The following is a 55,237-nucleotide window of genomic DNA, read 5'->3' as shown; positions in this document are numbered from 1 at the left end:
GTCTGAAAGCCCGAAAATGGTCAAAAAAAGAGCTAAAATTTACATTTGTTAACGGTTTGAAATATATTTATATTAAATGTGCTTAAATTTAGGCGCTTTTACCAATCTCAAATTTATAATGCTCGCAAGTTTATTTAATTATTTATGCTGACTGAAGCATGGCCGTTTATTGCATATAAGAATCATCGCAAAAAGATGATTATAATATTTTTATCCCAGTCTAAAGTATTAATTTTCTCTGCCGATTAGCATGGGTGTGGTCGTGGTGGAAACCCATTTCCATTAACCACAAAAAATAAGCCGTTATTAAAATTCATCTCCAGAAGATGAACCTATGCTAATTATTAAGGAAGAGTCATGTTTAAAAATCTCAACATCGGCACCCGGCTTACCATAGCATTTGGCGCAATTGTGGTTTTAATGTCAGTCGTCTGCGGGCTGCTCTATTTGAGCTTTGACAGAGTGACTGCCGTCAGCAAGCTCAACGTTCATAGCTATAAAGTGGTCGATAACCTTCGCTCCGTAACCGAAAACCTGATCAACATGGAAACCGGCATTCGCGGTTTTGCGCTCACCGGCAATCAGGACGTTCTTCAACCCTTCACGCAGGGGGATGAGAGGTTTAAAAGCAAAGTTGACGAAATTGCAGGGCTTACGCGTGATAACCCGTCGCAGCAGCAAAAATTAACCACCCTCTCCAGGCTTGAAGAAGAATGGAAAAGATCATTTGCGCTGCCGTTAATCCAGCGAAGAGAGAGTGTATCCCGCGGGGGCGAAGAGATGGATGCGTTCATCAGTAGCCTGGAGCGTAATACCGGAAAAGAGCAAATGGACGCCATGCGGGGTGTTATTCAGCAAGCGCTGAGCGACGAATACCGCATTATGGCTGAACGTCAAACCCGACTGGCTGAAGAACGCTTCCGTACGCGCATGATGATAATCCTGGGAATGATTGCGGCGGTTGTCACCGCGCTGCTGACGGGTATTTTGCTGTCGCGCAGTATTCTCCGACCGCTAAAGCAGGCCGTGAATACGGCGAACACCATTGCCGCTGGCGATCTCACCTCAACCATACGTATTACCCGGATGGATGAAACCGGCACGCTGCTTGCGGCTCTGGACAACATGCAGACCCAGTTGAAAACCCTTGTCACTGAAATCAAAGAGGCCGCGACGTCGGTGGATCTGGCTGCCGGTGAGATCGAGCAGGGCAATATGGAGTTATCGTCTCGTACCGAGGAGCAGGCGGCGGCGTTGCAGCAGACTGCCGCCAGCATGGAACAGCTGACGATGACCGTTCGGAACAATACCGAGGTCGCGGAGCATACGGCAACGTCAGCAAGAAAGACGGAAGCACTGGCACGTGAAGGTGAGTCTGCCGTGGGCGAAATGAGCGAAACGATGCAGAATATCTCGGCTAACGCCCTGAAGATAAAGGAAATCACCAGCGTTATAGAAGGGATTGCTTTCCAGACTAATATTCTGGCGCTGAATGCGGCGGTCGAGGCTGCACGTGCCGGTGAGCATGGTCGTGGCTTCGCCGTGGTGGCGACGGAAGTCAGAAATCTCGCTCAGCGCAGCGCAACGGCGTCCAAAGAAATTGGGGCGCTGATTGAGCATGCCGTTGAGGATGTCGATAACGGTGTGTCGGTGGCATCCAGAACGGCAGAGACGATTTTGCGGGCTGCGAGCAACGTGGCTACGCTTGCTGAAACTATGGACAGTCTTTCAATGGCCTCGGTTGAGCAAATGCAGGGCATCATGCAAATCAGCGCTGCTGTCACCCAGATGGATGGCGTGACGCAGGGTAATGCGGCGCTCGTTGAGCAGTCCGCAGCGGCATCGCAGGCGCTGACCGAGCAGTCCAGGGCACTGAAGCAGATGACGGAAAACTTTGCTATTTGAGCAGCAAAAGCATAATCAAAAGGTAAAGCTCCGGCGTTTTAAACGCGAATTTTAATCAAACCAGCACGGGGGCGCTAATAAAAAGGGGCGTCCCCGTGAATAATGAAGAAAATAGCCGAGCGTCAGTGACAATTTAAAAATACTGACTAGGATTTCGTTAAACGAAAATTTAAAAGGAGTTTCTGATGGCGATTGCTGTGGTGACAGTTTTACTCTTCGTGTTGATGTTCCCGGCGGCTATTCACATTTTGCTACAGCTCGTTGGAGGCTGGTGTGACGCGTAGCCTCCCCGGTTAATCCGGTCTTTTGGGCCGTCATCTGATTTTCAATAAGCAGCGCTACGCTACATTTTAAATTTTATTGTACGATCGTCTGGACGCGGGTCATCGCGAAACGCGAGCCGGATAATTTACAGGCAGGAAGTATGTCTCTTCGTTCGCTGCGGGCGTTATGCCTGACAAGTTTTTTCATTGCGGATGTCCGTGATGGCCTTGGTCCTTTTCTCGGTATCTTTCTGACAGAACGCCACTGGAGCCCCGATGATATCGGCATTCTGATGACTGCCGGTGGGCTGGCGGGATTGCTGGCTACGCTCCCGGCGGGGGTAATTACTGACACTTCGCGGAACAAACGCGCCGTGCTGGCGCTGCTCTGCACTTTGATCACCCTGAGTACGCTGCTGCTCTGGTTTAGCCAGCAGACCAGCGTTGTTGCCGTCTCACAAATGGTCACCGGCATCTGCGCGGCGTTTGTCGGGCCGCTCATCGCCGGGATTACGCTGGGCCTGACCGGCCAGCGCGGGTTCAGCGCGCAGATGGGCAAAAATGAGGCGTTCAATCACGGCGGTAATTTTGTCACCGCAGTGATAGCAGGCGGTATTGCCTGGTACTGGGGCGTCGGGGGGATTTTCCTGCTGATGACCAGCACGACGCTGCTGACGCTCTGCGCGCTGCTTGCCATCCGCAATGGGGATATTGATAACGATGCGGCGCGAGGGCTTTCATCCTCAGGTAGCGTTCCTGTCCCCGGCTTCGCGGTGCTGATTAAAAACCGGGCGCTGTTTGTGACCGGGCTGACGCTACTGCTTTTCCACCTGGCGAATGCCGCACTGCTGCCGATGCTGAGCATGAGGGTGGCCGCGGCACCCGCCTCGATCAACCCTGGCCTGTACGCGGCAGGCACCGTCATCATCTCGCAGGCGGTGATGATCCCCGTTGCCATCTGGGTTGCAGGCCGAATAGAACGCTACGGCTACTGGCGCTTGATTATGCTGGCGCTGCTGGTTATGCCGGTGCGTGCGGCGCTGGCGGCATCGACAGACGCGCCGTTAATGATGATCCCGGTACAAATTCTCGACGGTCTCGCCGCCGGGATCCTGGGTGTCGTCGTACCGTCGTTTATTGTGGTGCTGCTGCGCGGAAGCGGGCACGTTAATGCCGGGCAGAGTGTGGTGATGCTTATGCAGGGAGTGGGGGCAGCCATGAGCCCTGCGTTAACCGGGACGATCGCCGGTCATTACTCGTTTGCGACGGCATTCAGTGTCCTGAGCGCGATTGCGCTGGCCGCCGTCCTGCTCTGGTGGCGCGTTGCTCACCGAAGCTGGGAAACAAACGCGCCGGATGAAGCTTAGCCCCACCCGGCGTAGCATTTAAGCCAGTTCGTTAGGGCACGGTTCACCCTTTTCTAACTGCTGAAGATTCCCCAGCGTGGTTTCCGAAATGCTGATCAGCGCTTCGGCAGTCAGAAACGCCTGGTGGCCGGTAAACAGGACGTTATGGCAGGCAGACAGACGGCGGAACACGTCGTCCTGGATTACATCGTTGGACTTGTCTTCAAAGAACAGATCGCGCTCGTTCTCATACACGTCCATCCCCAGCGCGCCAATTTTCTGGGTTTTCAGCGCTTCAATAGCAGCCTGAGAGTCAACCAGACCGCCGCGGCTGGTGTTGATGATCATCACGCCGTCTTTCATCTGGTCAAACGCCGCCTGGTTAAGCAGGTGGTAGTTTTCCGGCGTCAGCGGGCAGTGCAGGGAGATCACGTCGGACTGCGAGAACAGCGTCGGCAGGTCAACGTACTCCACGCCCAGATCCAGCGCTGCGGCGCTCGGGTACGGATCGAATGCCAGCAGACGCATGCCGAAGCCTTTCAGAATGCGCAGGGCAGCCACGCCAATTTTACCGGTGCCGATCACGCCCGCGGTTTTGCCGTACATGGTAAAGCCGGTCAGCCCTTCCAGCGAGAAGTTGGCGTCACGGGTGCGCTGATAAGCGCGGTGAATACGACGGTTGAGCGACATCATCATGCCAATCGCATGTTCTGCTACCGCTTCCGGGGAGTACGCCGGGACGCGAACCACCTTCAGACCCAGCTCTTTTGCCGCGTCGAGATCCACGTTGTTGAAGCCGGCGCAGCGCAGGGCGATATACTTCACTCCCTGCCTTTTCAACTCTTCCAGCACCGGACGACTGCCGTCATCGTTAACAAAAATGCAGACGCCTTCACAGCCGTGCGCCGTTTTGGCGGTTTTTTCGGACAGCAGAAAGTCGAAAAATTCAAGCTCAAACCCGTAAGCTTCGTTAACATGTTGCAGATACTTTTTGTCGTACTGCTTTGTGCTATATACCGCGAGTTTCATAAGACTTTCTCCAGTGATTTTGCATTCACGTTAGCATGATTAAAATTATCTTACAATTTCTAAAATATTATTGAATTCAATAAGTTCTATCAATTATTCTAGAGCATATATACACCCTAACTCCATGATATTCTTAGTACGAGAAATCTTCGGCGCGACTCGGTTCAAATCAGGTTGGGCAAAACGGAGTGGGTAACGGGTGCGAAAAACGCATATCGGTATTACTTGAAAGAATGGCAATAGGGTATGAAAACTGCAATCCTTCCGGATGTGATGGGACGATATTAGGAACCGGATGAGTTTCTGAAAAGAGGGAGAATGATGCATGTCGCAACAAGTGGAGTTATCCTTATCTGCGCCGATGTTGCCTGTTTTGTACTATTTTATAGCATCTATTGCGGTTTTCTTCTTACTGTTGATTGGAAAACTCAAGGTCAATAGGCTCCGTAAATATCCATTGTTCATTGCCTATACGCTGTTTGTGATAGCGATTGCAGCCATCCAGATTAATGTTTTTGCCAACGGCTATGAGTTTGTTCGCGGTTTTTTACATATCGATTTTGATCCATGGCGGTACGATTCAGTGTATTGGGGGTCGTTGATATTCGCCATGCTCTACCTATTGGCAATGCTCAGGAACAGGTATTAGTTACGCAGTGTTTTCCCGTTTTTACGTCTGAGATAATGCGTAACCCACTGAATCTAAAATGTGTTCTGTAGGTTACGCATAGCAAAAAAGTTTTCTCATACTCTTTACAGCATCTATCCTTTATCTTGGGGTTAACTTCAACTCAACCGCCAAACATGCGACAATACTCGGCATTGCCGGCTTAATTCTTTAGAAAAATCAGGACATTAACTGCCCATGAAGGGTAAATACAAAGCCGCCATTGCGGTTTTACTGCTGTTGATTTTGGTGCCGCTGACGCTGCTGATGACGCTCGCCCAGTGGGTGCCGACGCTCGCCGGGATCTGGCTCCCCGTCGGGACGCGCATTGCTTTCGAAGAAAGCCCAAAACTGACTCGCCACGCGCTGGTGATCCCCGATCTTCGCTATCTGGTGGAAGACTGCGAAATTGCCCGCATCGATAACGTGACGCTGTCACATCCGAGCCGCTGGAAACTGGATATCGGCGCGCTGGATCTTAACACCGTCTGCCTGAGCAAAATTCCCCAGTCTGCGCCCTCAACGGTCGCCCCCAAAACGCTGGCCCAGTGGCAGGCTGTGTTGCCCAATACCTGGCTCACCATTCACCGTCTGACGCTCTCGCCCTGGCAGCAGTGGCAGGGCGAGCTTAATGCGTCACTGACGCCCTCCAGCCAGGAGATCGCTTACAGAGGCGAACAGGTCAGCATCAAAGGCACGCTTCGCGGCCAGACGCTCTCGGTCAGCCAGTTCGATGTTCAGCTCCCTGACCAGCCGCAGCCGGTTAAGCTGGTGGGCGAGTTCACTTTGCCGCTGGTGCCGGACGGCGTGCCGGTGAAAGGCCACGCGGTCGCGACCTTTAACGTGCCACAGTTAACGTCTCTGGTCGATGCCGATCTCGACTGGGAAGACAATCAGGGACAACTGGTGGTGATGGCGCGGGATAACCCCGATCCGCTTCTCGACCTGCCGTGGCAGATCACGGCGGAACAGCTGAACATCAGCGACGGGCGCTGGAACTGGGATCTTTCGGGTATGCCGCTGCGCGGGCGGGTGTCCCTTCGCGCCGACAACTGGCAGCAGGGGCTGGAGAAAGCCACCCTGACCGGACGACTGAACGTGTTGACGCAAGGCGATGCGGGTAAAGGTAACGCGGTACTGAACATTGGGCCCGGCAGGCTCAGCATGGAAAACAGCAACATGCCGCTGCATCTGAGCGGCGAGGCGAAGCAAAACGATCTCATTCTTTACGCCAAATTGCCCGCCACACTGACCGGCAGCCTGTATGAACCGCAGCTTGCTTTTGAGCCCGGCGCGCTGCTCCGCTCGCGCGGGCGCATTATTGACTCACTCGATATCGATGAAATCCGCTGGCCGCTGGCGGGCGTGAAGCTCACCCAGAAGGGCGTGGACGGGCGTCTGCAGGCTATTCTGCGTGCCCATGAAAACGAGATGGGCGGTTTTGAACTCCACCTGGACGGTCAGGCCAACGACTTTTTACCTGATAACGGCCTGTGGCAGTGGCGCTACTGGGGAAAAGGCGGCTTTACGCCGATGCATGCCCGCTGGGATGTCGCCGGGAAAGGCGAGTGGCGAGACAACCTTATTGAGCTGACGGCGCTCTCCACCGGTTTTGACAAGCTTCAGTATGGCACCATGGAGGTCAGCAAGCCGCGTCTGGTGCTGGATCGGCCTGTACGCTGGCTGCGCGATGCCGAAAAACCCGCATTCAGCGGCGCGCTGTCGCTGAATGCCGGGCAAACCCGGTTCTCCGGCGGCAGCGTATTGCCGCCTTCGGTCCTGACCTTCAGCGTCGACGGTACCGACCCGACTGTTTTTCAGTTTAAGGGCGACCTCCATGCGGACAACATCGGCCCGGTACAGGTGAACGGACGCTGGGATGGCGTGCGCCTTCGCGGGCAGGCCTGGTGGCCGAAACAGTCGCTCACCGTCTTCCAGCCGCTGGTTCCGCCGGACTGGAAAATGACGCTGCGTGATGGAGAACTCTATGCGCAGGTTGCCTTCTCGGCGGCCCCCGATCAGGGCTTTGAGGCGGGCGGACACGGCGTGCTGAAATCCGGCAGCGCCTGGATGCCGGACAACCAGATCAACGGTGTCGATTTTGTGCTGCCGTTCCGCTTCAGCGAGGGCACCTGGTCACTGGGCACGCGCGGCCCGGTCACGTTGCGCATTGGCGAAGTGGAAAACCTGGTGACCGCGCGCAACATTACCGCGGACCTGCAGGGGAATTACCCCTGGACGGAGGACAACCCGCTGCTGCTCACCAACGTTAAGGTGGAAACGCTCGGCGGGAAGATCACCATGCAGCAGCTGCGGATGCCGCAGCACGATCCGGCCCTGCTGCGCGTGGACAATATCTCCTCAAGCGAGCTGATCAGCGCCGTCAACCCGAAGCAGTTTACCCTGTCGGGCCCGGTGAGCGGGGCGCTGCCGTTCTGGCTGGACAATGAAAAATGGATCATTAAAGATGGCTGGCTGACCAACCCGGGGCCAATGACGCTGCGCATCGACAAAGATACGGCAGACGCCATCGTGAAGGATAATATGGTCGCGGGCGCAGCGATTAACTGGCTCCGCTACATGGAAATTTCGCAGTCGTGGACGAGAATCAATTTAGATAACCTGGGTGAATTAACCATGCAGGCGACCATCAAGGGGACCAGCCGCGTGGACGGCAAAAGCAGCTCCGTCAATCTGAACTACACCCATGACGAGAATGTCTTTACCCTGTGGCGCAGCCTGCGTTTTGGCGACAACCTGCAAACCTGGTTTGAGCAACACGCGGCGATTCCCGGTCTCCGCAGTTCGACTGGCAAGGAAAGTGAGGAACAACAATGAAAAAGATGGCTGGTGCGCTCACCGTTGCCGCGCTACTGACCGGCTGTACGCCGCGCATTGAAGTCGCTGCGCCAAAGGAGCCGATTACCATCAATATGAATGTCAAAATCGAACACGAGATCCACATCAAGGTCGATAAAGACGTTGAAGCCCTGCTGAAATCGCGCAGCGATCTGTTCTGAGGATGCCATGAAACGATTAGCGTTGATTTTACTGGCCCTGAGTATAAACGTGCAGGCGGCTGCGCTGACCTTAAACGATGCCCGCGCGCAGGGGCGCGTGGGGGAAACCCTGAGCGGCTATCTTGCTCCGATCCAACAGGATGCCGAAACGCTGGAGCTGGTGAATCGCATTAACGCGGCGCGCACGGAGAGCTATCAGAAGCTGGCCGACAGCAATAATTTGCCGGTTGATGAAGTGGCGAAAATGGCGGGGCAAAAGCTGGTGGCCCGCGCGCAGCCGGGCGAGTACGTGAAGGGCATTAACGGTAAGTGGCTGAAAAAATAGCTAGCGGTAGCGCTTGCGGTATTCACCCGGCGAGACGCCAAAACGCTGCTTAAAGGCCGTTGAAAAGTGGCTATGGTCGGTGAATCCCCAGCTGTAGCCAATGCCCGCCAGCTTTTCATCGTCGCCGGTTGACTGCAATTCCTGCGCGCAGAGATCCAGACGACGGTTTTTAATGTACTGCGCCACCACCAGCCCCTTCTCGGCAAACATGCGGTAGAGGCTGCGCACGGACATTCCGCTCTCGGCGGCAATCCATTCCGGACGCAGCGATTCAGACTGAATATGGTTGTCAATCAGCGCCACAACGTGCTGGAACTGGCGCTCCTTGCGCGGCTGAATCACGTCGCGCTGCTGGAACGCGGGGCGCAGCAGGCAGACCATCGCCTCAAGCGCCGCTTCACTCTCCCGGTCACTCAGGTCGCGGTTGTTCATACTTTCCATCAGCAGGCGATGGCTCAGCTGTACCGTGGGTAAGGTGCGGGAAAGGGCGAGCGCGCAGCTTATTTCCTGAAAGCGGCACTGCTGCTCGATAATCTGACGGGGAACCAGCAGCGAAATCTGGCGGGACTTTTCCTGCCAGTTGATCGAGCAGGGACGAGAGGCGTCAATCAGCGTGATATCCCCGGTTCTGAGCACCGCGCGACGCTCATCCTGCTCAATTTGCGCGCTGCCTTCAAGCTGGAAGACGGTGTAGAACCAGGCATCATTACTCTGTGCGATCTCCCGTCGGGAGCGGAACAGGTTAACGCCGCCGGCGGTGACGGTACTGAGCTTCAGGCTGCGCGCGTAGCTGGTTTCCAGCTCGCCGAAGAATTTGCCTTCGGTGGGCTGCGCGTTGAAACGCCCGCAAACCTGGTTAATCTGCGCCAGCCACTGCTGATACTGTTCCTGCTCGCTTGCACACGCCATCGTTTCTCTCGCTGCACCGTCAACGTTTTCGCATTGTTGCATTTGTGTTGCATTTTGTCAGAGCTATGAGGCTGACTATAGGAAAGAACACTCACCGGTAACAGCGATATAAGCGGCGATTATCGCGATTTGCGGCACCTGTCACAGGTGGCAAAGCGAATGTCACAGAGACAAAAGCGAGAATGCAAAACCCCACATAGACTGGATGAACACCCTGCGAAGAATAACGAAGGAGTATCCTATGTCTGAATCACCGGTGGCTGTTCTGCCTGCCGTGCAGCAGTTTTTAGACCGACACCACGGCCTGTGGATTGAAGGGCGTCAGGCCGCGTCGGACAGCGAAAAACGGCTGAACGTCTACAACCCGGCCACGGGCGAGGTGATTGCCTCGACCGCCGATGCCAGCGTCGATGACGTTGACCGGGCCGTTATGTCCGGCTGGCGCGCCTTTGTGGCCCGCACCTGGGCCGGAAAATTACCGGCGGAGCGCGAGCGGATCCTGCTCCATTTCGCCGATCTGGTCGAACAGCACGGCGAGGAGCTGGCCCAGCTTGAAACGCTGGAGCAGGGCAAATCAATTAACATCTCCCGGGCTTTTGAAGTGGGCTGCACCCTTAACTGGATGCGCTATACCGCCGGGCTGACCACCAAAATTGCGGGCAAAACCCTCGATCTTTCAATCCCGCTGCCGCAGGGTGCGCGCTATCAGGCGTGGACGCGTAAAGAGCCGGTTGGTGTGGTGGCCGGGATTGTGGCCTGGAACTTCCCGCTGATGATCGGTATGTGGAAAGTGATGCCTGCGCTGGCCGCGGGCTGCTCAATTGTCATTAAGCCGTCTGAAACCACGCCGCTGACCATGCTGCGCGTGGCGGAGCTGGCCAGTGAAGCGGGCATCCCGGACGGGGTGTTCAACGTAGTAACAGGGAGCGGCGCAGTGTGTGGCGCGGCGCTAACCTCACACCCGCATATTGCAAAGGTGAGCTTCACCGGCTCGACGGCAACGGGTAAGCAAATTGCCCGTGCGGCGGCGGACACGCTAACCGGAGTGACCCTGGAGCTGGGGGGGAAAAACCCGGCAATTGTACTCAAGGATGCGGACCCCGCGTGGGTGATAGAAGGATTAATGACCGGCAGCTTCCTGAACCAGGGGCAGGTGTGCGCGGCGAGCTCACGCATCTACATTGAAGCGCCGCTGTTTGACACGCTGGTGAGCGGGTTCGAACAGGCGGTGAAATCCCTGAGCGTCGGGCCGGGCATGTCGCCGGAGGCGTTTATCAACCCGCTGGTGTCGCGCGCCCACTGCGATAAGGTGCAGACCTTCCTCGACGAGGCGACGTCGCGCAATGCGGAGCTGATCGTCGGTAACCGCGGCCCGGAGGGCAAAGGCTATTACGTGTCGCCTACGCTGGTGGTGAACCCGGATGCCGCGCTGCGGTTAACCCGAGAAGAGGTGTTTGGTCCGGTGGTCAACCTGGTGCGGGTATCCGACGGAGAAGAGGCGCTCCAACTGGCAAACGACACCGAATATGGCCTGACGGCCAGCGTCTGGACGCAGAATATCAGCAAGGCGCTGGAGTACACCGACCGGCTGCAGGCGGGCACCGTCTGGGTGAACAGCCATACGTTGATTGACGCCAACCTGCCGTTCGGTGGCATGAAGCAGTCCGGTACAGGACGTGATTTTGGCCCGGACTGGCTGGACGGCTGGTGCGAAACCAAGTCGGTTTGCGTGCGGTATTAAAAAACAAGCCGGGTAAGGCGTAGCCGCCACCCGGCGTTATTCAAAGCGACCACCGATCCCGCCCGGCCTCTTTCGCCCGGTACAGCGCCGCATCGGCGCGGGCAATAATCTCGGTACCCGCAAGCCCCTCGACCATACCCGCAATCCCCATACTCACGGTGACACGATCGCTGACGGATGACGCGCTGTGCGGTATCGACTCCGCGCGCAGGCCGTCCTGAATGCGTACCGCAACTTTTTCCGCGATATTTTCCGGGCAGTTAAACAGGATCACCACAAACTCCTCGCCGCCGTAACGTGACACCACATCGTCGGGCGTTCGCACTGACTGCTTCAGCACCCGCGCCACGCGCGTCAGACAGTCGTCACCCGCCTGGTGACCGTAGGTGTCGTTGTAGCGTTTGAAATAGTCAATATCCAGCATAATCAGCGAGAACGGTTTCTTCTGCTCAACCGCGTTCTCCAGCACCACCTCCATCTTCCGGCGGTTGGCGGTTGTGGTTAACGGATCCTGATGCGCCAGCGCATCCAGTCGTGAGATCAGCAGCTGGTTTTGCTGGTTACGTCGCCAGGCCTCGTCAAACCAGCTTAAGAGGATGAATCGCCCGCAGATCAGGATCAGCGAAAAGACGCTCCAGATGATAACGAAGTGAAGATTAAGGCCATCATTCAGTACCCAGCTTGCAATCGGCAAGGTTATCCAGAGCGGGAGCACGAAGGCGAGCAAACCCACAGGGTAAAAGTAGAGGGCCGTTAACCCTGCGAGTAATAAAATAACGCACAGCGGCCAGACGTGGGGCAGCAGTAAATCGGTGATAAACCAGAAGCATGATATCGACCAGATAGCGCTACAGATACACAGCACTACGCTGATACCGGCGATGCGCCGCCAGCCCATAAGGATCAGTGCAGCCGAGAGGATAATAATGCCGAGCATCGATGCGTCGACCATTTTCATCATATGCGGCAAGTGGGGATAAAGGGGATCGCTGGCGTTAAGCAGAACATGGCGCAGCAGAATCATCAAGGCGAAGCTGATGTTGACGAAAGCCAGCCAGGGCAGGTTCATCGCCAGCCCGTGCATAACCATGGCGTGGCGCGTCGGCCAGGTTGCTCGTTCCAGCGTCGGTTTTTTTCTTTTTTCCATAAAGCCCTTTCCCGTCCGGGGGAAAAATCATGCAGGTGAGATATCAGTAACTATAAGCAAGCCAGGACAATCCTCAAACGCCAGGGCAAAAAAAACCGGGCAATTGCCCGGCGGATGGTTATTTTTCGTCTTTTTTCTTCCCGAGCGTTGGCGTCTCGTCGAAGAAGTTCCACGGTTTAAGCAGGGTATGCACCCATTCCGTCGGCATGATCGGCCACTCTTCCGCGCGTGCGACGTGGGTGGTGCCAGTGGTCATCCACACCACGTCGTCCTGATCGTTGAGCGACTCGTTATCCTTGCTGTACTGGCCCAGACCCGTATCGTGGATAGAGCGGTTCGGGAATTTCCCTTCCGGATACAGCTCGTCCGGGTGGTAACGCGTCACCCACAGCTGTTTATCCATAAAGCTCAGACGATGGTAGATCCACTCGTCCGGGGCAAATTTCGCGCCGGTCGCCACTGGATGGGTACCGCCCGCGTAAGGGATAATCTGGTACGAGACCGGGTTGCCCATGCGGTTCTCCTTGCTGGTGTTGCTCAGCAGTCGGATGGTGCCTGGGTCAAACTTCTGCGCCGCCTGCTGTTCGGTATCAATATCGTACTGATTGACCTGCATGGTGCTGGTGCGCGGGCCGCCGGCGGTATTCGGCTTCACTTCCGGGTCCATCGCCACCAGCTTGTTGTTGATGCCGTCCACGTCCATATCAAGACGGAAGTTATAGATGTGCTGGTGCGTGGTGCCCACGATATTATGATCGATCAGCGTGCCGTACTTTGTGTCGTCTTTGGCGGTGGCATCATGCATGGTTTTCGCCTGCACGCCTTTCACCGCCTCGATACCCGTTGCACCGGCGTCAATGCCGATGGTGCCGTTTTCGTGGAACACCCAGTCGAAGATGTAATCGTAGTTGCCCACGGTACTCACCCAGCGCACCACCAGCTCGCGGCGTTCGGCGCTGACGTTCGGCTTGCCCATCTCCTGATGTTTATATTCTGGCCCCGCGTAGCGTTCGAAAATGGCGATCGCGCGCGGGATCTCCATCGGCGTGCCGGTGTAGTCCGGGATGGTTTCGTTGAGCATCACGGCGTTGGACGGCACGTCTTTACCGCGCACCAGCGGCGAGGTCAGGGTGCCCATGCCGTAGTCGCCGGAGTCGAGATAGGCCTTGAAGTACCAGCCCACGTCCGGATCGCCGTAAGGGACAATCATGCCGCCGAGCGATCCCTGATACATCACCTGACGCTTTTTCCCGTTGTCGTTGTAAGTGACGGTCGAAATCATCGGGCCGACGCGGGAATCCAGGCTCAGGTGGAAATCCCAGTTCTGCCAGTGCACCATGTCGCCGGTAATGGTGTAGTTCTTGCCTTCCGGCTCAATGATGTCCAGCGGCTTTTTCGGCGTCTCGACACGGTCGCGGCCGTCATAGGGGCGCGGAGTCATCGGAACCGGCACAACGGCACCTTCTTCAATCTTCTGAATTTTTTTCTGCTCAAGATCGACCACGGCCACGAGGTTCTCGATCGGGTGCGCCCAGTAGTTGCCGTCGCCGACGTCCAGATAGCTCACCACCTTAAGCAGGCGGTCTTCCTGCTTCAGGCCGTCTTTACCGTCGAAGTAGCCGACGGTAAGCGGCGTGGTGATCACTTTTTTCGGGTCGGTGATGCCGTGTTTTTTAAGCACCTCGGCAAACTCCGAGCTCTCGTTAATGATCTGCTGAACCGCGGTGAAATCATCCAGCAGCACCATGCCGTGCGCGTCCTTCACCGGCTCCCAGCGCAGGATTTTTTTATCCTTCAGGTCCACTACGCTTTCGATAACCTGCTTGCCGTCGAGCATGACGATCTTCGCCTGGCGAGGGGCGTCCACTGCCGTACCGTTGAGCACAAAGTCCCACACTTTGGCTTTCTCTGGTTCCGCAAGGGCGATCTGGGTAAAGCGGGTATTGGGTTTAAAATCCGCAGAGGCTTTCACAACCCCGACAGCCTGCTTAATTTCGTCCGCCGTGAGCGCGTTTAGCGGGTGAGGGCGTTTTTCAACCTGGAAGGTCTGGTCAAGACCAGACTGGAAAACATCGTTGATGAAGGTCTCCGAGATAAAGGCTTTTTTGTCCTTCATCACTACCGGCACTTCAAGCTTGAGGGGGTGACCGTTGACGATGGCCGTCTTTGCGCCCGGTTTGACCTTCACGAAGGCGCCGTCTTTCGCAATGGTGAACATCTGTGCGTAATCATCCCACTGAACGTCCGCGCCAAAATCCTGCAGTGTTTTGTCCATCGGGACCATATGCGCCTCGCTGCCGTGGGCGAAAGCAGGGGATTGCCAGGCGCAACACAGCGCAACGGCCATGGCCAGTGCCGTTCTACGGGCAGAAAAAGAAGAATTGCTTCCCATCGTAGACCTCATCTTGTTGTGTTTTTAGGGTTTATTGTGTTGTGACAGCCTTATCCTGACAGGCGCCTGAGAAAAGCGTTTGCCTGCATCTGCCAGGTTATTTGTTGGTCTTGCCAGGTTAAAAAAGGCGCTGAGATAAATCACAGGTCGTGCAGAGCAATCTCCTCTCCCCGTTGGGGAGAGGGGCAGGATGAGGGCGAACGTTAGCTGAAATCACCCCGCTGGCGCGCCACCAGCGTCAGAATGGAGTAGAGCGCCACGGCCTGCTGGTGCTGGTTGAAAATCTCTACCGCCCATTCCACCACGCCGGTCGGTTTTTCCTCGGCGGTACGCTGTTTCTTCAGCGTTTTGCGCTTGCAGGTCAGACGCACCTGGATGGTGTCGCCCGGCTTGACCGGCTCGATAAAGCGCAGGTTTTCCATGCCGTAGTTGGCAATCACCGGCCCGACGCCTGCATCAACGAACAGTCCCGCCGCGGCGGAGATCAGGAAGTAGCCGTGAACCACACGCTCGCCAAAGATCGACTCTGCCGCCCCGATCTTGTCCATATGGGCGTAGAAGTGGTCACCGCTCAGGCAGGCAAAATTGACGATGTCCGCCTCCGTCAGCGTGCGGCGCGGCGTCAGCAGGCTGTCGCCCGGCTGCAGTTCCTCAAAGTATTTACGGAACGGATGGACGCGATCTTCCTGCACCGCTGCGCCACGCACCCACTGCTTGCCGATGGCGGCCAGCATCGTCGGGCTGCCTTGAATCGCGGTGCGCTGCAGGTAGTGCTTCACCGCGCGCAGGCCGCCCAGCTCTTCGCCGCCGCCCGCGCGGCCAGGGCCGCCGTGCATTAGCTGAGGAAGCGGGGAGCCGTGGCCGGTAGATTCTTTTGATGATTCTTCGTTAAGGATCTGAATTCGCCCGTGGGCGCGTGCCGCGCCGGCAATAAACTGGCGGGCAATGTTCAGGTCTGCGGTGACAAGCGTCCCCGCCAGGCTGCCGCCGCCCGCGCGGGCAAGCTGCATGGCGTGCTCTGCACTGCGATACGGCATCAGCGTGGCGACCGGGCCGAAGGCTTCGGTATCGTGCACCGCCGGGGTTTCATCCGGCTGCGGGCAGAACAGCAGGGTCGGCGGGAAGAACGCCCCCGCGGCCTGCAAATCCGCTTTGCCGCCCAGACGGATCTGGCAGCCTGCGGCGACCAGCCGATCCACTTTCTCCTGCACGTCTGCGCGCTGTTCAGCGTTGACCAGTGCTCCCATCTTCACCCCTTCCTGCGCCGGGTCGCCCATTACCACCTTTTCCAGACGGGCAATCAGCGCCTGGCTGACGGCATCAACCTGGCTTTGCGGGACGATAATCCGGCGAATGGCGGTACATTTCTGCCCGGCCTTGGCGGTCATTTCGCGGACCACCTCCCGAATGAACAGGGCAAACTCCGGCTGCTCCGGCGTGACGTCTTCACCCAACACGCAGCAGTTCAGGGAGTCGGCTTCCATGGTGAACGGAATCGAATTCGCCACAATATTAGGGTGCACGCGCAGGCTTTGCCCGGTGCTGGCGGAGCCGGTAAAGGTCACCACGTCCTGGCTGTCGAGCTGGTCGAGCAGATCGCCCGCGCCGCCGCAAATCAGGCTGATGGCGCCGTCCGGCACCAGTCCGCTGTCCACGATGGATTTGACCATCGCCTGCGTCACCTGCGCGGTAGCGGTGGCGGGCTTGATGATGGCGGGCATCCCGGCAAGCCAGGTCGGCGCGAGTTTTTCCAGCATTCCCCAGCAGGGGAAGTTGAAGGCGTTGATGTGTACCGCCACGCCGGATTTCGAGGTCAGAACGTGGCGCGCCGCAAAGCCGCCTTCTTTCGACAGGGGGATGAGCTCATCTTCCGGCCACAGCGTGTCGTCCGGCAGCTCGCGGCTGCCCAGGCTGGCATAAGTGAAGAGGGTGCCGATGCCGCCTTCAATATCGACCCAGCTGTCCGCCTTCGTCGCGCCCGTCTGGGCGGACAGGGCATAAAACGCCTCTTTTTCGCCGAGCAGGTGTTTCGCCACCGCTTTCAGCATGGCGGCACGTTCAATAAAGGTCATGGCGCGCAATGCCTCGCCACCATGCTCAATGGCATAGCGACGGGCGGCCGCCATGTCCAGCCCTTCGCTGGTCACTTCCCAGAGTGCTTCGCCGCTGATGGCGTGATGAATCGCGCGTTCGCGGCCCCGGCCAGACTGCCAGGTACCGGACAAGAAGCTGGCTAACTGCTGCATCGCTTATCTCCAAATGTTTCGTGATTTCACTATTAATAGTTTGATCGCGAATCATAAAAATCAAGCTGTGTTTTTAATGAATTGTTAACGTTGTGATCTGGCTGGACGAATCGCATCGCGTAAAGGCGCTTTATAAAAGGCCTGGCGTAAAAGCCTTGCGAGCAGCATCACAAAACCGGGAAACAATTCTTGGGGTTATATTTAACCTTTGTGTAACTTTTAAAAAACAAAGTGATTCAACATTTCGCTTTAATTTGCAAACTAACGAATCATTAAGGTGATGACGTGACGCAAGAACAACGGTTTGAGCAGCGCATAGCGCAGGAGACGGCGATTGAGCCTCAGGACTGGATGCCGGAAGCCTACCGTAAAACGCTGATCCGCCAGATTGGTCAGCACGCGCACTCCGAAATTGTCGGCATGCTCCCGGAAGGGAACTGGATAGCCCGCGCGCCGACGCTGCGCCGAAAAGCGATCCTGCTGGCGAAAGTGCAGGACGAAGCCGGACACGGGCTTTACCTCTACAGCGCGGCGGAAACGCTGGGCTGCGCGCGGGAAGACATCTACCAGAAGATGCTCGACGGCAAGATGAAATACTCCTCCATCTTCAACTATCCGACCCTGAGCTGGGCCGATATCGGCGTGATCGGCTGGCTGGTGGACGGGGCGGCCATCGTCAACCAGGTGGCGCTGTGCCGGACCTCCTACGGCCCGTATGCCCGGGCGATGGTGAAAATCTGTAAAGAAGAGAGCTTCCACCAGCGTCAGGGCTTTGAGGCCTGCATGGCGCTGGCGCAGGGCAGTGAGGCCCAGCGTCAGATGCTGCAGGACGCCATCAACCGCTTCTGGTGGCCGGCGCTGATGATGTTCGGGCCGAACGACGACAACTCGCCTAACAGCGCCCGCAGCCTGGCCTGGAAAATCAAACGCTTCGGTAACGATGAGCTGCGCCAGCGCTTTGTCGACAACACGGTGCCGCAGGTGGAGATGCTCGGCATGACGGTGCCGGATCCGGACCTGCGTTTCGATGAAGAGAGCGGTCACTACCGCTTCGGCGAGATCGACTGGCAGGAGTTTGACGAGGTCATTAACGGGCGCGGCATCTGTAACCACGAACGTCTGGCCGCGAAACGCAAAGCCTGGGACGACGGGGCGTGGGTGCGGGAAGCCGCGCTGGTGCACGCCGAAAAACAACGTACCCGTCAGGCCGCATAAGAGGAAATAACCATGAGCAATGTCTACTGGCCGCTGTACGAAGTGTTCGTACGCAGCAAACAAGGGTTATCCCACCGTCATGTGGGCAGCCTGCATGCCGCCGACGATCGCATGGCGCTGGAAAATGCCCGTGATGCCTACACCCGCCGCAGCGAAGGGTGTTCTATCTGGGTGGTGAAGGCGAGTGAAATTGTGGCCTCCCAGCCGGAAGAGAGCGGCGAGTTCTTCGACCCGGCGGAAAGCAAGGTTTACCGCCATCCGACGTTCTACACCATCCCTGACGGCATCGAGCATATGTGAGGCAAAGAATGAACTCAGTGACTGCCTATGCCCTGCGTCTGGGCGACAACGGTCTGGTGCTCTCCCAGCGTCTCGGCGCCTGGTGCGGCCACGCGCCTGAACTGGAAATTGACCTCGCGCTCGCCAATATCGGCCTCGACCTGCTGGGGCAGGCGCGCAATTTCCTGACCTATGCCGCGGAATTAGAAGGCCAGGGCGATGAAGACACGCTGGCGTTTGGCCGCGACGAGCGCCAGTTCCGCAACGTCCTGCTGGTGGAGCAGCCGAACGGCAGCTTCGCCGACACGATTGCACGCCAGTACCTGATGGATGCCTGGAACGTGGCGCTGTTCGAACGCCTGACACAGAGCAGCGACGGCCAGCTTGCTGCCATCGCCGCCAAAGCGATCAAAGAGGCGCGCTACCACCTGCGCTTCAGCCGCGGCTGGCTGGTGCGGCTGGGCGACGGGACCGAAACCTCCGCGCAAAAAATGCAGCAGGCCATCGACAGCCTGTGGCGGTTTACGGCGGAGCTGTTTGACGCCGATGAGGTCGAGCTTGATCTGATTGACGCCGGCGTGGCGGTGGATCCGCGAACCCTGCGCCAGCCGTGGGAAAGCGAAGTGTTTGCTGGTCTGAAAGAAGCCTGTCTGCAGGTTCCCGCAGAGGTGGCGTACCGCACCGGGGGCAAGAAGGGGCTTCATACCGAACATCTGGGTCCGATGCTGGCGGAAATGCAGTATCTCCAGCGCGCGTATCCCGGTCAGCAGTGGTAAAGGAGAACGCTATGCAACGCCTCGTCGACATCGCGCCTGCGCAAATTCCGCAGATCTGGTCGCTGTTAAGCCAGATCCCCGATCCGGAAGTGCCTGTGTTAACCATCACCGATTTAGGCATGGTGCGCAGCGTGAAGGCGCAGGGGGAAGGCTGGGTGATTGGCTTCACGCCAACCTACTCGGGCTGCCCGGCAACGGAACACCTGCTGGGGGCGATCCGCGAGGCGATGACCGCGCACGGCTTCACCCCCGTGCACATCGTGCTCCAGCTTGAACCTGCCTGGACCACCGACTGGATGACCGCCGACGCGCGCGAGCGCCTGCGGGCGTACGGCATCAGCCCACCCGTGGGGCATAGCTGTCACGCGCACGCCCCTGCAGAGGTGAGGTGCCCGCGCTGCGCCAGCACCGACACCTCCCTTATCAGTGAATTTGGCTCGACGGCCTGCAAAGCGCTCTACCGCTGCAATACCTGCCGTGAGCCCTTCGACTATTTCAAATGTATTTGAGGCTGCCATGACAACGTTTCATTCATTAACAGTGGCAAAAGTGGAACCCGAAACCCGCGACGCGGTAACCATCACCTTCGCGGTGCCGCAGGCGTTGCAGGAGGCCTACCGCTTCCGCCCCGGCCAGCACCTGACCCTGAAAACGACGCTGGGCGAAGACGAGCTGCGCCGCTGCTACTCCATCTGCCGCAGCACCGCGCCGGGTGAGATCAGCGTGGCGGTCAAAGCGATTGAGGGCGGGCGCTTCTCCCGCTATGCCCGGGATGAGATCAAAGCGGGCATGGCGCTGGAGGTGATGGTTCCTCAAGGGCAGTTTGGCTACCAGCCGCAGCCTGAACGTGAAGGCCACTACCTGGCAATTGCCGCAGGCTCCGGGATCACCCCGATGCTGGCGATTATTTCCGCCACGCTTTCGATCGAATCCAACAGCCATTTCACCCTGATCTACGGCAACCGCAGCAGCCAGAGCATGATGTTCCGCCAGGCGCTGGCGGACCTGAAGGACAAATACCCGCAGCGGCTGCAGCTGGTCTCCATCTTCAGCCAGGAGCGGCTGGACAGCGACCTGCTCTTTGGCCGCATCGACGGGGAAAAGCTGCAGGCGCTGGCGAAAACCCTGATCAACTTCCGCCAGTATGACGAGGCCTTTATCTGCGGCCCGTCGGCGATGATGGACGACGCCGAAGCGACGCTGAAAGCGCTGGGGATGCCGGAAAAATCCATTCACCTTGAGCGCTTTAACACCTCCGGAATCACCGTTAAGCGCGCGGTGCACGTGCAGGCGGAAGGTCAAAAAGTGACCGTGCGCCAGGACGGGCGCGACCGTGAAATCACCCTGACGGCGGACGACGAAAGCATTCTTGATGCTGCCCTGCGTCAGGGAGCGGATCTGCCGTATGCCTGCAAGGGCGGCGTGTGCGCCACCTGCAAATGCAAAGTGCTGCGCGGCAAGGTGGACATGGCAACCAACTACAGCCTGGAGCCGGACGAGCTGGCCGCCGGGTACGTACTGAGCTGTCAGTCGCTGCCGTTAACCGCCGACGTGATTGTCGACTTTGACGCGAAGGGGATGGCATGAGCGAGCTGATTGTTACCCGTCATGGCCGCGTGCTGCAGCTGACGCTGAACCGTCCGGCGGCGCGCAACGCCCTTAACAATGCGCTGCTGGCGCAGCTTGCGGAACAGCTTGAGGCCGCGGCCGTGGATGCCGATATCGCCGTCTGCGTAATTTACGGTAGCGAGCGCTGCTTTGCCGCCGGGGCCGATCTCAACGAAATGGCGGAGAAGGACCTGCCCGCCACCCTGAACGATATCCGCCCGCAGCTATGGGCGCGCATTAACGCGTTTAACAAACCGCTGATTGCCGCCGTGAACGGCTTCGCGCTGGGCGCAGGCTGCGAGCTGGCGCTGCTGTGCGACGTGATCATTGCTGGCGATAACGCCCGTTTCGGCCTGCCGGAAATCACGCTGGGCATCATGCCCGGCGCGGGTGGCACCCAGCGACTGATCCGCAGCGTCGGTAAATCCCTGGCCAGCAAAATGGTGCTGACCGGCGAGAGCATTACCGCAGAGCAGGCGCTGGGCGCCGGGCTGGTGAGCGATCTCTTCCCGGCGTCTCTGACACTGGAGTACGCCCTGAAGCAGGCGGCGCTGATGGCGCGCCACTCTCCGCTGGCGCTGCAGGCGGCGAAGCAGGCGCTGCGCCAGTCCCAGGAGGTGCCGCTACAGGCCGGTCTGGCCCAAGAGCGCCAGCTGTTTACGCTGCTTTCCGCCACCGAAGACCGCCGGGAAGGTATCGACGCCTTCTTACAAAAACGCACCCCCGACTTTAAAGGACGCTAATTGTGGAATTTATTCTCAGTCACGTAGAACAGGGCGTAATGACCATTACGCTGAACCGTCCGGAGCGTCTGAACAGCTTTAACGACGTGATGCACCAGCAGCTTGCCGAGTGCCTGAAGCAGGCCGAGCGCGATGATGCCATCCGCTGCCTGCTGATCACCGGGGCAGGACGCGGGTTCTGCGCCGGTCAGGATCTGAACGACCGTAACGTCGACCCCAACGGCCCGGCGCCGGATCTGGGGATGTCTGTCGAAACCTTCTACAACCCGCTGGTGCGGCGCCTGGCAAAGCTGCCGAAGCCGGTCATCTGCGCGGTTAACGGGGTGGCGGCTGGCGCGGGAGCTACGCTGGCGCTCGGCTGTGACATGGTGATTGCCGCCCGGTCGGCCAACTTCGTGATGGCCTTCAGCAAGCTCGGCCTGGTGCCGGACTGCGGCGGCACGTGGCTGCTGCCGCGCGTGGCCGGACGGGCCCGCGCCATGGGGTTGGCGCTGCTCGGGGACAAACTCAGCGCCGAGCAGGCGCAGGCGTGGGGGATGATCTGGCAGGTGGTGGACGACGACCAGCTCTCCGCCACTGCGCAGCAGATGGCGCTGCACTTTGCCTCGCAGCCGACCTTCGGCCTGGGCCTGATCAAGCAGGCGATCAATGCTGCGGAAACCAACACCCTCGATGCGCAGCTTGACCTGGAGCGCGACTATCAGCGTCTGGCCGGTCGCAGCGACGACTACCGCGAGGGCGTCAGCGCTTTCCTCGCGAAGCGCGCGCCTAACTTTACGGGGAAATAAGATGCTCAACATACGGACTGTCGCCGTGATTGGCAGCGGCACGATGGGCGCGGGGATTGCAGAAGTGGCGGCCAGCCACGGGCATCAGGTGCTGCTCTACGATATTTCCAGCGATGCGATATCCCGCGCTATCGAGGGGATTCGCCAGCGTCTGGCCTCCCGGGTGACGCGCGGAAAACTCTCCGCCGATGCCGGGAGCCAGATCCTCGCCCGGCTGCTTCCCGTCACGGATATCGACGCGCTCTCCGCGGCCGAACTGGTGATTGAAGCGGCCTCGGAACGGCTGGAAGTGAAAAAGGCGCTGTTTTCGCAGCTGGCGGAAATCTGCCCGCCGCAGACGGTGCTGACGAGCAATACCTCTTCGATCTCCGTCACGGCGATTGCTGCGGATATCCACCATCCGGAGCGCGTCGCCGGGCTGCACTTCTTCAACCCGGCGCCGGTTATGAAGCTGGTGGAGGTGGTCAGCGGGCTGGCGACCTCCCCGGAAGTGGCCGACGCGCTGTGCGAGCTGGCGCTGAACTGGGGCAAGCAGCCCGTGCGCTGCCAGTCGACGCCGGGGTTCATCGTCAACCGCGTCGCGCGTCCGTTCTATTCGGAGGCCTGGCGCGCGCTGGAGGAGCAGGTAGCCGCGCCGGAGGTGATTGACGCCGCCCTGCGCGAAGGCGGCGGCTTCCCGATGGGCCCGCTGGAGCTGACCGACATGATTGGTCAGGACGTGAACTTCGCGGTGACCTGCTCGGTATTTAACGCCTTCTGGCAGGAGCGTCGTTTTCTGCCCTCGCTGGTGCAGCAGGAGCTGGTGCTGGCTGGCAGGCTGGGCAAAAAAAGCGGGAAGGGCGTTTATGACTGGCAGGGCGACAGGCCCGGGGTGCGCTGGGCTGATACCGTGAACGACAGCTATAGCCCGATGCGCGTGGAAAAAATACGTGACGGTGTCACGGAAATTGATGATGTGTACCTGATTGAAACGCAGGGCGAAACCGCGCAGGCCCTGGCGCTGCGGCTCAACGGGCCGGTGGTTGTAGTAGACCGCATCGAGCGCGACGTCGCGATCATCGCCGCAGCCGCCAGCAACCCGCATACCGCGACGCAAAAGGCCATCCGCTACCTGCAGCAGCAGGGGCTTCGGGTGGTGCAGATTGCCGATTATCCCGGCCTGCTGGTCTGGCGCACGGTGGCGATGATTGCCAACGAAGCGCTGGATGCTCTGCAAAAAGGGGTCGCCAGCGAGAAGGACATCGATACCGCCATGCGCCTGGGCGTGAATTACCCGAGCGGGCCGATCGCCTGGGGCGAGCGCCTGGGCTGGCAGCGCCTGCTGACGCTGCTGGAGAACCTGCAGCGTCATTACGGCGAAGAACGCTATCGCCCCTGTTCCCTGCTGCGCCAGCGCGCGCTTCTGGAGAGTAGCTATGAGTCATAACGCCTGGCACAACGCCCGCGCCATGTATGAACGGGACGCCTGCGCGCAGGCGATGGGGATGGACATTGTCGATATGGACGACGGCTACGCGGTGGTGTCCATGACCATCACCCCGCAGATGCTCAACGGCCACCAAACCTGCCACGGCGGACAGCTGTTTTCGCTGGCAGACACCGCCTTTGCCTACGCCTGCAACAGTCAGGGGCTGGCGGCGGTGGCCTCCGGCTGTTCGATTGATTTTCTGCGTCCGGGCTTTGCCGGGGACACGCTCACCGCCACCGCGCGGGTGAAGCATCAGGGCAGGCTGACCGGCGTGTACGACATTGAAATTCAGAACCAGCAACAGAAAACCGTCGCCCTTTTTCGCGGAAAATCTCACCGCATCGGCGGCAATGTGACAGGAGAGGCCTGATGCGTGACGCATTTATTTGTGATGGCGTTCGAACCCCGGTTGGGCGCTACGGCGGGGCGCTTTCCGCCGTTCGGACTGACGATCTCGGCGCCGTGCCGCTGCGCGCGCTGCTGGCCCGCTATCCGCAGCTCGATCTGGAGCGGATTGACGACGTGATCTTCGGCTGCGCGAACCAGGCGGGTGAAGATAACCGCAACGTGGCGCGTATGTCGTCGCTGCTGGCCGGGCTGCCGCAGACGGTGTCCGGAACCACCATTAACCGCCTGTGCGGGTCGGGGCTGGACGCGATTGGTTTTGCCGCACGCGCCATTAAGGCGGGCGACGGCGACCTGCTGATTGCGGGCGGCGTGGAGTCCATGTCCCGCGCGCCGTTTGTGATGGGCAAAGCCACCGCCGCGTTCCAGCGACAGGCGGAGATCTTTGATACCACCATCGGCTGGCGATTTGTGAATCCGCTCATGCATCAGCAATTCGGAACTGACAGCATGCCGGAAACGGCAGAGAATGTAGCTGAATTGTTAAATATCAGCCGTGCCGATCAGGACGCGTTCGCGCTGCGCAGCCAGCAGCGTACCGCGCAGGCGCAGCAGAATGGCATTCTGGCGCAGGAGATTGTGTCGGTGCAGGTGCCGGGGAAAAAAGGGGCGGTCAACGAGTTCAGCGAGGATGAACATCCCCGCGCGGACACCACGCTTGAGCAGCTTGCCGGGCTAAAAACGCCGTTCCGCAGGAACGGGGTGGTCACGGCGGGAAATGCCTCCGGGGTCAACGACGGCGCAGCGGCGCTGATCGTCGCCAGCGAGCAGATGGCGCTGGCGCAGGGGCTGGTCCCGCGCACGCGGATCGTGGCGATGGCGACGGCAGGCGTGGAGCCACGTCTGATGGGACTCGGCCCGGTACCGGCCACGCGCAAGGTTCTGGAGCGCGCCGGACTCAGCATTAACGAGATGGACGTGATCGAGCTTAACGAAGCTTTCGCCGCGCAGGCGCTGGGTGTGCTGCGTCAGCTGGGATTGCCGGATGATGCCGCGCACGTCAACCCGAACGGTGGCGCGATAGCGATTGGTCACCCGCTGGGGATGAGCGGCGCCAGACTGGCGCTGGCCGCGAGTAATGAACTGCACCGACGCGGCGGGCGCTACGCGCTGTGTACGATGTGCATCGGTGTGGGTCAAGGCATTGCCATGATCCTTGAGCGTGTTTGAGCATAAAAACAATGTGAGTACCCTGCGATGACAAATACAACAAAGCTTGATCCGATTGAAACGGCCTCCCTTGACGAACTGCAGGCGCTGCAGACCGCGCGTCTGAAATGGACGCTGCACCACGCCTATAACAACGTGCCGATGTACAAACGCAAGTTTGACGCTGCGGGCGTTCACCCTGACGATTTCAACGAGCTGGCGGATATTCGCAAATTCCCGTGCACCACCAAGCAGGACCTGCGGGATAACTACCCGTTTGATACCTTTGCCGTGCCGATGGAGCAGGTGGTGCGCATTCACGCGTCATCCGGCACCACCGGCAAACCGACGGTTGTCGGCTACACGCAGGGCGACATCGACAACTGGGCCAACCTGGTGGCGCGCTCCCTACGCGCGGCGGGCGGCAGCGCGAAGGACAAAATTCACGTGGCCTATGGCTATGGCCTGTTTACCGGCGGGCTGGGCGCACACTACGGCGCCGAGCGTTTGGGGGCGACGGTGATCCCGATGTCCGGCGGCCAGACAGAGAAACAGGCGCAGCTGATCCGTGATTTCCAGCCGGACATGATCATGGTGACGCCATCCTACTGTCTCAACCTGATCGAGGAGCTGGAGCGCCAGATGGGCGGCGACGCCAGCACCTGCTCACTGCGCGTGGGCGTTTTCGGCGCGGAGCCGTGGACGCAGGCCATGCGTCGCGAAATCGAAAAACGCTTAGGCATTACGGCGCTGGATATTTATGGCCTCTCCGAGGTGATGGGGCCGGGCGTGGCGATGGAGTGTATCGAAACCGCCGACGGCCCAACCATCTGGGAAGATCATTTCTACCCGGAGATCGTCAACCCGAACGACGGCACGCCGCTGGATGACGGCCAGCAGGGCGAACTGCTGTTCACCACGCTGACCAAAGAGGCGCTGCCGGTGATCCGCTACCGCACCCGCGACCTGACGCGTCTGCTGCCAGCAACCGCGCGCAGTATGCGCCGTATGGACCGGATCGGCGGCCGCAGCGACGATATGCTGATCATCCGCGGCGTCAACGTTTTCCCGTCGCAGCTGGAAGAGGAGATCGTGAAGTTCGAACACCTTTCTCCGCACTATCAGCTGGAGGTGAATCGTCGTGGGCATCTTGATTCACTTTCCGTGAAGGTGGAGCTGAAAGAGAGCAGCTTAACGCTGACGCACGAACAGCGTTGCCAGGTGTGCCACCAGCTGCGCCACCGCATAAAGTCGATGGTCGGGATTTCCACCGACGTGATGATTGTGAACTGCGGCAGCATCCCGCGCTCGGAGGGGAAAGCCTGCCGGGTGTTTGATCTGCGTAAAGCGGCGGCGAACGGTTAAAACACCTGGCCCTCTCCCCTTTAGGGAGAGGGCCAGGGTGAGGGGCTTATGCTATGATTCATCCAGGACAAAAATAACAAAAGAATGAATCACATGAATAAACTCGACGCCTTTATCCAGCACGCGGTCAGCTCGGTTCCCGTCAGCGGAACGTCGCTTATCTCCTCGTTATACGGTGACGCGCTTTCCCACCGCGGCGGCGAGATTTGGCTCGGCAGCCTGGCCGCCTTACTGGAAGGCATGGGATTTGGCGAGCGCTTCGTGCGCACCGCGCTGTTTCGCCTCAACAAAGAGGGCTGGCTGGACGTCTCCCGCATCGGGCGGCGCAGCTTTTACCGCCTGAGCGATAAGGGGCTACGGCTGACGCGTCGCGCGGAGAATAAGATTTATCGCTCAGAGCTGCCCGCCTGGGACGGCAAATGGCTGCTTCTGCTCTCCGAAGGGCTGGATAAAACTACGCTCGCGGATGTGAAAAAACAGCTCATCTGGCAAGGATTTGGCACGCTGGCACCGAGCCTGATGGCCTCGCCGTCGCAGCATCTGGCGGACGTGCAGTCCCTGCTTCACGATGCCGGCGTGGCGGAAAACGTGATCTTCTTCGAAGCCCACTCGCCGCTGGCGCTCTCCCGCGCCGCGCTGCGTTCGCGGGTGGAAGAGTGCTGGCAGTTAACCGAGCAAAACGCGATGTACGAGTCGTTTATCAACTCGTTCCGCCCGCTGCTGCCGCTGCTGAAGGAGGCCGCGCCGGAGGAGCTGACGCCGGAGCGCTGCTTCCAGATCCAGCTGCTGCTGATTCACTTTTATCGCCGCGTGGTGCTGAAAGACCCACTGCTGCCGGAGGAGTTACTGCCCGCGCACTGGGCGGGGCAAAGCGCCCGACAGCTCTGCATTAATATCTATCAGCGTGTCGCGCCGGGGGCGCTGGCGTTTGTCAGCGAGAAGGGCGAAACCTCCGTGGGCGAACTGCCCGTGCCCGGCACGCTCTACTATCAACGCTTTGGTGGTCTTACAAGCGCATAAGGAGTGAAGATGCCAGTTTATCAAATTGACGGTCTGACGCCGGTGGTACCTGACGAGAGCTATGTTCACCCAACGGCGGTGCTGATTGGCGACGTAATTCTGGGTAAAGGCGTTTATGTTGGCCCTAATGCCAGCCTGCGCGGTGATTTTGGCCGTATCGTGGTGAAAGATGGCGCGAACATTCAGGATAATTGCGTGATGCACGGTTTCCCGGAGCAGGACACGGTGGTGGAAGAGGACGGACATATCGGCCACAGCGCCATCCTGCACGGCTGCATCATCCGCCGCAACGCGCTGGTGGGTATGAACGCGGTGGTGATGGACGGGGCAGTGATTGGTGAAAACAGCATCGTCGGCGCGGCGGCGTTCGTGAAGGCGAAAGCGGAGATGCCTGCCAACCACTTGATTATCGGCAGCCCGGCCAAAGCGATTCGCGAGCTGAGCGAGCAGGAGATGGCGTGGAAGCGGCAGGGCACCCGGGAGTATCAAGTGCTGGTGGAGCGCTGCAAGCTAACTATGCACCAGGTTGAGCCGCTGCGCGAGGCTGAGCCTGACCGGAAACGGCTGGCGTTTGACGAGAACTTAAGGCCGAAGTCGGCGATGTAGGGGTAAGGCCGTCTTTTTTCGCCATATCCATCAGTAGCGCGATGCCAATATAGTTGCTCCAGTTAAAGATATTTTGCAGCACCACCACCGCATTGCCTTTCTCTTTGTCATAGCCGATGAAGCTGGAGTAGCCGCCGATATAGCCGACCTGATAGGTGATTTTTTCCAGACCGATAAAGTCGGTGGTCCAGGCAATGCCCTGCACCCCGTCGGGGCGTTGAATATCGGTATTTCTGACTTCGTCAAAGACGCTGTCCAGCAAGGGATTGTGGGTCGTAGAGACGTGATAGCGGGCATAGGCCGCCAGATCTTCGGCGTTACTGTACAGGCTTGCCGCCGCCACCATGTTGTTGGAAAAATGCCAGTCTGGCGTCAGTTGCCCGCGCGGGATGAATTTTGGCTGATCGCCCGCGTGGCCGAGCGCCCGCTGGGGGTATCCTTTGAGCTTCTGGGGCGTAAAGCTGCTGTTAGCCATATGCAGCGGACGGAAAATATAGCGTGACGCTAAACTTTGTATATCTTCGCCGGTTTTGTGCTTCAGGATATAGCCAATCAGGGCGTAGCCGGTATTGGAATATTGCGGCGTTTTATCTCTCGGCGCGCGCCAGTTCGCCAGATAACGCAGCACGTTATCGCTGTCCAGTTCACCGTAGAAATTATCACCCGTGCCTAAGTAGCGGATGAATTTTCCGAGCATCGGAACGTCCATATTCTGGCGCGGAAGGCCGGAGGTGTGGGTTACCAGCTCCAGCAGGGTGATTTTTTGTGCATCCTTACTTAGCGGCGTTCCCGGCGGTAGCAATGTCGCCAGGCTGTCGTTCCAGTTCAGTTGCCCCTCACTCACCAGACAGGCCACCACTTCCGCTGTGATCCCTTTGCTGAGCGAGCCGAGCGCAAACAGGGTATCGGGCCTGACCGGGTAGCGGTTGACCGCATCGGTAACGCCCCAGGTGTAAAACTGAGGCGAGCCGTGATTATGGATCACCGCGACCGTCATTCCTGGAACGGACTTTTGCGCCATGTAGTGACGCACCACGCTGTCAACGTCGCCATCCAGCGATTCATGGGTGAGGAGTTCCTGGGTACCTTCCGGGGAGGACATTTGCGAGAGCGTGCCACAACCGCTGAGGAATGGGATAGCAAGCAGAAGCCAGCGAATTTTTTTTGTGATGTTCTGCATACCTGATAGCGAGTGTGGTGGTCATTGGCGCGGCGGGAATGTATCACACTTAGCCTGTTTGAATGTAAACTTTCTGTACGGAGGCCGCCGCGTGGGTGGTCATAGCAGCTTTTCGGCCTGCTTTGAGGATTTCAGCATGACACGCTTTCATCAGCTTACCGCCACCCGCCTGGATGGCAGTCTCATCTCAATGGCCGACTATGCGGGGAAGGTGGTTTTGGTCGTCAATACCGCCAGCCAGTGCGGCTTTACGCCCCAATATGCGGGTCTCGAAGCGCTATACAAGAAATACGCCGAACAAGGGTTAGTGGTGCTGGGCTTCCCCTGCAACCAGTTCGGTAAGCAGGAACCCGGCGACGCCGATGAAATCTCAAAGACCTGTTACATTAACTACGGCGTCAGTTTTCCCATGTTCGGGAAAGTTGAGGTCAATGGCTCCGCAGCACACCCGATTTTTCGTTATCTGAAAAACGAATTGCCTGGCGTGCTGGGTGGGCGGATCAAGTGGAACTTTACTAAGTTTCTGATCGGACGCGACGGTAAGCCGCTCAAGCGTTTTGCACCGATGACGACGCCAGAGAAAATGGAGGGGGCAATTGTTGCGGCACTGGGAAGGTGAGTGTTTTTGTCGCCAGAGCCATCCATTTGCCGGGTATAGCCGAAATTCATATTGTCCGCTCTGTGCCAGGAGCGGACGTTGGTACAGGTAGCCCAGTAGTCGCCGCGATGGATGGGTTTACTGGAGCAGCATCGCCAGTAGCACCAGGCACAGCAGTATTACATAGATTCGTGCGTGCCATATGTCAGGTAAAGCAGGTATAACCCGACGGCTAAAAACTATTCCAGCCCAGCCCGTCAGTACCAACAGACCTAAAATTTTCAGGCTGATAAAACCGAGAAATCCGCTCACCGGAATATTTTGCCAACCAATGACTGCATACGTCACGGCACCACACAGCGCGACAGGCAGAGAAAGCGGGTTAGAAGCGCTAATACATTCACCCATCGCATAGCCGTGTCGCCGTAATAATGGCACTGTCATCACGCTGCCACCCACGCCCAGCAATGCGGCTATCATGCCGATGATCACTCCGCCGCCCGTTACCACAGAAAGTGACAAGCGACGCGGGGAACTGCAGCTAAAAAAACCTTTGCGCAACAAACAATCGCCAATGGTTACCAGCATATAAAGAATGAACAGTGCGCGAACAATATTCTCGCTGAAGACTCCCGCCAGACAGGAACCCACGACAGCCCCGATGGCGATAAACCATAATAATGGGAACAATGTCTGCGCTGAAAGTTTGCCGGCGCGCCAGTTTCGATAGCTGACCCAGCCCGCGTTAAATATCATCACCGCCGTTGAGGTAGCAACCGCGATATGCATGGCGTTTCCTGCCAGCTCAGACTGCCGCAGCATCAATTGATAAACAAATGGCACCACGACAAAACCGCCCCCAAAACCAAAGAGCACCGTGGTGATACCGGTAGTAAAGCCTGCCAGTGCAATAATTGCGGTATCGTTCAAGAGAATATCCCCGACCTGAAAATGAGCGAGCAGCTTATACCGGTAGCATCCTGCTTCCCATTTGCGCAGCGCTCAATTACCTTTGTAAATCGTTCAGATGGAGACCGGTGTGCGCAACGTAAAAATTGAAGATGTCGATAAGCTCGATCGTGAAGTGGTGGCGTTAGGCAATGACTATGCGCAGGGATTTATACTGCCACAACACCAACATCGCCGCGCGCAGCTGCTGTATGGCGCAACGGGTCTCATGTACGTCTCAACCTGTAACGGAGAGTGGGTTGTTCCCCCACAACATGCAGTATGGATCCCACCCGAAACCCCTCACGCTGTCCGGTTTGTAGGTGTGACTACGCGTAGCTTATATATTGAACCAACATGCGTGACGGGATCGATTAAGTATCGACACTGTAAGGTGATCAGCGTATCGCCATTGTTACGTCAGTTGTTGCTTGATGCCGTGGATTTGCCGCTGATGTATGACAGCGCACGCGATCGTGCGCTGGTAAATCTGCTGTTACTGGAACTGGCGGAAATGCCGGTTCGCGAATTCGATATTCCGCTGCCACAACATCCGGCACTGTTGGCTCTTTGTCAGGCGTTTTTACTCAACCCCTCAATCCATGACCCTGCTGAGCGCTGGGCCAGTACGCTGTTTATGAGCGCCAGTACCTTTCGTCGACTTTTCTTACGGCAAACCGGCATGTCATTTTCTGCATGGCGACAGCGAGCCTGTGTCGTCAGTGCACTGACGTTGCTGATAACAGGTAAACCGGTGAATGAAGTGGCACTCACTCTCGGATACGACAATGCATCATCTTTCGCCACGATGTTCCGCCGTGTCACGGGACAGCCGCCTTCGTATTATCGGCTTGATTTCAAAAGCTTCACAGGGCACCGTTCATAACGTCAGTTATGTGACCACAGCGGACGTTCTGAGCTGTGTTAGCGTTAATCAGGTTATCTTGTGCTGAGTGCAAGTTTAGCCGCAAAGCACAAAAACAATCCTCCTGTAGCTCTGTCCATTCCCCTGACAACACTGCTTTTCTTCAGTATGGCTGATGCAAAGTGCGTGGATAAAATGAGCGTGACTGACCACATTGTCCCTATTGCAACATGAATGCTGACAAGTATAAAAGTCCATACAAAGGGGGAATGTCCGGCAGGTATGAATTGAGGTAAAAAAGAGACATAGAAAATACCCATTTTAGGATTGAGTACATTTCCCAGCATTCCTTTTATAAACCAGTTCCCCGCTGAAGGATTAACGCCATCGCCGTGATTGAAAGATGAACGTGGCCGCCTCAGCAGTTGCAAACCCAGCCAGCAAAGGTAAGCTGCCCCACACATTTTCAGTATGGTATAAGCGAGCTCTGACACCGCCAGCAGCGCTCCCAGTCCCAGCGCAACGAGTGCGCCCCAGATAAAACAGCCAGTATCGATTCCAAGAGCTGCCTGAAAAGCCTTCTTTCCACCTTCAGCACATGCCGTTCGTAGAATGAGTGCCGTATCCAGGCCCGGAGTGAGGGTGAGCAGTAGTGCAGCGAGAGAGAAGGCAAGGAGAGAATCAGTAACAGACATTTTCTTTATCCGAAAGAGTGGATGTTACCCCCTTACTTTGCGCCAATCAATTAGACAAAGGCAGTTATGTGAATAAATTGTAAATTGCTTTAATGAGGCAAGCCCTGCTGGCATACCGGGCTACAACTCAGGACGCTTTCTCATGCACTGTCATGATGAATACCAATGGGTTCTTCTCCCGGTTTTCATAGAAATGAGGAAGGTCCGTTCTGGCAGTTGCCGAACAGCCAGTTTTTATCTGATACACGTGATCCTGTACGCCGAGTGTGAGCGTGCCCGACTGAACATAAAACAGTTCAAGCGTTCCTTCCGCGTGGCCGGGTGACGCAAACTTTTCCCCGGGCTGCATTTCCCACATCCAGAGCTCGGTCATATCAGGGCCACCCGACCCTGCGAGCAATCTCGCTCTCCCGCCTGTTTCACCTTGCCACAATTCTGGGATCTCATCTTCAGCAATGAGATGCACGGTCGGTTTGGCACTGACATCCACAAAATCAGCCACCGAAACCCCCATCGCGGCAGCCAGGCGACATAACAGGGCAATGCTGGGATTCGCCCGGCATCCCTCTATCTCAACCAACGCTCCCTTACTTACACCCGCCTGACGCGAGAGTTCATCCAGGGAGATTTTCTTTTGCTTACGATACAGTTTAATTCGCTGCGAAACGGCTTCATTCACGGAGCTGGCGATCGAATTTGCATCGGTCATTAAATTGACTTTTTTGGTCATTGGTCATTATCATGGAATAAATTGGTCATTACAGGATTATCACGTGTTAACAGTATCTCCGTCAATTTCTCCTGAAATTTATCGTATTGCTCCCGGTTTTCGGGCGCTCAGTATCCGCGTAAAAGCTGCGCCAGTGCTTAATCCCGGCACTGGAGAAACGGCGCTGCGAGAAGCCTGTGAGGCGGTTCTGGCCGGTGAGCCTGCCTGGGCGGAATCTCATCTGGCGGCATGGGCCGACGTTTTTCAAAAATTTGGGGCTAAACCTAAACGCACCCCTTGCTCAGCGGATGCGTTACGCAAGCGCGTCTTACGTGACGGAACGATGCCAGCGCTCGATCCTGTCGTTGATCTTTATAATGCCGTCAGTCTCCGCTATGCCGTTCCGGTTGGTGGAGAGGATCTCTCTGCCTATCAGGGGGCGCCGCGTCTGACTGTGGCCAAAGGAAGAGAGCCTTTTGATACGGTCAAAGAGGGAGAGACCACCGTTGAGTATCCTTCACAAGGTGAGGTTATCTGGTGTGATGATATCGGCGTGACCTGCCGTCGCTGGAACTGGCGACAGGGGATCAGAACCCGCTTAGGCGTGGAAGCGCAGCAAATGTGGTTCATTCTGGAGAGTCTCCCGCAGATGCCGCTGGAGACGCTTCACGAAGCCGGAAAAATGCTGACCGACGGCCTGGAAAAAATGATGCCCGGTCTGTGGTTTGACGTTGCTCTCATAGAAGAACAACAGCAGTAATATCCTTCAGGAGAAACATGTATGTTTACCGGCTTGTCGGCATTTCCATTAACCCCAGTCACCGCCAGCGGCGTGGATGAAAAGGGTTTCAGCCATATCCTTTCCCGTCTTACAGACGCTCGGGTTGATTCTATGGGCATCCTGGGGTCAACCGGAAGCTACGCCTATCTGACCCGGGAGCAGCGCAAGCGCGTAGCAACGCTGGCCAAACAGCATGCAGGGAACATCCCCGTGATGGTGTGTGTGGGAGCGGTCAGTACCGATGCCATTCTGCATCTGGCAGATGATGCACAGGCCGCTGGTGCAAATGCGCTGTTACTCCCGGCGGTCAGCTACCAGCCACTCCGTGACGAAGAAGTCTTCTCACTCTTTGAGACCGTTACCCGGCACGTGTCTGTACCGGTGTGTATCTATGATAATCCGGGCACGACGCATTTTACCTTTACGGATGAACTCCACGGTCGTCTCTCATCACTTGAGGGTGTTCGCTCGGTCAAGATCCCTGGCGTCCCGAATAGCCCCGCTGCAGCAACTGAGCGGGTGAAGGGGTTACGTCAACATCTGCATCCTGGCGTAACAATCGGTATCAGTGGCGACGCTTATGCGGGACTGGGATTAAACGCCGGTTGTGAAGTGTGGTATTCCGTGTGTGGAGGTCTGTTCCCTGAGATGGCGAAACAAATCACTGAAGCCGCGGCGGCAAACGATCGTCAACGCGTTACAGCCCTGACAACCCGCCTTGAGCCATTGTGGTCGCTGTTCCGTAAACATGGCGGAAGTATTCGCGTTATTGCCGCTGCGGCTGGCGTGCTTGGTCTTACCGACATGGATTGCCTGCCTCGACCTCTGCAACCATTGTCAGCTGGCGACATCGCGGATATTTCCCATGTAATAAGCACGCTGGAGCTGAAGTGATCTCCGCAGGACTGGGTGTCTACCGGTCCTTACAGCAAAATTTTATTATTGAAGTGACTCTTCTTCGCCTGATAGCTTATCTGCATCAGGAGAATAATGCTGGCAAACGCACGCCAGTTTATGCCCGTCAGGATCGCGCAGATAGGCAACATAAAAGTCGGGGCCGTAGGCGGTTCGTGTACCGGGCACGCCTTCATTTTTCCCACCCGCACGGAGGCCCGCTGCATGGAAGCGTCTGACAATGTCCGCGTTATCTGCTCTGAAAGCGAACATTGTCCCGTTTCCCGCCGTCGCGGGTTGCTGGTCAAAAGGAGGACAAATGCAGAAGCTAAATTCGTCATCCGGATGATTTTCGTTTCCCCACATTGCCCAGCTATCAGTCCAGGCGGGCAGACGTGTATAGCCCAGCACGTTAAAAATAGCGTCATAAAAGTTCACGGCGCGCTGAAAGTCATTTGTCCCAATCGTGATATAAGCCAGCACTTTAAACATCCTCTTTTCCGTCAGTCTGAACAGAGATTATCTCAAAGTAGCTATCTTCATCACCACCCAGGCCAGGATCATCGGCATGCCTCAGCTGGACGCCTCGGCGATAAAAAATGTTGGCTGACGTCATCGTGTGCCGATAATACAAAAACTGTATGATTACACCTTCCAAAAAGGGAATGTATGTCTTTACCGCCACTGTATGCGCTGCGCGCGTTCGAAGTTGCCGCACGGCTGAACTCGTTCAGCAAAGCGGCTGAAGTCCTGAATATCACGCCGGGGGCGGTCAGCAGGCATGTCCGCACGCTTGAGATGTGGTTCGACTGCGAGCTGTTTAAACGGCAGGGACCGAGAGTGGAGGTCAGCGACGCCGGGCGTATTCTGGCCGGGCAGCTTAGCGAAAGTTTCTCGAATATTGAGTGGGCCTGTCGCGCATTCAAAAGTGAAAACCATCTTCTGCGCCTCAAAGCCCCCAGCACCCTGACGATGCGATGGCTTCTCAATGTGCTTAAATCCTTTCGGGAGAATCATGCGAAGCCGAAAATCGAAATCGCCAGCGTCTGGATGGACTTCGACACGGTTGACTTCAGCCGCGAGCCCTACGATTGTGCGATCCTCCTCGGTAACGGCTATTTTGGCGAGTCAACGGAGAGCAGGCTGCTGTTCAGCGAATGGCTTATTCCGGTTTGTACGCCGTCTTTGCTGGAGCCTGCCCGGCATCAGCTTCCAGAATGCGATCTTATTCATCCGTCACCGGACCGACGGGACTGGAAGCGCTGGCTGAAAAGGACGGGCTTATTCCCCGGCCTCGACATGAGCGGCGGGATCGTGTTCGACACCCTGGAGCAGGGAAGCCTTGCGGCCATGCACGGACACGGCGTGGCGATGGCCGATCTCCGGCTCACGCTCGACGCGCTGAAAAGCGGCTTGCTCGCGCTGCCCTTCCGGGAGGCGATAGCAACAGGGGACGGATACTATCTTGTCTGGCCGAAAAATTCGCTCAGAGGACAGAGTATTGAACGGTTGCTGGCCTGGCTTAACCTCAATTCGCCGGTCGTTCCTTCGCTGGATATCGTCTGCCTTGAGTATAATGAAAAGCGGCTGTCTTAAATCAAACAGGATATTCCTTACGGACTATCCTGTTTAATAAGTTTACGCGTAGGGTATATTAGCCATCTTCTTATATCTTTCCGGCAGTGCGCTATTCAGGTTAAGTAATTTATCCAGAATATAAAGCGCTGGCGTCCCCTTTGCGCGCTCTTCGTCGATCAGCGAAGAACGTAGCACATTGGCAGCCGAGGTCATTTTACGAAAATACTCTTCTGATTCCGGCGTCTGTACTTCACCGGACTCGGCGTAACGCACCCGTGGCCAGTCCGCGAAGTCAGGCCGGGGGCAGAGTCCGTCGTCTTTTGTAATATGTGCTGAGAGTAGCTCCTCGGCATTGCCAGGAGCGTTCTGGGCAAATGAGAGCAGGTGCAGTCGATGTATAAATGGCGAAAGCGCTTCTGAACGATGACTTTCTGAGGAAAGTAAGGTGATTAGCGCAGGTATTTTTTCATCAGCGGTGCTTTTTTCTGGTGAGAGGGTTTTCAATAAATGGAATAAAACATCGAGTGTCATAGGTGCTCCATATCCGCACATTATTATTTATTGTTTTTACGTCGCTATCTGTTTTTGACAGCGGTATACCAGGGGTAAATGGATGGTATTTCAGTGCGGTTATGTTTGAAAAACGATAAATAGTTGGCATTAATGTGAGTTTTACTCAATGTGGTGCTCTGGGCTCCAACATTGCAGATCCTCTCACGGCAGCGTTTTGTTTCACAAATGCCTTAGCTTATCGGCTTTTCAGGATGGTATAACGTCGTGCAGCAATCGGCTTGCCGTTAATCGCCACATTCTCAAAGGCTTATATGAAACAAATTACTTTTAGTGACCTGCAGCAGCAAAGCGAGCAGGCCGCACATTCTCCTCGCTTACGCGCACACCGTAATTTACACCCTGACCTGAGCGATCCGGTGCAGCGCCTGGCCATTGCAATGGAACCCGGTACCTATGTCCGCCCCCATCGCCATCCGCACACGTTTGAACTGCTGACGGCGCTGAGCGGCCGCTTTCTGGTGCTGAATTTTGACGACAGCGGAAACGTGACCCGGCGCGTGGTGTTAGGCGAAGAGTGTAAAGTCCTGGAGATGGATGCCGGAACCTGGCATGCCGTGCTGTCGCTGGATAAAGGCGGCGTCATTTTTGAGGTAAAACACGGGGCGTATCAGCCCGTGCCTGAGCACGATACCGCCCCGTGGTCGCCTGCTGAGAACGCGCCAGGTACTGTAGAGTTGATGAAATGGTACGCCCAGGCGCAGGTGGGTGATAGGCGTTTTACCCTGTAATTTTCCTGTAGTGTTCCCGGCGCGCAGAAAAGCGCGCCAGCACCGTATGGTTTACTGGATGTCGCCGAGTCTTTGCAGGAATTCCTCAACCTGCTCAGGCGTAGCCGTGTCTGCCTGGTAAAGGATTTCGAGCTTAACGTTCTTCAACCCGCAGAAGCCAAATACCCCTTCGATTATCTGTGTCTGAATCGCCGTCGAATAGCCGTGTTTATCGAACCCGGTAAGATCGCTACCGCCGGTGGCAATCAGGCGGACGGGAACATCACGTAAATTGCCCACAATCCGGCCGTCGTCGGCCACCTTGTACGCCCAGTTCAGGGTTAACACGCGATCGAACCAGCCTTTCAACAGCGCGGGAACCGACCACCAGTACACCGGGAAGACGAATACCAGCATATCCGCGCGCTCGACGCGCTTTTGCTCGCGCAGAATATCATCGGGGAGGGCGCTCGGATCGCCACGATACAAATCGAGATCGGCGCGGGTCATCGCCGGATTAAACCCTTCAGCATGCAGATCGGCGATCTCAATCTGCGTACCTTCCTCGCGTAATTTCCCGGCAATACGGGCTGCCAGCGTATGGGATAACGAATTGTCGATCGGGTGTGCCGTCACGATCAGCGCGTTTTTAATGGCATGGGTTGCAGACATAGCGACCTCCAGATGGGGGAGAAGTGATGCCTATATTACTATTGGTAACTTAGGTGTCAATCCGCCCCCGGCGATCATTTTGTGCTATTCGCGTAGGTCTCCAGCACCCCGGTCATGACGCCGCTGAGCATATCTTCCGCTACATTCCGGGCGAGCACGCCGTTGCCCGCCGAGGTGCTGAGGGCCTCCGCCGCGCCAATGATGGCCGTCAGTACCGCTTCTCCCTGAACGCCTTTTAAGACGATAAAAGGAGAGAGCGCGGTGCGCAGGCAGTCGGCGCATTCGGCCACGCATGCTTCCCGAAACGTCTGGAGCGCCCGGGAACCGGACAGCGCCGCGGCGATTGGCCCGGTTTCAGGCCCGGCGGCAATGGCACAGTCGATATAGGCGGCGCTGAAAAAGCGGATCGTCTTCTCCAGCGTTTTGCTGTCCACCGCCAGCGTCTCCCTGAATTTCGCCAGCTGCCGATCGCTATAGTCCTGATACAGTGCCATCAGCAGCCCCTCACGATCGCCAAAGTGGTCGTAGGGGATAGGCTTGGTCACGTTGGCCCGTTCTGCCAGATAGCCAAGGGTCAACGCCTCCGTGCCTTGCTGACGCACGATCCCTCGCGCAACCTCCAGCAGCTGCACGCGGCGGTCCTCTTTTCTTAAGCGCTTAACAACCATGCTTGCCTCAGGTCAGTTATCTACTGATGGTAGTTTACACGTTTTCCGTGGCATGCTGCACACGTTGTTCAGCCGGGCGGATCCGGAACCAGATCGCATACATCGCGGGCAGGAAGACGAGCGTAATGATCGTCCCGCCCAGCGTCCCGCCGATCAGCGTCCAGGCCAGCGTGCCCCAGAATACCGAATGCGTCAGGGGAATGAACGCCAGCACGGCCGCCATGGCGGTGAGTAAGACCGGCCGCGCTCGCTGTATCGTCGCCTCGACCACCGCCTGGAACGGATCGAGGCCGTCCCTCTGGTTATGATCGATTTGACCGATCAGGATCAGCGTATTGCGCATCAGAATGCCAGAAAGGGCGATCAGGCCGACCAGCGCGTTGATGCCAAACGGCTGATTAAATATCAGCAGGGTCGGCACAACGCCAATCAGCCCCAGCGGCGCGGTTAAGAACACCATGACCATCGCGGAGAGTGAGCGCACCTGCAAAATGATGATCAGCAGCGTCAGGGCAATCATGATCGGGAACAGCGGTAACATGGCCTGCGTGGCTTTGCCCGACTCCTCAATCGACCCCGCCATGTCAATGCGGTAGCCGGCCGGCAGCGTATCAACGATCGGCTGGAGCTGCTTCATGATGGCGACCGACACATCCGGCGGCTGAAGATTGTCGGCGATATCGCCCCGTACGGTAATCGTGGGGGTGCGATCGCGACGGCGAAGGACCGGGTCTTCCATGCCGACCTCTATCTTGCCAATTTGAGACAGTGGCACGCGCTGTCCCGCATTGCCGACCAGGGTAAATCCTTCGATTTTTGCCGGGTCAAGGCGGATATCACCCGCCGCGCGGGCAACGACCTCTACCGATCGAATATCTTCCCGCACGGATGTGACAGGCACGCCTGAGAGCAGGAACTGAAGCTGCCCGGCAACGGCGCTGGAAGTTAAGCCGGTCGCCTGCAGGCGGTTCTGATCGAGGGTGAAATGGAGCACCGGAACGCGCGAGCCCCAGTCGGTGTTAACGGTTCGCATCATCGGGCTTGCCTGAAGCACGGCTTTCACCCGTTCGGCGATGTCCTGCACCTGTTTGACATCCGGCCCTGACACGCGCCAGGCAACCGGGAAAGGTGAGTAGGGGCCAAACACCAGCTGCGTCACTCGCACGCGGGCTTCGGGCGCAAGGCCGCTGGCGACGGCCTCCCTGAGCCTGAACTTGAGCGCCTCGCGTGACGTCTCGCTGTCCGTCAGGATCACGATTTTCGCAAAAGAGGGATCGGGCAGCTCGGGGGCCATTGCCAGATAGAAACGGGGCGAGCCTTGACCAATATAGGCCGTGACGATTTTGGCTTCTGGCTGCTTGCCCAGCCACGCTTCTATTTTTGCAGTAGCGGCGCTGGTTTGCGCAATCGAGGTACCATAAGGCATCTGTACTTCAACCAGCACTTCCGGGCGATCGGAGGTCGGGAAGAACTGTTTTTTTACCAGCCCCATGCCGAGCACGGCCAGAATGAAAATGGCGACCACGGACCCGGCCACACGCCATTTTCTGGCGATAACGCGGCCAAGCAGCTGGCGAAAACGGTTATAGCGAGGCGTGTTATAGATGGCGGCATGGCCGCCTTCCACTTTGGGGATCGCCGGCAGGATCTTCACCCCCAGATACGGCGTGAACACCACCGCAACAAACCATGAGGCAATCAGGGCGAGGCCGACAATCCAGAACATATTGCTGGTGTATTCCCCGGCGGTCGACTGGGCAAACCCATTCGGCATAAAGCCAATCGCCGTCACCAGGGTACCGGCCAGCATCGGCGCGGCGGTGTGGCTCCAGGCGTAGGCTGAGGCTTTGATTCTGTCGTAACCTTCCTCCATCTTCACCACCATCATTTCGATGGCGATAATGGCATCGTCAACCAGCAGGCCGAGGGCGAGGATCAGGGAGCCCAGCGTGACGCGGTCAAAGTTTATTCCCGCGGCCTCCATCACCACGAAGACGACCGCCAGCGTCAGCGGGACCGCCGCCGCGACCACCACCCCCACGCGCCAGCCCATGCTGATAAAACAGACCACCATAACCACGAGCAGGGCGACGAAGAATTTGATCATAAACTCATCGACCGACGAGCGGATATTCACGGACTGGTCGGTGACCTTGGTCAGGGTCATGCCAAGCGGCAGGCTATCATTGATTTTCGCCGTCTCCGCATCCAGCGCTTTACCCAGCGCCAGGCCGTTCCAGCCCTCACGCATGACAACACCCAGCAGCAGGGCGGGTTCATGCTGATTGCGTATCAGCATCGTCGGGGGATCTTCATAGCCTCGTTCAACCGTTGCCACATCCGACAGCGTGAGCGTTTTGCCCTGAGCGACTAAAGGCGTATCGCGGATTTTCTGCAGTTCATCGAACGCGCCGTCCAGGCGGATAAAAATCTGCGCGCCCCGGGTCTCAATGGCGCCCGCCGCGGCCAGGGCATTCTGGTCGTTGAGGGCATTGAAAATATCCTGCGGTGAGAGGCCCATCGTCGCCAGACGGTCATGGGAGAAGGCGATATAAATCCGCTCGGCCTGTTCACCGATGATATTCACTTTTTTGACTCCTGGAACGTGCAGAAGCTGCTGGCGCAGGCCTTCGGCATCGCGTACCAGCTGCCGCTGCGGTTCGCCTTTTGCTTTCAGAGCAAAGAGGGCAAAGGTGACATCCGAGAATTCGTCATTGATCATCGGGCCGATGACGCCCGCCGGGAGACGCTGGGATTCATCCCCAAGCTTTTTACGCGCCTGATAGAACTCCTTCTGCACCTCAGAAGGCGGGGTTTTGTCCTGCAGTGACAGGGTGATAAACGCCATGCCGGGGCGGGTATAGGTTTCCGTACGGTCATACCATTTGAGTTCCTGCAGGCGCTTTTCCAGCGGTTCGGCCACCTGATCCTGGATCTCCTGCGCGGTTGCGCCCGGCCAGACGGCAATCGCCGTCATCTGCTTCACGGTGAAGGGCGGATCTTCCGCGCGTCCCAGTCCAAAAAAAGCGTAAATACCGGCAATGGTCACCAGAACGATCAGAAACAGCGTGACGGAACGCTCGCGGACGGCCAGCGCGGACAGGTTGAAGCGACTTTGGCTCATGGCGCGTTCTCCGCCGGAGCGGCATGGCGTTGTTCTGCCAGCCTGACAACTTCACCTTCGTGCAGAAGATGGGCGCCTAACGCAACAATCTTCTCCCCGGGCTTCACGCCGCCCGTGACCTGGACCGCATCTTCGCCCACGCTCAGCACCTTAACCGGCGTCCATGTGACCTTTGCCGGTTGGGCGGAAATGCGCCAGACGCCGGGCCCTTTACCCGCATCGTAGAGTGAGGCCAGCGGGACCTGCATGGCCTGACCTTCCGCTTTCGGGTCTTCAAGGCTGAGCGTGACGGTCGCCCCCAGCGGCGCGTTCGCCAGCTGGCCAGCCAGCACGTAGCGTGCTTCATACGTCCGGGTTGTGGCATCCGCGGAGTCAGACAGCAGGCGCAACGTGGCAGTGACCGGGTGTTGTTCACGGCCATAAAGCGTGGCTCGTGCTTCGCTACCGACGGCAGGGCGCAGCGTCTCCGGAAGCTGCACGAGCGCTTCGCGCTGTCCCGCTCTGGCAAGGCGGATCGCCACCTGCCCGGCGCTGACCACCTGACCGGGTTCGGCAAGCGTCTCCATCACCACGCCGTCTGAATCCGCCAGCAGGACGGCATAGCCCGTGGCGTTTTGCGCCACGTTGGCCTGCGCCCGGGCGGCGCTGAGCTCCGCCCTGGCCGTATCGGCCGCCGCTTTAATCTGATCGTACTCCGCGGCGGACACCGCGCCGGATGCCACCAGACCGCGATAACGCGCCTCATCGCTGGTGGCTTTTCTCGCCCGCGCCTGGGCAGCATCCACCGCGCGCTGCTGCGCCTGAGCCTGTAATTTCAGGTCAACCGGATCCAGGCGCAGTAAGGGCTGGCCCTGTTTGACAGTCTGCCCGGTATCCACCAGACGTTCGAGGATTTTACCCTGAACCCTGAAGCCCAGGTCGCTTTGCGTTCTTGCCACCACCACGCCCGTAAAGGTGCGAGCGGCTGGATTCGCCATCTCGACGGAGGCGGATCTGACAAGCGGTGGCCTGGTGCGTGGATCGTCACTAGCGGAAATATCGCCGCATGCCGCGAGGGCAAACGGCAGAAGACATATGGCAAGGCGGGCTGAAGTGAGCCTGAGCATGGGAAACCCTTTTGAAGTAACAGGACAGTTTCCGCATTCTGTGATTAGTGACCAATAAAGTCAATGGTCACTAATCAGGGGGCCAGGCTTCTTAAAATCAGTGAGGAGAGGAGTACCGCTGCCGTTGGGGCAGTTTCAAGGTTGTACTGCAGCTGAACGGGGTTAATGTAAGGGCACATCACCATGTAAACGGCGCAAGTGACCTCATCCAGCGGCGTCTTCCTTTCGAACTCTCCAGCCTGTCTGCCTTCGATAATGATGCTCTCAATCAGCTTCAGGAGGCTTTCGGTATACCTTTCCGTCGAAGGCCACTTCTCCCGTGACGCGACGGCGGCGATGTCGTAGAGCTTGCGATCGTGGAAAAACAGCTCGCTTCCGGCCTCGGTAAGTGCTTTGAAGAGACGGCGGATTTTTTCGCTGGCTGACGGCGCATCCGCAATGGCGGAAAGCACGGCCGTCATGATCAGCTCCAGGCGGTTAGCGCAGATCACCTCGCCGATAGCTTGCTTGGAATCGAAGAACTTATAAATGTAGGATTTTGAAAAACCGATAGATTTCGCCAGCTCGGCGACGGTGGTTTTTTCATAGCCGTAGTGACCGAAGTGCTCAAAGGCCGCTTCGACGATTTGCTCTCTGACAGAATGGTCAAGTGGACCACGTATTGATGGGGCGTTCATAGTTTTAGTCATTATGTAAGCTTAGCGTGACGAGCTACGATTGACAACGAGTGACCATTTCGTATTTTGGTTACATCCGTTTTCGTCGTGAGCCGTTCAGACGGGACGATCAACCAGGTGGGGTAAGTGTATCACTGTTTTTCGCGCGCTATGGCATCTATCTGTCTGCGGGGACGAGGAGGCCGCAATAGCGATGCGGCCTTGTCTGTCAGGCAGCCAGTTCAGGCATTTGCTCCTTTACGAAATTCAACACCTTCTTCGCGTCCAGAGACGCGTAGGGAAGACTCTCAATGATGGCGATTGAACGTGTATTGCCCACCGTTGCGTGTATCTCGTCGAGTTTGTACTGAATGTGCGGCGCGATAAGAAAACCGTCGAAAGCGGGGGCGACGCTGGCGAAGTTATCCAGCCCAACGGCGCTAATCATCAGTGGATAGCCTTCTTGTTCTGCCAGGGGCTGCATTTTTTTGGCAAGAGCGTTTGCGGTATTACCGAACAAACAACATATCAGAAGCTTTTTCATATTTTGTTCCTCCTGAAAACCGCTCATAGGGTAGTCCTGAGGTGGTCACCGAAATGCGCGCTATCTCTGATTTTGGTGACAAAACTATAACCCCAGATCGCTCAATGAGGGATGATCGTCCGGGCGTCTACCCAACGGCCAGTGGAACAGTCGCTCGGATTCTTTTATCGGCATATCGTTAACGCAGGCAAAACGGCGCTTCATCAGTCCGTCCGGTTCAAACTCCCAGTTTTCATTGCCGTACGAGCGGAACCAGTTGCCGGAATCATCATGCCATTCATAGGCATAGCGAACGGCGATGCGGTTATCCGTAAACGCCCAAAGCTCTTTAATCAAACGATAATCGAGCTCTTTTTTCCATTTCCGCTCCAGAAACGCCTGCGCCTCTTCACGGTTGGTGGCGAACTCCGCGCGGTTGCGCCATTGAGTATCCTGCGTATAGGCCAGCGCGACCTTCGCCGGGTCGCGGCTATTCCAGCCGTCTTCTGCCAGTCTGACTTTTTTGATCGCGCTTTCACGGGTGAAGGGCGGTAAGGGTGGGCGTGTGTTCATGGCGATTACCTCTGTATGATGAAGTAGACAGGTCTGTCTACTTGCGCTAATCTATGCCTGAAAAATAACGCTGTCAACATCCGTTTTGAGGCTACCGAAAAGTGAAAACCGAGCACGCAGGCAACGAAGCAAAAATCAGCGTCAGGGATAAAATATTACTGACGGCGCACGATCTTTTTTATTCCAATGGCTTCAGGGCGACGGGGGTGGATACGCTGATTAAAGAGGCGAAGGTGACCAAGGTGACGTTTTATCGCCATTTTCCGAGTAAAAGTTTACTGATTCTCGCCTACCTGCACTATCGACATGAAATATGGATCAGCTGGTTTGAGACCACGCTGCGTCGACATCTTGATGAAGGCGAAATACCTTCTGATGCGATATCTGCAACCCTTTATGAATGGTTTATTTCGCCCGAGTTCCACGGCTGCGCGTTTATTAATGCCAGCGCAGAAGCCAAATCCGAAGATATAGAAAGCGAAATAAAAGCGATATGCCGCGGTCATAAAATCGAAACTAAGAATATGATTGCGTTGCTGACGAAGATCGCTGATGAGCGCGTCGTCAATGAAATCATGCTGCTTATTGACGGCGCCATTATTCATGCACAGATGGGCATGGATTCAGAGACGGTAATAAATGTGCTAAAAAGGGGATTAGAGGCGTTGACCGGTCAGAAATAAGTCCTGAATCTGCCGCAAGTATTACGGTAGCTGGAATATCGACTCACCGAATCGGTAAGCTATTTATCCAAAGGAAACGAAAAATATGAGAACGCAGAAACGATGCCTGGGATGCGTGGCTATCGTGGTTGATGACTACGATCGCGCCATTGAATACTACACCGACAGGCTGGGTTTTACCCTCGTAGAGGATACGCCCCAACCGGGGAAACGCTGGGTCGTCGTCTCACCCAACCCGGAAAGCGACTGCAATATCCTGCTGGCTCGTGCCTCCAACGAAAGGCAGGAAGGTTTTATCGGTAATCAAAGCGGTGGAAGAGTTTTCCTGTTCCTTCAGACGGATGACTTTTGGCGCGATTACCATGCCATGAAAGCAAAAGGCGTTCATTTCTGCGAAGAACCGCGTGAGGAAGAGTACGGTACGGTGGTGGTGTTTGAAGATATTTACGGCAACCGCTGGGATCTTTATCAGAATGCGCAACCGTGAATATCACCATAAATGATGTGTCATTCGCCTTTCGTCGTGCACGCTTCCCAGCAGAGCGTACTCAACATTATGGGGACGTCTGGCTCTCGTCCCGCTGTGCAAGCGACAGCGCGCTGGCGCTGGCAGGATCGAACAGCGAGATGCTCTCAATCTGATTAAGCAAAATCACCTTGCGGAATGACATGGCGCTGCGGGGTTCAGAGTCGAGCGTAATGTCATGCTCCGCATACCACCTGCTGTAATTATTCTCGATACGCAGATTCATCGTCTTCTCATCCCGGTACCCGCTCAACATTGGGATCAGCACGATATTGGCCGTTTTTTCATATTCCAGCGTCGCGGTGTGGATCATGCCGACGTAAATCCGCCGCGACCGGAGTGTGACCTGCGCCAGCTCGCCTTGCTCCATACACTGATAGAGCAGTTGTTCAATCCCGCTCGCCTGCGCAAGCCGTTTGTAGAGCTTTTTCCGACTCTCGCCGTCCAGCCTGGCGCTTCCTGCCCAGTTAGAGCGGTAGAGGCAAAACAGGATAGCAAACGCCAGCATCACCACCACCGGCGCCTGAATGCCTAAAAAACTCCAGTTCATAAAGTCGATTTGCCAGTCGGTGTATTTCGGTGAGGCAAAGTGAAAAGCGTTGTTGGCGGCGGAAAGGGCGAACAGCAGCAGCCAGAGCAATCCCGTGGCGATCACGCCCTGCAAAACGAAAATACAGCCGTAAAGCGCGACGAGAAAATAGACGTCCCAGCCGAAGGAACGCTTGATTTTAAAGCGGGTCGACAGGTCGCGGCTGGTGTACCAGTAACCGCAGACCATCAGCACCATAAATATCGCCGTTCCCATATCAGGCCCTCTTCAGCGTGTTGACGTGACGCAGAAAGTCCTGCCGCACCTCGTTGCTCTTGTAGTTCACCGAGGCGTTCCCGTCCTGGTCGATAATGATGCGATCGCCATCTTCCACGGCTTCAATAATTTCCTGCTGACTCATCACCTGCAGTAAGGATTCCGGGCTTGAGAATAGGGAGAGAAAGAAACGTTTCATGTCAGGCATCCTTATGAATAAAAAGGATAAGCCTGGAAGATGACGGCTGAATTTGCCTTAAGGATAACCTGAAAGTGAAAGCCGGGTGGCGGCTACATCTTACCCGGCCTACAAAACCGTCAAGTGATTGTGTTTTCAAATTGTTGATATTTATGGGTAATAAAAAATAAATTTGCACAAACTTGGACAAATAACGTTAATTGTGTAAGTTTTAATTATGCGATTACGCCACGTTGTTTACAGCCAGGATGTGACCCATGAGCACTTTGCCCTCTGTCGTGAGTCGGTTTATTGAGTACTACGCCGCACTGGATAGCCAGCCGCCGACCGCGCTGGTCGGGCTTTACCATTCGAATGCCACCCTTATCGATCCGTTCGGCGAGCACAACGGTATTTTCGCGCTTCAGCGCTATTTCACCCATCTGCTGGCAAACGTCGAGAAGTGCCGTTTTGTCATCGATCCGCCGCTCTGCAGCGGGAACCGGTTTGTTGTCACCTGGGTAATGCACTGGTCGCATCCGCGCATTGCCGGGGGCGAGCCGCTTGAACTGCCCGGATGTTCGGTGGTGGACACCGAAAACAATCTCATCACGCGTCAGCGGGACTTCTACGATGCGGGAGAGATGATCTACGAACACCTCCCTCTGCTGGGCTGGGCTGTACGCGGCGTGAAGCGGAGGGTCAAATCATGAAGACGGTGCTGATTACCGGCGCAAGCTCGGGCATCGGCGCGGGGCTGGCGAAGTCCTTTGCAGCTGACGGCTACCACGTGATTGCCTGCGGGCGCGATCCGGCGCGGCTTGAAGCGCTACATCAGACCTGCCCCAATCTCACCGTTCGCCCGTTCGATATGACAGACAGGGACGCCTGTCGCCAGGCGCTCAGCAGCGTTTACGCCGATCTGGTTATTCTCTGCGCCGGTACCTGCGAATATCTCGACGGCGGCGTGGTGGATGCGGCGCTGGTGGAGCGGGTCATGACCACCAATTTTCTCGGGCCGGTGAACTGCCTGGCCGCGCTGCAGCCGCAGCTGGTTGCCGGTAACCGCGTGGTGCTGGTGAGCTCGATGGCCCACTGGCTTCCCTTCCCGCGGGCAGAGGCCTACGGCGCGTCCAAATCGGCGCTGAGCTGGTTTGCCGACAGCCTGCGTCTGGACTGGGAGCCAAAGGGGATTGCCGTGACGGTCGTCTCTCCGGGATTTGTCGATACCCCGCTGACGCGCAAAAACGATTTTGCCATGCCGGGTAGGGTGAGCGTTGACGAAGCGGTCAAGGCGATCCGTACCGGGCTGGCAAAGGGCAAAATGCATATCGCGTTTCCGGCCGGGTTTGGCCTTATTTTGCGGCTGCTCTCCGTGCTGCCCGCGTTTTTGCAGCGCACGCTGCTGCGCAGGATGGTGCGCTCATGAACATTGCAATTATCGGCAGCGGCATCGCCGGGTTGACCTGCGCCTGGCGGCTGGCAGGGCATCATCAGGTAACCCTGTTTGAAGCGGGCACCACGCCCGGCGGCCATACCGCGACGGTTGACGTCTCAACGCCCCAGGGCACATACGCGATCGATACCGGGTTTATTGTCTACAACGACCGCACCTATCCGCGCTTTATGGGTCTGCTCAGCGAGCTCGGCATCAGCGGGCAAAAAACGCAGATGAGCTTTTCAGTACACAATCCCGAGACGGGGCTTGAGTACAACGGACACACGCCGACGTCGCTGTTTGCCCAGCGCCGAAACCTGGTAAATCCGGCATTCTGGCGGCTGCTCGGTGACATCGTCCGCTTTAACCGCCTGGCGAAACAGGCGCTTGAAGGGGAAGTCGATCCGAACGCCACGCTGCAGACGTTTCTGGACCAGCACGGCTTCACGCCGTTTTTTGCGCGCCACTACATTCTGCCGATGGGGGCCGCGATCTGGTCGTCGTCGCTGCAGGAGATGAAGCGTTTCCCGCTGCCGCTCTTCCTGCGCTTCTTTCATCACCACGGCCTGCTGGATATCACCCAGCGTCCGCAGTGGTACGTGGTGCCGGGCGGCTCGCGGGAGTATATCCGCGCCATGCTGGAAAAACTGGGCGACCGCCTGACGCTGCGCCTGAACGCGCCTGTTCTGCGGGCGAGCCGCCACGCGCACGGGGTCACGCTCCAGCTTGAAAACGGCAGCCACACCTTCGACCAGGTGATATTTGCCTGCCACTCCGCCCAGGCGCTGGCCATGCTTGACGACCCAACCGCCTCAGAGCGCGAAGTGCTGGGCGATATCGGCTGGCAGCGCAACGAGGTTGTTTTGCACAGCGATCCGCGCTGGCTGCCGGTGCGGCAGCGCGCCTGGGCCAGCTGGAACTACCGCCTGAGCGCGCAGGAGCAGGCCAGCGCCTGCGTCACCTACAACATGAACATTCTGCAGGGTCTGCCTGCGGGCAGCCCACTGTTCTGCGTCACCCTGAACCCGGACGCGCCGGTGGATGAACGCTTCGTTCTGCAACGCTTTGTCTATGAACATCCGCTGTTTAACCCGCAAAGCTGGCGTGCGCAGGCGCGCCGTGGGGAGATCAACGGTCATCACCGGAGCTGGTTCTGCGGCGCTTACTGGTACAACGGTTTTCATGAAGACGGCGTGCGCAGCGCGCTGGACGTGGTCAATGAAATAGCCGCCGGGGAGGGGAACTGACATGAACAGCTGCCTCTATCACGGCGTATTGCGCCACCGCCGCCTTCAGCCGAAAACGCATGAATTCAGCTACGGCGTTTTTATGGCCTGGCTGGATCTTGATGAACTGCCGCTGCTGGCGTCCGTCGGCGTGCGGCGCAACCGCTTTGCCGCCGCCGCGTTCCATGACGCGGACTATCCGCTCGGCACGCCGCTTAAAGAGAACGTGCTGAACAGGCTGGAGAGCCTGACCGGGGAACGTCCCGCAGGGCGGGTCATGCTTCTGACGCAGTTGCGCTACTTCGGGTTTCATTTCAATCCGGTCAATTTTTACTACTGCTATGACCAGGAAAATACGCTTCGCTGGGTGTTGGCGGAGGTGCGCAACACGCCGTGGAACGAGCGCCATTATTACGCGGTCGACGGGCAAAATGCCCGGCCCACGGAAAAAGCGTTTCACGTTTCCCCCTTCAACCCGATGGACATGGTCTACCACTGGCGCTTCAACAACCCGGACAACACGTTGCATATGCATATTGAAAATCATCAGGAAGCGAAGGTCTTTGACGCCACGCTGGCCCTGCGCCGGGAGCCTCTGACCCGCCCGGCGCTGCGCGCGCTGCTGCTGCGCATCCCACTGATGACTCTGAAAACCGTTTTCGCCATTTACTGGCAGGCGCTGAGGCTGTGGCTCAAGCGCGTGCCGCTGTATAACCATCCCGTCAGCAGGAGTGAACGCTCATGACCGATCCCGTCTTTGCGCTAGAACCCGATATCCCGCGCAACGTCCGCATCGCGCGATGGCTGCTGTTTCGTCTGTTAAGCGGCATTCGCGGCGGCTCACTCACCCTGCGTGAAGGGGCGCAGACCTTCCATTTTGGCGAGACATCCTCCGCGCTGCACGCCGACGTGCAGATCCTCACGCCCGGCGTCTACTGGCGCGTCTTAACGGGCGGGAGCCTTGCCGCCGCAGAAGCCTGGATGGACGGCGAATGGGAGACTGCGCAGCTTACGCCGCTTCTGCAAATTCTGGCCCTCAACGGCGAAGTGCTTGGTCGTCTGGAGAACGGGTTCCGGCTGCTTGGCCGACCGCTGGAGCGGCTGCGCCACTGGACGCGGCGCAACTCTCGCGCCCAGGCCCGCGAAAATATTGCCGCCCATTACGATCTGGGCAACGCTTTCTATGCCCATTTTCTGGATAAAGAACTGCTTTACTCCAGCGCGCTGTTTACCGCGGACGAGCAGGATCTGACGGCGGCTCAGCAGGCCAAAATGGCTCGCCTGTGCGAGCAGCTGGCGCTAAACCCGGGTGATCACCTGCTGGAAATTGGCACCGGCTGGGGGGCGATGGCGGAATACGCCGCCCGTCACTACGGCTGTCGGGTGACCACTACCACGCTGTCGCAGGAGCAATATATCTGGGCGACCGAGCGCATTGCCCGCGCCGGGCTGCAGGATCGGGTTGAGGTACTGCTCTGCGACTATCGCGACCTCACCGGGCAGTACGACAAGCTGGTCTCGATAGAGATGATTGAAGCCGTCGGGCAACGCTATCTGCCTACGTTCTTCCGTACCTGTCAGGCGCGGCTGCGCCCCGGTGGACGGATGGCGATTCAGGCCATCACCATTCAGGACCAGCGCTACCGCGACTACAGCAAAAGCGTCGATTTTATCCAGCGCTACATTTTCCCCGGCGGCTTCCTGCCGAGCATTACGGCGATGAACGAGCTGATGACGCGCCACACCGATTTCGTGGTGCGCAATCTCTTCGACATGGGACCGGACTACGCCCGCACGCTGGCCCACTGGCGGCAGCGCTTTGTCCACGCCTGGCAGGAGATTGAAAAGCTCGGCTTTGATGAACGGTTCCGCCGCATGTGGCTGTACTACTTCGGCTACTGCGAAGCCGGGTTTAACGCCCGCACCATCAGCGTGGTGCAGCTGACCGCCGAGCGCGTATGAGACGCTACCTTCAGGTCTTTCTGCTGGCCGTCGCGTTCGATCTCTACTGGGCGCTGGTAGTGCTGTTTCGCGAACAGGGCCTGATTATCTGGCTCGGGCTGGCGATCCTGGCGTGCCTGCTCTTGCCGTCAGCATACCGTCTTTACGCCATTGGGCTGGCCGCGGCGGGCTGCCTGCTGGATGCGCTCTGGGCGCTGACGGGGCTGATTGCCTTCACGGGCGACTCCCTGATGCCGCTATGGATGGTGGCATTGTGGCTGATGTTCGCCGTGGTCTGGACGCAGCTTGCGCGTACCACCACATTACCCGGCTGGCTGCTGACCCTGCTGGCGGCCGTGGGAGGCCCGGTGGCCTACCTGATTGGCGAGCGGTTGGGCGCCATCACGTTTCTGGAGCCAACCTTTATCGTCGTCAGCTGGATGGCGCCGGGCTGGCTGGTGCTGATGCTGTTTTTCCACCTGCTAATGGGGAGACAAAAATGAGGGCTGCGGTTCTGCTGTTTTGGCTCATGCTGGTTGTTCCTGGTGCTCAGGCCGCCGACTGGCTGGCCTGGCGCAAGCTGGGCGACGCCACGCTGACCTGGGGGCCGTTCACGGTCTATACCTCTCAGCTCCGCACGCCGGATGGCCGTTACAGCCGGGACGATCAGGATCAGGCGCTGATTATTACCTACGCGCGCGACATAGATCGCGATGAACTGGTTGAGGCGACCCGCGACCAGTGGCAGGCGCAGGGGATCCTGACGCAGGAACCGCAAAGTGAAGCCTGGCTAAGGATGCTTCAGTCCCTGTGGCCGGATGTCCGACCGGGTTCACAGCTGGCGTTTGTTCTCAACGATAAGCAGGGGCAGTTCTGGTACCGCGCGTCGTCGGCGCAAAAATCTTTTATTCCGCTCGGTCCGCGCCAGTCAGAAGCGTTCAGCACCCGCTTTCTGGCCATCTGGCTCGATCCCCGCACGCAATATCCTGAGCTGCGTCAGCAGCTAATCGGAGGCAAAAAATGAAACGAATCCTGACGCTGGCGCTGGCATTCACGATGCTGCTGGCCGGCTGCAGTACGGAGGTGTCCGAGTATCGCCAGCAGCAGCCGCGGCTTGATATCTTCCACTACTTCCAGGGCAAAACCGAAGCGTGGGGCATGGTGCAGGATCGCAGCGGCAAGCAGATCCGCCGCTTTCACGTTGAGATTGCCGGGGACGTCATCGGCGATACGCTGACGCTGAACGAGCGTTTCGTTTACGACGACGGCGAGAAGCAGCAGCGGGTATGGCACATCCGTCGCGTGGGGAACGACCGCTACGAGGGAACGGCAGGTGATATTGAAGGGGTTGCCACCGGGCAGGCCGCAGGGAACGCCTTTAACTGGCATTACAGCATGAACGTGAAGGCCAACGGCAAAACGTGGCTGCTGAACTTTGATGACTGGATGTACCTGCAGGATGAGACGCATCTGTTCAATAAAACCGAGATGAAGAAATTTGGCGTCACCGTCGCCACGGTGACGCTGTTCTTTACCCGGAATACGGAAGCTTAGTCGCGAACATCGCCGGTTTTGCTGCTGGAGTAAATGAAGTACAGGGCAATCCCCAGGCACACCACCGCGCCCAGACGGCTCGGTGAAAACGGAATAGCGGGATTGTTCAACCAGCCAAAGTTATCTATCAGCATGCTCATGGCGAGCTGGCCGAATATCACCGCCACCGTGGCGACGGCGGTGCCGATGCGCTGCACGGCAAGCACCATGATCACAATGTAGGGCACGCCGAACATCGCCCCGAGGAGCTGCCATTTCGGCACGTCCAGCAGCGTGACCGTCTGCTTAGGCTCAAAGAAGAAAATGAGCAGGGCGGTCACCAGCGCGCCGACGGAAAACGTCAGAAACGCGCTCTTGAAAACGCCCACGCTGCTGCCGAGCTGTCCGTTAATTGCGGCCTGTATGCTCAGCGTCGCCCCGCCGCAGATGGCCAGAATTATCATCATCAGTGTCATGTGTTTACCCCTTTGCGACCAGTACCAGTGCGGCAATAATAAAAACCAGCGCCACGATGCGTCTTGCGTTTATCTTCCTGTGCGGCGTACCCAGCAGGCCAAAGTGGTCAATGATCAGGCTCTTAAAAACCTGACCTGCCAGAATGCCGATCATCGTCAGAGCGATGCCGATAGCGGGGGTGGCGATAGTCAGAATGACAACGTAAACAGGACCCAGCACGCCGCCAAGCAGCTGCCAGCCGGGCTGTGCGAAAAACGACGGACCGTTGCGCGGGCTGAAAAACAGCATCAGCAGAAAGGTCAGCGCAGCGCCGACCCCGAAAATGCTGAACGTGGCCCATAAATCGCCTACTTCTCCCCCTAACGGCCCCAGCAAACCCGCCTCGACGGAGAGGCCCATCCCGCCGGCAATCACCAGTAAAATCAATACAAACTGCATTATGCTTCCTCCGTTTTCAGGCGAAGAAGATTACGTCGGTAGACATGTGAGAAAAATGCCATAATGCAGGAAACACCTTTGCAGGAAATGCATTAATGTCAGATGCCGGAAGCATGAACCTTCGCTCACTGCTGCTGTTTATTGCCGTCTATGAAACGCAGAACTTTTCCGTCGTTGCGCGACGGGAGGGAATTTCTGCCTCGCAGGTGTCGCGGATTATTCATCAGCTTGAGGACGCGCTCGGCCAGCAGCTGTTCTATCGCAATACCCGGGCGGTGATCCCCACGGAAAACGGGCATCTTTTTATCCGCTATGCCCGGGCGATGGTCGATAACTTCGAAGAGGCGCGTCGGGAGCTGGATGAACGTTCGACCGAACCCTCCGGCACGATACGCATTAACGGGCCGGTATTTTTTGGACAGAGGCACGTTGCACCCGGCCTGGCAGGCCTGGCCGAGCGTTATCCACGGTTAACCATAGAGCTGACGCTGACCGATGACTTTATCGACCCGCACCGGGATGCCGCCGACCTCATTTTTCGCATCGGCACGCTGACGGACTCGACGTTTCACGCCCGCATCTTCGGGCAGCAGCGCTACCATCTTGCCGCGTCGCCCGCGTATCTGCGTCAACACGGCGTACCGGCCGACCCGGCCGAGCTGAGCCAGCATAAATGCCTGGTGTATCGCGGTTCGTCTGGCCCTAATCGCTGGCTTGTGCGACGCAAGGG

59 protein-coding genes (1 of these 59 only partly in view) are annotated in these 55,237 nt (G+C 57.5%); 37 read left to right on the top strand and 22 right to left on the bottom strand.

The window, feature by feature from the left end:
* Window positions 1-357: 357 nt before the first annotated feature.
* On the top strand, window positions 358-1,905 hold the full coding sequence (locus ACTJI7_RS01575) for a methyl-accepting chemotaxis protein (RefSeq protein WP_063153938.1): 1,548 nt from the start codon (window positions 358-360) through the stop codon (window positions 1,903-1,905).
* Between the two features lie 424 nt (window positions 1,906-2,329).
* On the top strand, window positions 2,330-3,535 hold the full coding sequence (locus ACTJI7_RS01570) for an MFS transporter (RefSeq protein ID WP_063153941.1): 1,206 nt from the start codon (window positions 2,330-2,332) through the stop codon (window positions 3,533-3,535).
* A gap of 18 nt (window positions 3,536-3,553) precedes the next feature.
* Here ACTJI7_RS01570 and ACTJI7_RS01565 read toward each other — a convergent pair whose 3' ends face one another.
* Complete coding sequence (locus ACTJI7_RS01565; RefSeq protein ID WP_063153943.1) at window positions 3,554-4,543, bottom strand: 2-hydroxyacid dehydrogenase; 990 nt, start codon at window positions 4,541-4,543, stop codon at window positions 3,554-3,556.
* A gap of 325 nt (window positions 4,544-4,868) precedes the next feature.
* On the opposite strand from ACTJI7_RS01565, the gene ACTJI7_RS01560 reads away from it, so the two are divergent.
* The 4 genes from ACTJI7_RS01560 to ACTJI7_RS01545 all read left to right on the top strand — a co-directional run bounded on the left by ACTJI7_RS01560 (window position 4,869) and on the right by ACTJI7_RS01545 (window position 8,555).
* A complete protein-coding gene (locus ACTJI7_RS01560; protein WP_440669562.1) occupies window positions 4,869-5,192 on the top strand; it encodes a hypothetical protein in 324 nt (107 codons plus the stop codon).
* A gap of 216 nt (window positions 5,193-5,408) precedes the next feature.
* Window positions 5,409-8,048 (top strand): YdbH family protein, encoded by a 2,640-nt coding sequence (locus ACTJI7_RS01555; protein WP_136431287.1) that lies wholly within the window; start codon window positions 5,409-5,411, stop codon window positions 8,046-8,048.
* On the top strand, window positions 8,045-8,230 hold the full coding sequence (locus ACTJI7_RS01550) for a YnbE family lipoprotein (protein ID WP_028013019.1): 186 nt from the start codon (window positions 8,045-8,047) through the stop codon (window positions 8,228-8,230). The genes ACTJI7_RS01555 and ACTJI7_RS01550 overlap by 4 nt, the downstream gene beginning before the upstream one ends.
* A 7-nt stretch (window positions 8,231-8,237) precedes the next feature.
* Window positions 8,238-8,555, top strand: coding sequence for a YdbL family protein (locus ACTJI7_RS01545; RefSeq protein WP_028013020.1), 318 nt, complete (start codon window positions 8,238-8,240; stop codon window positions 8,553-8,555).
* On the opposite strand, the gene feaR is transcribed toward ACTJI7_RS01545, so the two are convergent.
* Window positions 8,556-9,464, bottom strand: coding sequence for a transcriptional regulator FeaR (gene feaR / locus ACTJI7_RS01540; RefSeq protein ID WP_048960759.1), 909 nt, complete (start codon window positions 9,462-9,464; stop codon window positions 8,556-8,558).
* A gap of 241 nt (window positions 9,465-9,705) precedes the next feature.
* On the opposite strand from feaR, the gene ACTJI7_RS01535 reads away from it, so the two are divergent.
* Window positions 9,706-11,205 carry an aldehyde dehydrogenase family protein gene (locus ACTJI7_RS01535; protein WP_440669560.1) on the top strand — a complete coding sequence of 500 codons (1,500 nt, stop codon included), beginning with the start codon at window positions 9,706-9,708 and terminating at the stop codon, window positions 11,203-11,205.
* A gap of 40 nt (window positions 11,206-11,245) precedes the next feature.
* On the opposite strand, the gene ACTJI7_RS01530 is transcribed toward ACTJI7_RS01535, so the two are convergent.
* The 3 genes from ACTJI7_RS01530 to paaZ all read right to left on the bottom strand — a co-directional run bounded on the left by ACTJI7_RS01530 (window position 11,246) and on the right by paaZ (window position 16,990).
* On the bottom strand, window positions 11,246-12,352 hold the full coding sequence (locus ACTJI7_RS01530; protein WP_063153949.1) for a GGDEF domain-containing protein: 1,107 nt from the start codon (window positions 12,350-12,352) through the stop codon (window positions 11,246-11,248).
* A gap of 118 nt (window positions 12,353-12,470) precedes the next feature.
* Window positions 12,471-14,744, bottom strand: a complete 2,274-nt coding sequence (tynA, locus tag ACTJI7_RS01525; RefSeq protein ID WP_440669557.1) for a primary-amine oxidase — start codon at window positions 14,742-14,744, stop codon at window positions 12,471-12,473.
* 203 nt (window positions 14,745-14,947) lie between these two features.
* A complete protein-coding gene (paaZ, locus tag ACTJI7_RS01520; RefSeq protein WP_041910195.1) occupies window positions 14,948-16,990 on the bottom strand; it encodes a phenylacetic acid degradation bifunctional protein PaaZ in 2,043 nt (680 codons plus the stop codon).
* A gap of 285 nt (window positions 16,991-17,275) precedes the next feature.
* Here paaZ and paaA point away from each other — a divergent pair, with 285 nt between their 5' ends.
* The 13 genes from paaA (at window position 17,276) to paaY (ending at window position 28,412) form a co-directional block, all read left to right on the top strand.
* On the top strand, window positions 17,276-18,205 hold the full coding sequence (paaA, locus tag ACTJI7_RS01515) for a 1,2-phenylacetyl-CoA epoxidase subunit PaaA (RefSeq protein ID WP_192979045.1): 930 nt from the start codon (window positions 17,276-17,278) through the stop codon (window positions 18,203-18,205).
* Window positions 18,206-18,217: 12 nt separating this feature from the next.
* Window positions 18,218-18,505 carry a 1,2-phenylacetyl-CoA epoxidase subunit PaaB gene (paaB, locus tag ACTJI7_RS01510; RefSeq protein WP_003857353.1) on the top strand — a complete coding sequence of 96 codons (288 nt, stop codon included), beginning with the start codon at window positions 18,218-18,220 and terminating at the stop codon, window positions 18,503-18,505.
* 8 nt (window positions 18,506-18,513) lie between these two features.
* Window positions 18,514-19,260, top strand: coding sequence for a 1,2-phenylacetyl-CoA epoxidase subunit PaaC (gene paaC, locus ACTJI7_RS01505; protein ID WP_192979044.1), 747 nt, complete (start codon window positions 18,514-18,516; stop codon window positions 19,258-19,260).
* Between the two features lie 11 nt (window positions 19,261-19,271).
* Window positions 19,272-19,769 carry a 1,2-phenylacetyl-CoA epoxidase subunit PaaD gene (paaD, locus tag ACTJI7_RS01500; RefSeq protein ID WP_192979043.1) on the top strand — a complete coding sequence of 166 codons (498 nt, stop codon included), beginning with the start codon at window positions 19,272-19,274 and terminating at the stop codon, window positions 19,767-19,769.
* 7 nt (window positions 19,770-19,776) lie between these two features.
* Window positions 19,777-20,847 carry a 1,2-phenylacetyl-CoA epoxidase subunit PaaE gene (paaE, locus tag ACTJI7_RS01495; protein WP_192979042.1) on the top strand — a complete coding sequence of 357 codons (1,071 nt, stop codon included), beginning with the start codon at window positions 19,777-19,779 and terminating at the stop codon, window positions 20,845-20,847.
* Window positions 20,844-21,611, top strand: a complete 768-nt coding sequence (gene paaF, locus ACTJI7_RS01490) for a 2,3-dehydroadipyl-CoA hydratase PaaF (protein ID WP_048960752.1) — start codon at window positions 20,844-20,846, stop codon at window positions 21,609-21,611. Before paaE ends, paaF begins: the two co-directional genes overlap by 4 nt.
* A complete protein-coding gene (gene paaG / locus ACTJI7_RS01485; protein ID WP_041910183.1) occupies window positions 21,611-22,399 on the top strand; it encodes a 2-(1,2-epoxy-1,2-dihydrophenyl)acetyl-CoA isomerase PaaG in 789 nt (262 codons plus the stop codon). The genes paaF and paaG overlap by 1 nt, the downstream gene beginning before the upstream one ends.
* A gap of 1 nt (window position 22,400) precedes the next feature.
* Window positions 22,401-23,825 carry a 3-hydroxyacyl-CoA dehydrogenase PaaH gene (gene paaH / locus ACTJI7_RS01480; protein WP_192979041.1) on the top strand — a complete coding sequence of 475 codons (1,425 nt, stop codon included), beginning with the start codon at window positions 22,401-22,403 and terminating at the stop codon, window positions 23,823-23,825.
* A complete protein-coding gene (gene paaI, locus ACTJI7_RS01475; protein ID WP_028013034.1) occupies window positions 23,815-24,237 on the top strand; it encodes a hydroxyphenylacetyl-CoA thioesterase PaaI in 423 nt (140 codons plus the stop codon). Before paaH ends, paaI begins: the two co-directional genes overlap by 11 nt.
* Window positions 24,237-25,442: a 3-oxoadipyl-CoA thiolase gene (pcaF, locus tag ACTJI7_RS01470; protein ID WP_047368479.1), complete on the top strand. Its 1,206-nt coding sequence runs from the start codon at window positions 24,237-24,239 to the stop codon at window positions 25,440-25,442. Before paaI ends, pcaF begins: the two co-directional genes overlap by 1 nt.
* 27 nt (window positions 25,443-25,469) lie before the next feature.
* Window positions 25,470-26,786: a phenylacetate--CoA ligase PaaK gene (gene paaK / locus ACTJI7_RS01465; protein WP_063942526.1), complete on the top strand. Its 1,317-nt coding sequence runs from the start codon at window positions 25,470-25,472 to the stop codon at window positions 26,784-26,786.
* Window positions 26,787-26,870: 84 nt separating this feature from the next.
* Window positions 26,871-27,806 (top strand): phenylacetic acid degradation operon negative regulatory protein PaaX, encoded by a 936-nt coding sequence (paaX, locus tag ACTJI7_RS01460; RefSeq protein ID WP_126346054.1) that lies wholly within the window; start codon window positions 26,871-26,873, stop codon window positions 27,804-27,806.
* 9 nt (window positions 27,807-27,815) lie between these two features.
* Window positions 27,816-28,412 (top strand): phenylacetic acid degradation protein PaaY, encoded by a 597-nt coding sequence (paaY, locus tag ACTJI7_RS01455; RefSeq protein ID WP_045630362.1) that lies wholly within the window; start codon window positions 27,816-27,818, stop codon window positions 28,410-28,412.
* Here paaY and ACTJI7_RS01450 read toward each other — a convergent pair.
* Complete coding sequence (locus tag ACTJI7_RS01450) at window positions 28,321-29,592, bottom strand: serine hydrolase domain-containing protein (protein WP_063437324.1); 1,272 nt, start codon at window positions 29,590-29,592, stop codon at window positions 28,321-28,323. The two genes, paaY and ACTJI7_RS01450, sit on opposite strands and share 92 nt — an antisense overlap.
* A gap of 136 nt (window positions 29,593-29,728) precedes the next feature.
* Here ACTJI7_RS01450 and ACTJI7_RS01445 point away from each other — a divergent pair, with 136 nt between their 5' ends.
* Window positions 29,729-30,211 (top strand): glutathione peroxidase, encoded by a 483-nt coding sequence (locus tag ACTJI7_RS01445; protein ID WP_069732320.1) that lies wholly within the window; start codon window positions 29,729-29,731, stop codon window positions 30,209-30,211.
* Window positions 30,212-30,328: 117 nt separating this feature from the next.
* On the opposite strand, the gene ACTJI7_RS01440 is transcribed toward ACTJI7_RS01445, so the two are convergent.
* Window positions 30,329-31,120 (bottom strand): sulfite exporter TauE/SafE family protein, encoded by a 792-nt coding sequence (locus ACTJI7_RS01440; RefSeq protein WP_248186498.1) that lies wholly within the window; start codon window positions 31,118-31,120, stop codon window positions 30,329-30,331.
* A 109-nt stretch (window positions 31,121-31,229) separates the two neighbouring features.
* Here ACTJI7_RS01440 and ACTJI7_RS01435 point away from each other — a divergent pair, with 109 nt between their 5' ends.
* On the top strand, window positions 31,230-32,024 hold the full coding sequence (locus tag ACTJI7_RS01435; RefSeq protein ID WP_028013041.1) for an AraC family transcriptional regulator: 795 nt from the start codon (window positions 31,230-31,232) through the stop codon (window positions 32,022-32,024).
* 53 nt (window positions 32,025-32,077) lie between these two features.
* On the opposite strand, the gene ACTJI7_RS01430 is transcribed toward ACTJI7_RS01435, so the two are convergent.
* Complete coding sequence (locus tag ACTJI7_RS01430) at window positions 32,078-32,698, bottom strand: LysE family translocator (protein ID WP_063153965.1); 621 nt, start codon at window positions 32,696-32,698, stop codon at window positions 32,078-32,080.
* A gap of 127 nt (window positions 32,699-32,825) precedes the next feature.
* Entirely contained in the window at window positions 32,826-33,428 is a 603-nt protein-coding gene (locus ACTJI7_RS01425) for a helix-turn-helix domain-containing protein (RefSeq protein ID WP_126346060.1), read from the bottom strand.
* A gap of 43 nt (window positions 33,429-33,471) precedes the next feature.
* On the opposite strand from ACTJI7_RS01425, the gene ACTJI7_RS01420 reads away from it, so the two are divergent.
* Window positions 33,472-34,167, top strand: a complete 696-nt coding sequence (locus tag ACTJI7_RS01420; RefSeq protein ID WP_126346061.1) for a B3/B4 domain-containing protein — start codon at window positions 33,472-33,474, stop codon at window positions 34,165-34,167.
* Window positions 34,168-34,188: 21 nt separating this feature from the next.
* Complete coding sequence (locus ACTJI7_RS01415; RefSeq protein WP_126346062.1) at window positions 34,189-35,082, top strand: dihydrodipicolinate synthase family protein; 894 nt, start codon at window positions 34,189-34,191, stop codon at window positions 35,080-35,082.
* 45 nt (window positions 35,083-35,127) lie between these two features.
* On the opposite strand, the gene ACTJI7_RS01410 is transcribed toward ACTJI7_RS01415, so the two are convergent.
* A complete protein-coding gene (locus ACTJI7_RS01410) occupies window positions 35,128-35,565 on the bottom strand; it encodes a VOC family protein (protein ID WP_063154467.1) in 438 nt (145 codons plus the stop codon).
* A gap of 186 nt (window positions 35,566-35,751) precedes the next feature.
* Between ACTJI7_RS01410 and ACTJI7_RS01405 the strand changes: the two genes are divergently transcribed.
* Window positions 35,752-36,678: a LysR substrate-binding domain-containing protein gene (locus tag ACTJI7_RS01405; protein ID WP_045261411.1), complete on the top strand. Its 927-nt coding sequence runs from the start codon at window positions 35,752-35,754 to the stop codon at window positions 36,676-36,678.
* A gap of 42 nt (window positions 36,679-36,720) precedes the next feature.
* Here the strand turns inward: ACTJI7_RS01405 and ACTJI7_RS01400 are convergent, their stop codons facing one another.
* Window positions 36,721-37,191 (bottom strand): hypothetical protein, encoded by a 471-nt coding sequence (locus tag ACTJI7_RS01400; protein WP_440669548.1) that lies wholly within the window; start codon window positions 37,189-37,191, stop codon window positions 36,721-36,723.
* Window positions 37,192-37,484: 293 nt separating this feature from the next.
* Between ACTJI7_RS01400 and ACTJI7_RS01395 the strand changes: the two genes are divergently transcribed.
* Window positions 37,485-37,961, top strand: coding sequence for a WbuC family cupin fold metalloprotein (locus ACTJI7_RS01395; protein WP_028013049.1), 477 nt, complete (start codon window positions 37,485-37,487; stop codon window positions 37,959-37,961).
* Between the two features lie 51 nt (window positions 37,962-38,012).
* On the opposite strand, the gene ACTJI7_RS01390 is transcribed toward ACTJI7_RS01395, so the two are convergent.
* The 7 genes from ACTJI7_RS01390 to ACTJI7_RS01360 form a co-directional block, all read right to left on the bottom strand.
* The gene (locus ACTJI7_RS01390; protein WP_063153975.1) at window positions 38,013-38,612 is read right to left on the bottom strand and encodes an NAD(P)H-dependent oxidoreductase; all 600 of its coding nucleotides are present in this window, start codon (window positions 38,610-38,612) and stop codon (window positions 38,013-38,015) included.
* Between the two features lie 74 nt (window positions 38,613-38,686).
* Entirely contained in the window at window positions 38,687-39,280 is a 594-nt protein-coding gene (locus ACTJI7_RS01385) for a TetR/AcrR family transcriptional regulator (RefSeq protein ID WP_063153977.1), read from the bottom strand.
* Window positions 39,281-39,314: 34 nt separating this feature from the next.
* Window positions 39,315-42,404 carry an efflux RND transporter permease subunit gene (locus ACTJI7_RS01380; RefSeq protein WP_063153979.1) on the bottom strand — a complete coding sequence of 1,030 codons (3,090 nt, stop codon included), beginning with the start codon at window positions 42,402-42,404 and terminating at the stop codon, window positions 39,315-39,317.
* Complete coding sequence (locus ACTJI7_RS01375) at window positions 42,401-43,510, bottom strand: efflux RND transporter periplasmic adaptor subunit (RefSeq protein WP_063153981.1); 1,110 nt, start codon at window positions 43,508-43,510, stop codon at window positions 42,401-42,403. Before ACTJI7_RS01375 ends, ACTJI7_RS01380 begins: the two co-directional genes overlap by 4 nt.
* A gap of 74 nt (window positions 43,511-43,584) precedes the next feature.
* A complete protein-coding gene (locus ACTJI7_RS01370) occupies window positions 43,585-44,199 on the bottom strand; it encodes a TetR/AcrR family transcriptional regulator (protein ID WP_047368492.1) in 615 nt (204 codons plus the stop codon).
* A gap of 196 nt (window positions 44,200-44,395) precedes the next feature.
* Window positions 44,396-44,710, bottom strand: a complete 315-nt coding sequence (locus tag ACTJI7_RS01365) for a PTS sugar transporter subunit IIB (RefSeq protein WP_063154469.1) — start codon at window positions 44,708-44,710, stop codon at window positions 44,396-44,398.
* Between the two features lie 84 nt (window positions 44,711-44,794).
* Window positions 44,795-45,262 carry a nuclear transport factor 2 family protein gene (locus tag ACTJI7_RS01360; RefSeq protein WP_063153983.1) on the bottom strand — a complete coding sequence of 156 codons (468 nt, stop codon included), beginning with the start codon at window positions 45,260-45,262 and terminating at the stop codon, window positions 44,795-44,797.
* A 101-nt stretch (window positions 45,263-45,363) separates the two neighbouring features.
* Between ACTJI7_RS01360 and ACTJI7_RS01355 the strand changes: the two genes are divergently transcribed.
* Window positions 45,364-45,945, top strand: coding sequence for a TetR/AcrR family transcriptional regulator (locus ACTJI7_RS01355; RefSeq protein ID WP_048960628.1), 582 nt, complete (start codon window positions 45,364-45,366; stop codon window positions 45,943-45,945).
* Window positions 45,946-46,030: 85 nt separating this feature from the next.
* Window positions 46,031-46,432, top strand: a complete 402-nt coding sequence (locus ACTJI7_RS01350) for a VOC family protein (RefSeq protein WP_028013054.1) — start codon at window positions 46,031-46,033, stop codon at window positions 46,430-46,432.
* 67 nt (window positions 46,433-46,499) lie between these two features.
* Here the strand turns inward: ACTJI7_RS01350 and ACTJI7_RS01345 are convergent, their stop codons facing one another.
* Both ACTJI7_RS01345 and ACTJI7_RS01340 read right to left on the bottom strand, forming a co-directional pair.
* On the bottom strand, window positions 46,500-47,276 hold the full coding sequence (locus ACTJI7_RS01345; RefSeq protein ID WP_063153986.1) for a hypothetical protein: 777 nt from the start codon (window positions 47,274-47,276) through the stop codon (window positions 46,500-46,502).
* Window position 47,277: 1 nt separating this feature from the next.
* Window positions 47,278-47,475, bottom strand: a complete 198-nt coding sequence (locus ACTJI7_RS01340; protein ID WP_024908361.1) for a hypothetical protein — start codon at window positions 47,473-47,475, stop codon at window positions 47,278-47,280.
* Between the two features lie 257 nt (window positions 47,476-47,732).
* Between ACTJI7_RS01340 and ACTJI7_RS01335 the strand changes: the two genes are divergently transcribed.
* From ACTJI7_RS01335 to ACTJI7_RS01300, 8 genes are read left to right on the top strand one after another with little or no spacing between them, the layout of a single operon-like run.
* Window positions 47,733-48,167, top strand: coding sequence for a nuclear transport factor 2 family protein (locus tag ACTJI7_RS01335; RefSeq protein ID WP_041910128.1), 435 nt, complete (start codon window positions 47,733-47,735; stop codon window positions 48,165-48,167).
* Entirely contained in the window at window positions 48,164-48,883 is a 720-nt protein-coding gene (locus ACTJI7_RS01330) for an SDR family NAD(P)-dependent oxidoreductase (protein ID WP_063153989.1), read from the top strand. Before ACTJI7_RS01335 ends, ACTJI7_RS01330 begins: the two co-directional genes overlap by 4 nt.
* Window positions 48,880-50,139 (top strand): NAD(P)/FAD-dependent oxidoreductase, encoded by a 1,260-nt coding sequence (locus ACTJI7_RS01325; RefSeq protein WP_063153991.1) that lies wholly within the window; start codon window positions 48,880-48,882, stop codon window positions 50,137-50,139. Before ACTJI7_RS01330 ends, ACTJI7_RS01325 begins: the two co-directional genes overlap by 4 nt.
* 1 nt (window position 50,140) lies before the next feature.
* A complete protein-coding gene (locus ACTJI7_RS01320) occupies window positions 50,141-50,863 on the top strand; it encodes a DUF1365 domain-containing protein (RefSeq protein ID WP_045630379.1) in 723 nt (240 codons plus the stop codon).
* Window positions 50,860-52,080 carry an SAM-dependent methyltransferase gene (locus ACTJI7_RS01315; RefSeq protein WP_041910119.1) on the top strand — a complete coding sequence of 407 codons (1,221 nt, stop codon included), beginning with the start codon at window positions 50,860-50,862 and terminating at the stop codon, window positions 52,078-52,080. Before ACTJI7_RS01320 ends, ACTJI7_RS01315 begins: the two co-directional genes overlap by 4 nt.
* Window positions 52,077-52,562 carry a DUF2878 domain-containing protein gene (locus tag ACTJI7_RS01310; RefSeq protein WP_063153993.1) on the top strand — a complete coding sequence of 162 codons (486 nt, stop codon included), beginning with the start codon at window positions 52,077-52,079 and terminating at the stop codon, window positions 52,560-52,562. The genes ACTJI7_RS01315 and ACTJI7_RS01310 overlap by 4 nt, the downstream gene beginning before the upstream one ends.
* On the top strand, window positions 52,559-53,083 hold the full coding sequence (locus ACTJI7_RS01305) for a hypothetical protein (protein WP_063153995.1): 525 nt from the start codon (window positions 52,559-52,561) through the stop codon (window positions 53,081-53,083). The genes ACTJI7_RS01310 and ACTJI7_RS01305 overlap by 4 nt, the downstream gene beginning before the upstream one ends.
* Window positions 53,080-53,613: a DUF3833 domain-containing protein gene (locus tag ACTJI7_RS01300; protein ID WP_028013063.1), complete on the top strand. Its 534-nt coding sequence runs from the start codon at window positions 53,080-53,082 to the stop codon at window positions 53,611-53,613. The genes ACTJI7_RS01305 and ACTJI7_RS01300 overlap by 4 nt, the downstream gene beginning before the upstream one ends.
* On the opposite strand, the gene ACTJI7_RS01295 is transcribed toward ACTJI7_RS01300, so the two are convergent.
* Both ACTJI7_RS01295 and ACTJI7_RS01290 read right to left on the bottom strand, forming a co-directional pair.
* Window positions 53,610-54,068, bottom strand: coding sequence for a DMT family transporter (locus ACTJI7_RS01295; protein ID WP_028013064.1), 459 nt, complete (start codon window positions 54,066-54,068; stop codon window positions 53,610-53,612). The two genes, ACTJI7_RS01300 and ACTJI7_RS01295, sit on opposite strands and share 4 nt — an antisense overlap.
* 4 nt (window positions 54,069-54,072) lie before the next feature.
* Window positions 54,073-54,507 (bottom strand): DMT family transporter, encoded by a 435-nt coding sequence (locus tag ACTJI7_RS01290; protein ID WP_028013065.1) that lies wholly within the window; start codon window positions 54,505-54,507, stop codon window positions 54,073-54,075.
* Window positions 54,508-54,602: 95 nt separating this feature from the next.
* On the opposite strand from ACTJI7_RS01290, the gene ACTJI7_RS01285 reads away from it, so the two are divergent.
* Window positions 54,603-55,237: the 5' portion of a LysR family transcriptional regulator gene (locus ACTJI7_RS01285; protein WP_063153997.1), read on the top strand. Its footprint extends 298 nt past the window's final position; 635 of the gene's 933 nt are visible here — the first part of the coding sequence; its start codon is at window positions 54,603-54,605; its stop codon lies off the right edge, out of view.

The organism is Enterobacter sp. 22499, from assembly GCF_052044815.1.
In the GTDB taxonomy this organism is placed as follows: domain Bacteria; phylum Pseudomonadota; class Gammaproteobacteria; order Enterobacterales; family Enterobacteriaceae; genus Enterobacter; species Enterobacter bugandensis.
Note: the sequence above shows the minus strand (reverse complement) of the source record. Positions and strands in the feature narration are given on the sequence as shown.

Bases quoted from the DNA above. Each gene is read 5' to 3' on its own strand.
- ACTJI7_RS01305 (WP_063153995.1), top strand. From the start codon at position 52,559: ATGAGGGCTGCGGTTCTGCTGTTTTGGCTCATGCTGGTTGTTCCTGGT.
- paaH (WP_192979041.1), top strand. From the start codon at position 22,401: ATGCTCAACATACGGACTGTCGCCGTGATTGGCAGCGGCACGATGGGC.
- ACTJI7_RS01545 (WP_028013020.1), top strand. From the start codon at position 8,238: ATGAAACGATTAGCGTTGATTTTACTGGCCCTGAGTATAAACGTGCAG.
- ACTJI7_RS01570 (WP_063153941.1), top strand. From the start codon at position 2,330: ATGTCTCTTCGTTCGCTGCGGGCGTTATGCCTGACAAGTTTTTTCATT.
- ACTJI7_RS01385 (WP_063153977.1), bottom strand. From the start codon at position 39,280: ATGGTTGTTAAGCGCTTAAGAAAAGAGGACCGCCGCGTGCAGCTGCTG.
- ACTJI7_RS01340 (WP_024908361.1), bottom strand. From the start codon at position 47,475: ATGAAACGTTTCTTTCTCTCCCTATTCTCAAGCCCGGAATCCTTACTG.
- ACTJI7_RS01560 (WP_440669562.1), top strand. From the start codon at position 4,869: ATGTCGCAACAAGTGGAGTTATCCTTATCTGCGCCGATGTTGCCTGTT.
- ACTJI7_RS01325 (WP_063153991.1), top strand. From the start codon at position 48,880: ATGAACATTGCAATTATCGGCAGCGGCATCGCCGGGTTGACCTGCGCC.
- ACTJI7_RS01450 (WP_063437324.1), bottom strand. From the start codon at position 29,592: ATGCAGAACATCACAAAAAAAATTCGCTGGCTTCTGCTTGCTATCCCA.
- tynA (WP_440669557.1), bottom strand. From the start codon at position 14,744: ATGGGAAGCAATTCTTCTTTTTCTGCCCGTAGAACGGCACTGGCCATG.
- ACTJI7_RS01370 (WP_047368492.1), bottom strand. From the start codon at position 44,199: ATGACTAAAACTATGAACGCCCCATCAATACGTGGTCCACTTGACCAT.
- ACTJI7_RS01530 (WP_063153949.1), bottom strand. From the start codon at position 12,352: ATGGAAAAAAGAAAAAAACCGACGCTGGAACGAGCAACCTGGCCGACG.
- paaE (WP_192979042.1), top strand. From the start codon at position 19,777: ATGACAACGTTTCATTCATTAACAGTGGCAAAAGTGGAACCCGAAACC.
- paaD (WP_192979043.1), top strand. From the start codon at position 19,272: ATGCAACGCCTCGTCGACATCGCGCCTGCGCAAATTCCGCAGATCTGG.
- ACTJI7_RS01290 (WP_028013065.1), bottom strand. From the start codon at position 54,507: ATGCAGTTTGTATTGATTTTACTGGTGATTGCCGGCGGGATGGGCCTC.
- ACTJI7_RS01315 (WP_041910119.1), top strand. From the start codon at position 50,860: ATGACCGATCCCGTCTTTGCGCTAGAACCCGATATCCCGCGCAACGTC.
- ACTJI7_RS01445 (WP_069732320.1), top strand. From the start codon at position 29,729: ATGACACGCTTTCATCAGCTTACCGCCACCCGCCTGGATGGCAGTCTC.
- ACTJI7_RS01575 (WP_063153938.1), top strand. From the start codon at position 358: ATGTTTAAAAATCTCAACATCGGCACCCGGCTTACCATAGCATTTGGC.
- ACTJI7_RS01330 (WP_063153989.1), top strand. From the start codon at position 48,164: ATGAAGACGGTGCTGATTACCGGCGCAAGCTCGGGCATCGGCGCGGGG.
- paaF (WP_048960752.1), top strand. From the start codon at position 20,844: ATGAGCGAGCTGATTGTTACCCGTCATGGCCGCGTGCTGCAGCTGACG.
- feaR (WP_048960759.1), bottom strand. From the start codon at position 9,464: ATGGCGTGTGCAAGCGAGCAGGAACAGTATCAGCAGTGGCTGGCGCAG.
- paaK (WP_063942526.1), top strand. From the start codon at position 25,470: ATGACAAATACAACAAAGCTTGATCCGATTGAAACGGCCTCCCTTGAC.
- ACTJI7_RS01300 (WP_028013063.1), top strand. From the start codon at position 53,080: ATGAAACGAATCCTGACGCTGGCGCTGGCATTCACGATGCTGCTGGCC.
- ACTJI7_RS01345 (WP_063153986.1), bottom strand. From the start codon at position 47,276: ATGGGAACGGCGATATTTATGGTGCTGATGGTCTGCGGTTACTGGTAC.
- paaI (WP_028013034.1), top strand. From the start codon at position 23,815: ATGAGTCATAACGCCTGGCACAACGCCCGCGCCATGTATGAACGGGAC.
- ACTJI7_RS01405 (WP_045261411.1), top strand. From the start codon at position 35,752: ATGTCTTTACCGCCACTGTATGCGCTGCGCGCGTTCGAAGTTGCCGCA.
- ACTJI7_RS01555 (WP_136431287.1), top strand. From the start codon at position 5,409: ATGAAGGGTAAATACAAAGCCGCCATTGCGGTTTTACTGCTGTTGATT.
- ACTJI7_RS01335 (WP_041910128.1), top strand. From the start codon at position 47,733: ATGAGCACTTTGCCCTCTGTCGTGAGTCGGTTTATTGAGTACTACGCC.
- paaY (WP_045630362.1), top strand. From the start codon at position 27,816: ATGCCAGTTTATCAAATTGACGGTCTGACGCCGGTGGTACCTGACGAG.
- ACTJI7_RS01310 (WP_063153993.1), top strand. From the start codon at position 52,077: ATGAGACGCTACCTTCAGGTCTTTCTGCTGGCCGTCGCGTTCGATCTC.
- ACTJI7_RS01430 (WP_063153965.1), bottom strand. From the start codon at position 32,698: ATGTCTGTTACTGATTCTCTCCTTGCCTTCTCTCTCGCTGCACTACTG.
- ACTJI7_RS01535 (WP_440669560.1), top strand. From the start codon at position 9,706: ATGTCTGAATCACCGGTGGCTGTTCTGCCTGCCGTGCAGCAGTTTTTA.
- ACTJI7_RS01400 (WP_440669548.1), bottom strand. From the start codon at position 37,191: ATGACACTCGATGTTTTATTCCATTTATTGAAAACCCTCTCACCAGAA.
- ACTJI7_RS01350 (WP_028013054.1), top strand. From the start codon at position 46,031: ATGAGAACGCAGAAACGATGCCTGGGATGCGTGGCTATCGTGGTTGAT.
- paaB (WP_003857353.1), top strand. From the start codon at position 18,218: ATGAGCAATGTCTACTGGCCGCTGTACGAAGTGTTCGTACGCAGCAAA.
- paaX (WP_126346054.1), top strand. From the start codon at position 26,871: ATGAATCACATGAATAAACTCGACGCCTTTATCCAGCACGCGGTCAGC.
- pcaF (WP_047368479.1), top strand. From the start codon at position 24,237: ATGCGTGACGCATTTATTTGTGATGGCGTTCGAACCCCGGTTGGGCGC.
- ACTJI7_RS01365 (WP_063154469.1), bottom strand. From the start codon at position 44,710: ATGAAAAAGCTTCTGATATGTTGTTTGTTCGGTAATACCGCAAACGCT.
- paaC (WP_192979044.1), top strand. From the start codon at position 18,514: ATGAACTCAGTGACTGCCTATGCCCTGCGTCTGGGCGACAACGGTCTG.
- ACTJI7_RS01415 (WP_126346062.1), top strand. From the start codon at position 34,189: ATGTTTACCGGCTTGTCGGCATTTCCATTAACCCCAGTCACCGCCAGC.
- ACTJI7_RS01380 (WP_063153979.1), bottom strand. From the start codon at position 42,404: ATGAGCCAAAGTCGCTTCAACCTGTCCGCGCTGGCCGTCCGCGAGCGT.
- ACTJI7_RS01550 (WP_028013019.1), top strand. From the start codon at position 8,045: ATGAAAAAGATGGCTGGTGCGCTCACCGTTGCCGCGCTACTGACCGGC.
- paaZ (WP_041910195.1), bottom strand. From the start codon at position 16,990: ATGCAGCAGTTAGCCAGCTTCTTGTCCGGTACCTGGCAGTCTGGCCGG.
- ACTJI7_RS01320 (WP_045630379.1), top strand. From the start codon at position 50,141: ATGAACAGCTGCCTCTATCACGGCGTATTGCGCCACCGCCGCCTTCAG.
- ACTJI7_RS01395 (WP_028013049.1), top strand. From the start codon at position 37,485: ATGAAACAAATTACTTTTAGTGACCTGCAGCAGCAAAGCGAGCAGGCC.
- ACTJI7_RS01565 (WP_063153943.1), bottom strand. From the start codon at position 4,543: ATGAAACTCGCGGTATATAGCACAAAGCAGTACGACAAAAAGTATCTG.
- ACTJI7_RS01390 (WP_063153975.1), bottom strand. From the start codon at position 38,612: ATGTCTGCAACCCATGCCATTAAAAACGCGCTGATCGTGACGGCACAC.
- ACTJI7_RS01425 (WP_126346060.1), bottom strand. From the start codon at position 33,428: ATGACCAAAAAAGTCAATTTAATGACCGATGCAAATTCGATCGCCAGC.
- ACTJI7_RS01375 (WP_063153981.1), bottom strand. From the start codon at position 43,510: ATGCTCAGGCTCACTTCAGCCCGCCTTGCCATATGTCTTCTGCCGTTT.
- ACTJI7_RS01360 (WP_063153983.1), bottom strand. From the start codon at position 45,262: ATGAACACACGCCCACCCTTACCGCCCTTCACCCGTGAAAGCGCGATC.
- ACTJI7_RS01295 (WP_028013064.1), bottom strand. From the start codon at position 54,068: ATGACACTGATGATGATAATTCTGGCCATCTGCGGCGGGGCGACGCTG.